The 57,671-nt window shown below is 33.9% G+C and carries 52 protein-coding genes and 2 pseudogenes (1 of these 54 running past the window's edge); 9 read left to right on the forward strand and 45 right to left on the reverse strand.

The window, feature by feature from the left end; all coding sequences use genetic code 11:
- A pseudogene (locus Q0992_RS14095) lies at window positions 1–491 on the reverse strand (M42 family peptidase); the annotation flags it as partial.
- A gap of 124 nt (window positions 492–615) precedes the next feature.
- Here Q0992_RS14095 and Q0992_RS14100 point away from each other — a divergent pair.
- Both Q0992_RS14100 and Q0992_RS14105 read left to right on the forward strand, forming a co-directional pair.
- The gene (locus Q0992_RS14100; RefSeq protein WP_299525746.1) at window positions 616–1,308 is read left to right on the forward strand and encodes a DUF4294 domain-containing protein; all 693 of its coding nucleotides are present in this window, start codon (window positions 616–618) and stop codon (window positions 1,306–1,308) included.
- Window positions 1,309–1,938 (forward strand): hemolysin III family protein, encoded by a 630-nt coding sequence (locus Q0992_RS14105; RefSeq protein ID WP_299525748.1) that lies wholly within the window; start codon window positions 1,309–1,311, stop codon window positions 1,936–1,938.
- On the opposite strand, the gene Q0992_RS14110 is transcribed toward Q0992_RS14105, so the two are convergent.
- The 18 genes from Q0992_RS14110 to Q0992_RS14190 form a co-directional block, all read right to left on the reverse strand.
- A complete protein-coding gene (locus tag Q0992_RS14110; RefSeq protein ID WP_299525751.1) occupies window positions 1,935–2,405 on the reverse strand; it encodes a DUF1572 family protein in 471 nt (156 codons plus the stop codon). The genes Q0992_RS14105 and Q0992_RS14110 overlap by 4 nt on opposite strands.
- A gap of 12 nt (window positions 2,406–2,417) precedes the next feature.
- On the reverse strand, window positions 2,418–2,921 hold the full coding sequence (locus tag Q0992_RS14115) for a cupin domain-containing protein (RefSeq protein ID WP_299525754.1): 504 nt from the start codon (window positions 2,919–2,921) through the stop codon (window positions 2,418–2,420).
- Between the two features lie 187 nt (window positions 2,922–3,108).
- Window positions 3,109–3,828 (reverse strand): ATP-binding protein, encoded by a 720-nt coding sequence (locus tag Q0992_RS14120; protein ID WP_299525757.1) that lies wholly within the window; start codon window positions 3,826–3,828, stop codon window positions 3,109–3,111.
- A 126-nt stretch (window positions 3,829–3,954) separates the two neighbouring features.
- A complete protein-coding gene (locus tag Q0992_RS14125; protein WP_299525760.1) occupies window positions 3,955–4,365 on the reverse strand; it encodes a hypothetical protein in 411 nt (136 codons plus the stop codon).
- Between the two features lie 5 nt (window positions 4,366–4,370).
- Window positions 4,371–4,790, reverse strand: a complete 420-nt coding sequence (locus Q0992_RS14130) for a DUF6196 family protein (RefSeq protein WP_299525763.1) — start codon at window positions 4,788–4,790, stop codon at window positions 4,371–4,373.
- A gap of 3 nt (window positions 4,791–4,793) precedes the next feature.
- Window positions 4,794–5,123 carry a hypothetical protein gene (locus tag Q0992_RS14135; protein WP_299525766.1) on the reverse strand — a complete coding sequence of 110 codons (330 nt, stop codon included), beginning with the start codon at window positions 5,121–5,123 and terminating at the stop codon, window positions 4,794–4,796.
- 210 nt (window positions 5,124–5,333) lie between these two features.
- Window positions 5,334–6,485 carry a trypsin-like serine protease gene (locus Q0992_RS14140; protein ID WP_299525769.1) on the reverse strand — a complete coding sequence of 384 codons (1,152 nt, stop codon included), beginning with the start codon at window positions 6,483–6,485 and terminating at the stop codon, window positions 5,334–5,336.
- A gap of 48 nt (window positions 6,486–6,533) precedes the next feature.
- A complete protein-coding gene (locus tag Q0992_RS14145; protein WP_299525772.1) occupies window positions 6,534–7,526 on the reverse strand; it encodes a hypothetical protein in 993 nt (330 codons plus the stop codon).
- 143 nt (window positions 7,527–7,669) lie between these two features.
- Window positions 7,670–8,836 carry an alpha/beta hydrolase-fold protein gene (locus Q0992_RS14150; protein ID WP_299525774.1) on the reverse strand — a complete coding sequence of 389 codons (1,167 nt, stop codon included), beginning with the start codon at window positions 8,834–8,836 and terminating at the stop codon, window positions 7,670–7,672.
- 53 nt (window positions 8,837–8,889) lie between these two features.
- The gene (locus Q0992_RS14155; RefSeq protein WP_299525777.1) at window positions 8,890–9,687 is read right to left on the reverse strand and encodes an AraC family transcriptional regulator; all 798 of its coding nucleotides are present in this window, start codon (window positions 9,685–9,687) and stop codon (window positions 8,890–8,892) included.
- Between the two features lie 117 nt (window positions 9,688–9,804).
- Window positions 9,805–10,488, reverse strand: coding sequence for a GLPGLI family protein (locus tag Q0992_RS14160; RefSeq protein ID WP_299525780.1), 684 nt, complete (start codon window positions 10,486–10,488; stop codon window positions 9,805–9,807).
- Window positions 10,489–10,632: 144 nt separating this feature from the next.
- Window positions 10,633–10,959 carry a DNA alkylation repair protein gene (locus tag Q0992_RS14165; RefSeq protein WP_299525781.1) on the reverse strand — a complete coding sequence of 109 codons (327 nt, stop codon included), beginning with the start codon at window positions 10,957–10,959 and terminating at the stop codon, window positions 10,633–10,635.
- Window positions 10,865–11,188: a VOC family protein gene (locus tag Q0992_RS16895; protein ID WP_367277964.1), complete on the reverse strand. Its 324-nt coding sequence runs from the start codon at window positions 11,186–11,188 to the stop codon at window positions 10,865–10,867. Before Q0992_RS16895 ends, Q0992_RS14165 begins: the two co-directional genes overlap by 95 nt.
- Before the next feature lie 164 nt (window positions 11,189–11,352).
- Window positions 11,353–11,991, reverse strand: a complete 639-nt coding sequence (locus Q0992_RS14170) for a hypothetical protein (protein ID WP_299525783.1) — start codon at window positions 11,989–11,991, stop codon at window positions 11,353–11,355.
- Window positions 11,992–12,320: 329 nt separating this feature from the next.
- A complete protein-coding gene (locus Q0992_RS14175) occupies window positions 12,321–13,733 on the reverse strand; it encodes a T9SS type A sorting domain-containing protein (protein ID WP_299525786.1) in 1,413 nt (470 codons plus the stop codon).
- A gap of 229 nt (window positions 13,734–13,962) precedes the next feature.
- On the reverse strand, window positions 13,963–14,391 hold the full coding sequence (locus Q0992_RS14180) for a DUF4268 domain-containing protein (protein WP_299525789.1): 429 nt from the start codon (window positions 14,389–14,391) through the stop codon (window positions 13,963–13,965).
- Window positions 14,392–15,066 (reverse strand): ZIP family metal transporter, encoded by a 675-nt coding sequence (locus tag Q0992_RS14185; protein ID WP_299525792.1) that lies wholly within the window; start codon window positions 15,064–15,066, stop codon window positions 14,392–14,394.
- Window positions 15,067–15,075: 9 nt separating this feature from the next.
- Window positions 15,076–15,807 carry a class I SAM-dependent methyltransferase gene (locus Q0992_RS14190; RefSeq protein WP_299525795.1) on the reverse strand — a complete coding sequence of 244 codons (732 nt, stop codon included), beginning with the start codon at window positions 15,805–15,807 and terminating at the stop codon, window positions 15,076–15,078.
- A gap of 144 nt (window positions 15,808–15,951) precedes the next feature.
- Between Q0992_RS14190 and Q0992_RS14195 the strand changes: the two genes are divergently transcribed.
- Window positions 15,952–17,115 (forward strand): THUMP domain-containing protein, encoded by a 1,164-nt coding sequence (locus Q0992_RS14195; protein WP_299525798.1) that lies wholly within the window; start codon window positions 15,952–15,954, stop codon window positions 17,113–17,115.
- On the opposite strand, the gene Q0992_RS14200 is transcribed toward Q0992_RS14195, so the two are convergent.
- The 20 genes from Q0992_RS14200 to uvrA all read right to left on the reverse strand — a co-directional run bounded on the left by Q0992_RS14200 (window position 17,109) and on the right by uvrA (window position 40,228).
- Complete coding sequence (locus Q0992_RS14200) at window positions 17,109–17,684, reverse strand: DUF4136 domain-containing protein (RefSeq protein WP_299525801.1); 576 nt, start codon at window positions 17,682–17,684, stop codon at window positions 17,109–17,111. The two genes, Q0992_RS14195 and Q0992_RS14200, sit on opposite strands and share 7 nt — an antisense overlap.
- Window positions 17,685–17,823: 139 nt before the next feature.
- Entirely contained in the window at window positions 17,824–18,297 is a 474-nt protein-coding gene (locus Q0992_RS14205) for a hypothetical protein (RefSeq protein WP_299525804.1), read from the reverse strand.
- A gap of 3 nt (window positions 18,298–18,300) precedes the next feature.
- Window positions 18,301–18,993 carry a LytTR family DNA-binding domain-containing protein gene (locus Q0992_RS14210; protein WP_299525807.1) on the reverse strand — a complete coding sequence of 231 codons (693 nt, stop codon included), beginning with the start codon at window positions 18,991–18,993 and terminating at the stop codon, window positions 18,301–18,303.
- The gene (locus Q0992_RS14215) at window positions 18,980–20,050 is read right to left on the reverse strand and encodes a sensor histidine kinase (protein WP_299525810.1); all 1,071 of its coding nucleotides are present in this window, start codon (window positions 20,048–20,050) and stop codon (window positions 18,980–18,982) included. The genes Q0992_RS14210 and Q0992_RS14215 overlap by 14 nt, the downstream gene beginning before the upstream one ends.
- Window positions 20,034–20,696, reverse strand: coding sequence for a hypothetical protein (locus Q0992_RS14220; protein WP_299525813.1), 663 nt, complete (start codon window positions 20,694–20,696; stop codon window positions 20,034–20,036). The genes Q0992_RS14215 and Q0992_RS14220 overlap by 17 nt, the downstream gene beginning before the upstream one ends.
- A 153-nt stretch (window positions 20,697–20,849) precedes the next feature.
- Window positions 20,850–22,286, reverse strand: a complete 1,437-nt coding sequence (locus Q0992_RS14225; protein ID WP_299525816.1) for a hypothetical protein — start codon at window positions 22,284–22,286, stop codon at window positions 20,850–20,852.
- 87 nt (window positions 22,287–22,373) lie between these two features.
- A complete protein-coding gene (locus Q0992_RS14230; RefSeq protein ID WP_299525819.1) occupies window positions 22,374–22,646 on the reverse strand; it encodes a DUF202 domain-containing protein in 273 nt (90 codons plus the stop codon).
- Window positions 22,646–24,259: a class I SAM-dependent methyltransferase gene (locus Q0992_RS14235; RefSeq protein ID WP_299525822.1), complete on the reverse strand. Its 1,614-nt coding sequence runs from the start codon at window positions 24,257–24,259 to the stop codon at window positions 22,646–22,648. The genes Q0992_RS14230 and Q0992_RS14235 overlap by 1 nt, the downstream gene beginning before the upstream one ends.
- A gap of 70 nt (window positions 24,260–24,329) precedes the next feature.
- A complete protein-coding gene (locus Q0992_RS14240) occupies window positions 24,330–25,226 on the reverse strand; it encodes a DUF2807 domain-containing protein (protein WP_299525825.1) in 897 nt (298 codons plus the stop codon).
- Between the two features lie 13 nt (window positions 25,227–25,239).
- Window positions 25,240–25,626, reverse strand: a complete 387-nt coding sequence (locus Q0992_RS14245; RefSeq protein ID WP_299525828.1) for a hypothetical protein — start codon at window positions 25,624–25,626, stop codon at window positions 25,240–25,242.
- Between the two features lie 96 nt (window positions 25,627–25,722).
- A complete protein-coding gene (locus tag Q0992_RS14250; RefSeq protein WP_299525831.1) occupies window positions 25,723–26,211 on the reverse strand; it encodes a hypothetical protein in 489 nt (162 codons plus the stop codon).
- A 7-nt stretch (window positions 26,212–26,218) separates the two neighbouring features.
- On the reverse strand, window positions 26,219–26,713 hold the full coding sequence (locus Q0992_RS14255) for a DoxX family protein (RefSeq protein ID WP_299525834.1): 495 nt from the start codon (window positions 26,711–26,713) through the stop codon (window positions 26,219–26,221).
- A 102-nt stretch (window positions 26,714–26,815) separates the two neighbouring features.
- Complete coding sequence (locus Q0992_RS14260) at window positions 26,816–27,925, reverse strand: AraC family transcriptional regulator (protein WP_299525837.1); 1,110 nt, start codon at window positions 27,923–27,925, stop codon at window positions 26,816–26,818.
- 173 nt (window positions 27,926–28,098) lie between these two features.
- Window positions 28,099–28,929 carry a polyphosphate kinase 2 gene (gene ppk2, locus Q0992_RS14265; protein WP_299525840.1) on the reverse strand — a complete coding sequence of 277 codons (831 nt, stop codon included), beginning with the start codon at window positions 28,927–28,929 and terminating at the stop codon, window positions 28,099–28,101.
- Between the two features lie 2 nt (window positions 28,930–28,931).
- Window positions 28,932–29,786, reverse strand: a complete 855-nt coding sequence (ppk2, locus tag Q0992_RS14270; RefSeq protein ID WP_299525843.1) for a polyphosphate kinase 2 — start codon at window positions 29,784–29,786, stop codon at window positions 28,932–28,934.
- Window positions 29,787–29,920: 134 nt separating this feature from the next.
- On the reverse strand, window positions 29,921–32,332 hold the full coding sequence (locus tag Q0992_RS14275; RefSeq protein WP_299525846.1) for a thiamine pyrophosphate-dependent enzyme: 2,412 nt from the start codon (window positions 32,330–32,332) through the stop codon (window positions 29,921–29,923).
- Between the two features lie 154 nt (window positions 32,333–32,486).
- Window positions 32,487–35,345, reverse strand: a complete 2,859-nt coding sequence (locus Q0992_RS14280) for a metalloprotease (RefSeq protein ID WP_299525849.1) — start codon at window positions 35,343–35,345, stop codon at window positions 32,487–32,489.
- Window positions 35,342–36,616, reverse strand: coding sequence for a T9SS type A sorting domain-containing protein (locus tag Q0992_RS14285; protein ID WP_299525852.1), 1,275 nt, complete (start codon window positions 36,614–36,616; stop codon window positions 35,342–35,344). Before Q0992_RS14285 ends, Q0992_RS14280 begins: the two co-directional genes overlap by 4 nt.
- A gap of 27 nt (window positions 36,617–36,643) precedes the next feature.
- Window positions 36,644–37,330 (reverse strand): TIGR00730 family Rossman fold protein, encoded by a 687-nt coding sequence (locus Q0992_RS14290; protein ID WP_299525855.1) that lies wholly within the window; start codon window positions 37,328–37,330, stop codon window positions 36,644–36,646.
- 69 nt (window positions 37,331–37,399) lie between these two features.
- Complete coding sequence (gene uvrA / locus Q0992_RS14295; RefSeq protein WP_299525858.1) at window positions 37,400–40,228, reverse strand: excinuclease ABC subunit UvrA; 2,829 nt, start codon at window positions 40,226–40,228, stop codon at window positions 37,400–37,402.
- Window positions 40,229–40,458: 230 nt separating this feature from the next.
- On the opposite strand from uvrA, the gene Q0992_RS14300 reads away from it, so the two are divergent.
- From Q0992_RS14300 to Q0992_RS14320, 5 genes and pseudogenes are all read left to right on the forward strand, one after another.
- On the forward strand, window positions 40,459–40,746 hold the full coding sequence (locus Q0992_RS14300; RefSeq protein ID WP_299525931.1) for a DUF2188 domain-containing protein: 288 nt from the start codon (window positions 40,459–40,461) through the stop codon (window positions 40,744–40,746).
- Between the two features lie 358 nt (window positions 40,747–41,104).
- Window positions 41,105–47,134, forward strand: a complete 6,030-nt coding sequence (locus tag Q0992_RS14305; RefSeq protein ID WP_299525861.1) for an ATP-binding protein — start codon at window positions 41,105–41,107, stop codon at window positions 47,132–47,134.
- Window positions 47,135–47,164: 30 nt separating this feature from the next.
- A pseudogene (locus tag Q0992_RS14310) lies at window positions 47,165–47,344 on the forward strand (DUF2188 domain-containing protein).
- A gap of 114 nt (window positions 47,345–47,458) precedes the next feature.
- A complete protein-coding gene (locus Q0992_RS14315) occupies window positions 47,459–47,605 on the forward strand; it encodes a hypothetical protein (RefSeq protein WP_299525864.1) in 147 nt (48 codons plus the stop codon).
- A gap of 87 nt (window positions 47,606–47,692) precedes the next feature.
- Window positions 47,693–48,217 carry a hypothetical protein gene (locus tag Q0992_RS14320; RefSeq protein WP_299525866.1) on the forward strand — a complete coding sequence of 175 codons (525 nt, stop codon included), beginning with the start codon at window positions 47,693–47,695 and terminating at the stop codon, window positions 48,215–48,217.
- A 4-nt stretch (window positions 48,218–48,221) separates the two neighbouring features.
- Here the strand turns inward: Q0992_RS14320 and Q0992_RS14325 are convergent, their stop codons facing one another.
- From Q0992_RS14325 to Q0992_RS14350, 6 genes are all read right to left on the reverse strand, one after another.
- Window positions 48,222–48,959, reverse strand: a complete 738-nt coding sequence (locus Q0992_RS14325; RefSeq protein ID WP_299525869.1) for a hypothetical protein — start codon at window positions 48,957–48,959, stop codon at window positions 48,222–48,224.
- Between the two features lie 11 nt (window positions 48,960–48,970).
- The gene (locus tag Q0992_RS14330) at window positions 48,971–49,873 is read right to left on the reverse strand and encodes a hypothetical protein (RefSeq protein ID WP_299525872.1); all 903 of its coding nucleotides are present in this window, start codon (window positions 49,871–49,873) and stop codon (window positions 48,971–48,973) included.
- Complete coding sequence (locus Q0992_RS14335) at window positions 49,874–50,542, reverse strand: DNA alkylation repair protein (protein WP_299525875.1); 669 nt, start codon at window positions 50,540–50,542, stop codon at window positions 49,874–49,876.
- Window positions 50,543–50,566: 24 nt separating this feature from the next.
- A complete protein-coding gene (locus Q0992_RS14340; protein ID WP_299525878.1) occupies window positions 50,567–53,848 on the reverse strand; it encodes a S41 family peptidase in 3,282 nt (1,093 codons plus the stop codon).
- A gap of 88 nt (window positions 53,849–53,936) precedes the next feature.
- A complete protein-coding gene (ggt, locus tag Q0992_RS14345; protein WP_299525881.1) occupies window positions 53,937–55,640 on the reverse strand; it encodes a gamma-glutamyltransferase in 1,704 nt (567 codons plus the stop codon).
- Window positions 55,637–56,239, reverse strand: coding sequence for an acyl carrier protein phosphodiesterase (locus Q0992_RS14350; protein ID WP_299525883.1), 603 nt, complete (start codon window positions 56,237–56,239; stop codon window positions 55,637–55,639). Before Q0992_RS14350 ends, ggt begins: the two co-directional genes overlap by 4 nt.
- 70 nt (window positions 56,240–56,309) lie before the next feature.
- On the opposite strand from Q0992_RS14350, the gene glmM reads away from it, so the two are divergent.
- Window positions 56,310–57,671, forward strand: partial view of a phosphoglucosamine mutase gene (glmM, locus tag Q0992_RS14355; RefSeq protein ID WP_299525891.1) — the 5' portion only. It continues 27 nt past the right edge of the window; only the first 1,362 of its 1,389 coding nucleotides appear in the window; it begins with the start codon at window positions 56,310–56,312; its stop codon lies off the right edge, out of view.

The following is a 57,671-nucleotide window of genomic DNA, read 5'->3' on the forward strand; positions in this document are numbered from 1 at the left end:
GTAATAACGCAACCGACATGAACTCCCATTTTTTCAACTTCAGCTTTATCCTTTGCACCAATGTCTATACAGATGTTATCTAGTTTTGGTGGTTCTTCCTTAGCTCTGTTTCGCGTATGAATTGCTGGCCAGCCAAAAACCCCTTTTACAATACCTTTCTTGGTATGGATATTTACCACTTTACTTGGAGCAATCTGATGGTCGCTACCACCATTTCTTATAACATATAACAAACCTTTATCAGAAATATAATTGACATACCAAGAGATTTCGTCGGCATGCCCTTCAATGACAACTTTATATGCTGCCTTGGGGTTTATAACCGCAACTGCAGTTCCATACGTGTCTGTTATAAACTCATCAACATAAGGTTTTAAGTAGTCCATCCATAGTTTTTGACCGTCCCATTCGTAACCTGTTGGTGATGCATTGTTTAGATATTTTTCTAAAAAGGCCATCGACTTTTTAGTCAGTAATTGCTTTTTTGCCATGTATACAAATTTTGCTTAAAAATAATAATATTAATAGGAATTTAGGGTTATAGCCTGTAATAATTGTTAATTTTGAAACCGCCATAAATTGTTTTTTGGAACGATTTTGGAAGTGTCATTATATATGAAGTATATCACATACATAATACTATTAATTTCTGCATTGACTTTTGCCCAGGAAAACCCTGTTAAGAAGGATACTACGCAGGTATATTATATGATTATTGAAGGCGATTCTGTAGCAGTAACTGAAGTGGAATTAGATGAAGTATTGGTGCTACCAGACCTTAATTTTAGAAACAGGGATGAGCGTATACGTTATATTGTTTTGCGTCGTAAAACACTGAAGGTCTATAAATACGCTAAATTGGCGGCGGAGCGATTAGAAACCTTACAAAAACGATTGGCTACTTTAGAGCGTAAGCGTGATAAGAAACGTTATGCCAAAGTAATTCAGAAGTATATTGAAGATGAGTTTTCAACAGAGCTCAAAAAGCTAACAAAAACTGAAGGACAAATTCTAATAAAATTAATTCACAGGCAAACTGGCAAAACAACATTTCAACTTATTAAAGAGCTTCGGAGTGGCTGGCGTGCATTCTGGTTTAATAATACGGCAAGTTTATTTGATATATCCCTAAAAGAAGAGTTTAGCCCAATAGAAGTGGAGGAGGATTACTTAATTGAGGATATTTTACAGCGGGCCTTTAGGAGTGAGCTATTAGAGCGCCAAAAGCCAGCTTTTGACATTGACTTTTATGCTTGTGTCGATAAATGGTCCAAACCCAAAAAACAACTCGATAAAGGAGAAAATTAAATGCGTAGGCAAACTAAACTCGAAGAACAGTTGAATGCTTGGTCTCATGGAATAGGTGCTGCATTGGGAGTAGTTGCTCTAGTTTTACTTATTGTTTTTTCTAATAATACTGCTAAACCTTGGAGTCTTTTTAGTGTAATAGTTTATGGTATCTCCATCATTGTTTTGTTTTTGGCTTCAACATTTTACCATGCGGTGAAAGGGGAGAGGCGTAAACACAATTTCAGAATCGTTGATCACATCAGTATTTACTTGTTGATTGCGGGAACTTATACTCCAGTGTTATTGGTGGCTCTTAGAGATAGTTTGGGCTGGCCCTTGTTTTGGACCGTTTGGGGCATTGCTGCTTTTGGTGTGGTTTTAAAACTTTTTTTTACGGGTAGGCTCGAAATCTTTTCAACACTATTGTACTTGGTTATGGGTTGGTTGATTGTATTTGATTTTTCAAACCTTTCGGATGTTATTGGTCCTAACGGAGTCTTATGGCTATTTGCAGGTGGACTTTCTTATACTGTAGGAATTGTATTCTATGCTATAGAACGCATACCTTATAATCACGTCATATGGCATATATTTGTTTTGGCTGGTGCTATTTGTCACTTTTTTATGATTTTTAATCACGTTATTTAAGAAGAAAGTACCATCTTCTTAATGATTGCAATTTGCCCTAAATGGTAATAAGCATGTTCTATTAAACCATCAATATTGCGCTGGTAGTTTCCGTATTTTTCATCAACAAAATGTTCCATAAGTTGATCATCATTGAGTTGTTCCACATAATTTGCTAAAGCTTCGGTATCATCCCAAAATCTTTTTTGAAACGCCAGCCATTCCTCTTGTGATGTTATTGCGGGAAAATCAAAACTGTACTTATCTCTTATATTTAATTCCCCATTGATGAAAACGTTTTTTACGCCTTCAATATAATAATGAATATGTTGAGCCAAAACAGCTATTGTGTTTAAAGATGGCACTTTGGTGTTGGCAGTAGTAACGTCTAGATGCTCAATTTGATGTTTATAGTTTGTGTTTGCAATCCACGTACCGTTTAAAATGACTTCTCTAAGTCTATTTGCTAGTTGTGTTGAAGGTTCCATTAATACATTGTTTTAATGATGTGTTAGCTTCGTAATTGTATTTTCTAAATGTGGAAATAGTTCCATAAGCTCCTGTCGGGATTTTAACTCAAAGTCTTCGAAGCTAAAGCCAGGGGATACGGTACAGCCCACTAGCGCATAAGTATCTTTTCCCAAAACTTCTGCAGCAAACCAATAGCCACCAGGTACTACAAACTGAGGAGCTTCACCCTTACTTAAGTTGTTTCCAATCAAATGTTCTGAATGTATACCATCATTGGATATCATATGAAGTCGAATAGGTGAGCCTTGATAAAAATGCCAAATTTCATCTTGTTTGATGCGATGCAAGGCTGAGAAATTTTCAGATGTTAATAAGAAGTAAATACACGTTGAATAATTGCGTTGTCCTTTATATTCTGTATCTAGACTATCTTGTTTTATACAGCCAGTACTTCTATAGGTTTCTTTAAAATAACCACCTTCAGGATGTGGTTTTAAATCGAGTTGTTCTACAATAGTTTTTATTGCGTCCATACTAAACTGTATCTATAGAGTGTGCTTCCTTAACTACTTTAGGCTTTCTTGATTTCCATTTTGTCTTAGCTCAATTTACTCAGTCAATTCGAGGCTAGACAAGAGTGCAACGAACAGACGAAGCCAACCATAAATTTAGCAAAAAGACTTCGATTTCCGACTAGGATGCCAACAAATCGAACTCTTGTTAGCATTTATGACCATTGTTATGAGCAGTTTTATCTTTTAAATCCAAAAACCAATAGTCTATTTTATCGTTAATCTCTCCATTGGGCTTATTGTACTGCCTTAAAACTTTTTCTCCTAATTCAAATTCTATTGGATGGGAGAAGATTGGACCATCATAACAAAACGTGTGGAATTCACCATTTTCACCACAAGGGTCAACATTATTGGGTAATTCCTGAAGAAATTTATAGTCTAATTCTCTACCCACGAAGGATGGATTGAGTAATTCTCCATTGACGCAAATGACTATGGCTTTGAATCCAAGGTTTAAAAATTCTAAATACAAGGCTTTAGTATTTTTTTGCCATAACGGAAAGTGACATTTAATATCCTTAAGTTGTTGTTCTCGATAGTGCCTTAAGTCCTCAAGAAAAATATCCCCAAACCCGCAATCGGTGAATCCTTGTTTTTTAAGTTCATTCACTTCTTTCCTCATTAGCTTGTTGTGTTGATTCATTGAAGGTTGTTCAGGCAGTTCAACTGTGCTGTAGGGCAATCCTATAGACTCAATTTGTTTGATTAATAACTCTCTCCTTAAACCATGCATCGAAACCCGATTATGATAACTATTCATTGTGGTTAATAAATGGTCAACAGATAACTCATTATTGTTCTGAAGATAATAAAGCGCTATCGCGGAATCTTTTCCTGTACTCCAATTAAAAAAGGTTTTAAACATTTGCTATAAACTTACTCGCAATGGTTTTGTGTATGGCTTTGTTGCAGAAAATTTCTGGCTGACTTTTCCAACATAACCTAAAGATAGCAAATTGCGGTATGCATTGTTGGCAAATCGTTTTTATTTTCATAGTACTTTAATTCCAATCAATACAGTTACAACTATTATTATTAAAAGTCCAAACGAAAATATTTTGTCAAATTCTTTTACGTGAGGATTTTTTGCCCCAAATCGATTGTTAATTTCATCCGAATTTCTCATAAAAAGGATAAAATCTCTTTTATGTATATTTTCACTAATCCGTTTAAAGATTCTGTCAAAAATCCAATAAACTATTGGTACACAAAATCCGAAATACATAATTCGGTCATTTCTGAATTCTGTTTTTGAATCTAACAATCCGAAAAGTCCAACAGCTAAAAGTCCGAAACAGGTCAGCCATATTATTTTAGGATTCATCCATTTCTTTTTCCTTGTGTAAAGAATAAAGAAACTAATCCCAAGTGCAATTCCAATTCCGATTATGCTGTTATCCATTCAGTTTATGTTCTTAATTCGTGAATGTAACTGATTATCTCATCAGCTATTTCGATTGGGCATCCATTATAATCAAATATTCCTCCCGAATTAGAATTCTGACCACAAGTAACAAAAATTCCAGAACCAAATTTTTCCTTAATTTTAGTAGCAAGCCAACCAATAAATCCACTATTGTCTAATTTAGGTTTAAAGTGAAATCGGAAAATTTTAAAATTTTCAGTACCCTGCTTTTCAATAGGAACTAAAAGACTCCATACTTCGTCATCCCTAACAATTGCCAACGCATTTGGATCCATTACAAAGTTATTTAATGGTAATTCTCTGAAATAGTATGGTTCTGGATAAACCTTAAAGTCTGAAGATTTCAAAACTCTTATTAACCTTTCTTCAGTTTGCTCTTTACTTTCTTTATTTATATACATTAATTACATTTCCTTATATATATTTACTCCTATCTCTTTTCCTCTCTCAGAAGACATTTCAAACTTCTCTATTAAAATGAGCTTATCATCCTGATACGAAATCTCACAAACAGAAGTTCCATGATCTATCATTGCATTAGTTCTTACTTGACAATAGCTAAAATACAATCTATTATTTTTCACATTACCCACTAAATACCCTTTTCTAATTTTCCCCCCTGAATATTTTGCGGATACTAATTCCTTATCTTGGGTAAAATCAAAAATAGTATCTGAATTGACAATTCCATTTGGGGCAGTTCTTATTACATTCATTCTAATATTTTGAAACATATTATAAGATTTAATTGTACGCAACAGCTTCGTATAAGCTTCAGCTACAGATTTATAAGCGTTAATTTTCGGTTTAGTTTTGGCGTTAGCAATTGCAAATAGATTTGCTTGAGCCTGCCCTGAGCTTGTCGAAGGATAGTCGAACCGGCCTTAATTATGATTACATATTGTTATAAGACGTTTTTGTTTGGTTGCTAAGCCGCATTTAAATTACCCTTCTGGATTGTATGCAATATTAGAATCTCCAATTAATTTTTCTCCATAGAAACTTTCATATAAAGTTAAGGTTTCCTTGTGACTTTTTGAAGATGTCTCCTTACCATTAATAAGTAATTTATTTCCACTCAACACAAAAGCTACATTTTCTAGCTCTTGGGTAATATTTTCAGCAACTGCTATTTGATTAACAAAATTCAAGAAGGTTTCGAGCTTTTTTTCCGCACTGGAAAGGTTTTCTAAATAAGATTTGTACTTATTTAAAATCATATTACTTAGCTCCTCTTTTTGCTTAATAGATGCATTTTCATCATTAACCTTAAGTGTCTCAACAGAATTATACTGAATAATCGCTGTTAAGATTGCTCCATTATATTCCATTTCAAAAAATTCTTTTCCTCGTAATATAGTTTCAATCCAATCGGTAAAGCTGGCAACATTTACGTAATAATCAATAGTGCCATAGTTTCCTTCGGGTATTTGTTCATGAAATGAAAATGAGCAAACACCCACTAGAATTAGTTCTTTGTTGACTTTTATGTAAGCCGGACCTCCGCTATCACCTAATCCAGAAACACCTTCTAATTCGGTCACATTTTTGTCATTAGGACGGTCAAAGTCAAAGGTTATAAATAGTTCAGAGACATTATCAATTACATTTGTAGCCCCTCTTATCTTTCCATCACTTTCCAATCTTTTTGAAAGTCCATTGCCCGTTCTTCCACTTCCAGCAATATGAATTTTTGTTCCCTCTTTTGGATTTTTAGTTGAGAATTTTACCGGAGAGACTTCAGTTACTGATTCTTTAAGCTTGACTAGTGCGATATCCTTTTTTTTATAAACATCATTGTTTGATTCTTGAGGATATATGAAAACTTTTTCTACCTCATATTTTTGATTATTAATGGTAACCATACTACCTTCATAAACCCCTACAGTTACGTGTTCAGCGGTTATTATCCAATTAGGATGAATTAGAGTTCCATTTCCATGTTGAAAAACTGCCAAGGATTCAAAGCCTCCATTTTTTCCATAGTCCAGATATTTTTGATCTTCACTATCATGGCGAATAACTATAAAACTACTACCAAAATATAAAATGGTTAAAAGAAAGATGCATGATTTGAAGTGCTTAAAAAAATTCATATTTATGTGTTTTTTATTAAAGTTAGTTTTACTATACAACTATGGTTTTTATGGTCTATATTTATCTAAATCGAGATTCATAATATAAAAATTTAGAGAACCATTTTTACTTGAAGAAATAGTAGAAATAAAGTTTTTATAACTTTTAGCAGCGCTCTTCTTAATCCCTTTTGTGATTCTTCCTGAAGTAAAAATTAAATAGGCTTTATCTGATGTAACATATGGACTGCCATCAATCTCATTGCTGTTTACATCTTTACCCATATTTATCGGGTCGGACCATTCGGTTTGGTTTTTTTTAAAGCTAATGTATAAGTCGCTTTTACCGTAACCTTCAGGTTCATCTACTCTAACAAAAATCATAAACGATTCATCGTTAGCCACAAATGCATCAGCCTCTCTTTTTTTTGAATTGATATTGTCTGGAAGCCTTACTGGTTCTTGATATTCTCCATCTAGAAATCTTGACAAATAGATATCGGAATTTCCTTCCTTATCAGAACTGAAGTATAAATTTTTATTATTAGTCATTACAGGATAAAATTCATTTCCTGATGAGGATACGGGAAAACCTAAAGGTTTTGGTTCTTGCCACTGACCATTCTTTAATTCAGAAGTCCAAATATTAAAATTAAACCCTTCAGGTTTTCCTTCGTAATCTTTGAAAGATGAGAACAACATTAAATTCCCGTCAGGTGAGATTTGGACATCAGTCACTGGAATATCTGATGATACAAAGGGAACAAATTCAGGTGATCCGAAGGTTGCTTTTTCAAATTTTTGAAAAGCAATTCCTGTTACACCCAGTTTTTGCGCTGTTACTGTATAGTAAATGGTTTGTCCGTCAGGGCTAAAACTAGTATTGAATTTGTCAACATGTGTGGACACAACCTCAGGATGAAACTTGATAGGTTTATGAAGAATTGAATCAATTTTATAAGGGTGACTTAAAGTTTCTAAATGACGTTTTTTAGAAGCTTCTTTTTTGTCTGAACAGGCTAATGATATTATTAATAAAAATGCAATGAATCTATTTTTCATTATAGTTCTTATAATTTATAGGTTTTAATTACATACAATGAGTAACTGAAAATGATTATGTACAGTAATTTAGACGATAGCAATTTCTATTTGTGCGATACAGTCAAATAACTATATTTACTCATCTATTTTAATGTTCTTGGTTATAGCTTTGTGAGTTCCTTCTTAAACCAGGAACTCATGGGAGACTGTTTAATGGTTGCAATTTCAAGTCCTTTATTAAAGTGTTTTTTGGCTTTCTCTAATTCACCATTTTTTAAATAAGCCTGAGCTACATAACCGTTTAACATTAAACCTTCATCATAACTCTCCAAACCAAATTCATAAATATTAATTGCCTTTTTGTATTCTTTTTTATTATAGTAATAACGACCCATATTTACCAATTGATTGTAATCTGGAGCAACATTAAAATTATATATCATAGATAAATTTTGCAGCGACTCTTTAAGACCAGAAAAATTATGAGTATTATAATAGTGATCAATACACCAGTTTTGAAATAGGAACTTTAAACCATAGTGCATAGCTGGAGTTACTGTTGAAAGGTGATCTTCCTTAAATAAATCGAGGTATTCTATTTTAAAATTTGACCTATTCTTGACACTATTCTTAAACTCAAGGTACTGATTATGCATGGCTTTACCATCATTGCTAAGCTTCGCTTCATCTGCCATTGTAATAAATACCTGTTTACTTTCTTTTAATTTCAAAGTTTTTAAATGGGTCTTCCAATCGTTGGCTAAAGATTGATTGTCCCACCAAAGACTTGGGCTAATTGCCAGATAATTACTGAAAACTTTATTCGTATTCTCTACGAGTGAATATAAGGTGAACATACCGCCTATTGAATGTCCTACTATGGTATTATGATTAGAAGAAGGAAACTCTTTATTTATATATGGTATTAGCTCACTTGATAAAAAAGTAAGGAAGTTTGGACCTCCTCCTGTTTTCATATAGTCAACGTTAATATTTGTAGGAGAGTAGTCATACTCTCTATACAAACCACTTATTCCAACAACAATTACATTTGGCATTAAATTTGCTCTAGATAGTGCCTGTGTAATACCAACAGTATTTAAAAAGTTATGTTCAGCATCTAGAACATAAATAACCGGAAAGACAGATTGTGGATTCTCTAAGCTTTTTTTTTCTATTTCAGGGACATGAATCCAAATTTCACGATTTCCAGTTAAAACTTTCGACTCAAATAAAAAGGATTTATTAATTTGATGTGTTTTCTGTTGTGCATAAATAATAGGTGCAACAACAAATAGTATTATTGTGTAGAGTAGATTTTTCATCATTTTTTTTGTAAAAATATCCTTTTAGATATTTCAAATCTTGTAAAAAAACGAAATCAAAGTTTACTTAAAATTAAATTTTCGTTCCAAGTAAATTGGGTAGGACTTTTTGCCGTAGCTTTTTTAAATTCATTATTAAAATGTGGCTGATCATAATATCCAGAATCAAGCGCAGCGTCAATAAATTTTTTACCGTTTTTAATGTCTTCACTTGCCTTTCTTAAACGCACTATTTTTTGATATTCTTTAGGAGTTATTCCAATATTCTTTCGGAATTGATTTTCAAGAGTTCTTAATGATTTATTATATAATGTCAGATGTTCTGATATTTTTAAACTGGGGTAATTTTTTATTGCTAGGGTTGTCTTTATTAAATCTTCTTGATCAATACACTGATTTAGTATTTTATTTATTAATAAATCCGACAACTCCTCTTCAATATAATTTAGTGAGTTGTGAAATTTTTCAGTTTTTAGGAGATTATTTGTGTATTTTATAATATCTGGTGAAAAAACAAGATGACCAGAAACAATAGAATCCAGTAACTGGGGATTATTTGGATTTGTAATTAATCTTAGCACCCATGGCTGAAATGTTATGCCAAACATTTTATATGGATGAGTAGATATTATATGCCCCGAGAATCTAATTTGTCCCCAAAATAAACAAGTCTTGTGTTCAATTATTAATTTTGATTTAGAAATAACTGATACTGGAAAATCTGTTACCATAAACTCTGGGTGTCCATTTGGTAAGAAAAATTGAAAACGATTAATTTTATCGCATTCAAGCCAAAAGACACTTTTTATAATCAGATTATTTGGAGTAGATATTTCATGCTCAAGATACTTCATATAATTATTCTGTCGTAAACCAAACATTGCAAACAAGCAAGAATTTCCGAGAGGAAATTCCGCCGTAATGAGCTATACGCTTTGTTGACAGTAAGCTTTATTTGTCTGTTATATATTTTAAAATCTTCCAACTCTATTTTTAAATTCCTCTTCGCTGATTATTTCACCACTATTCGGTTTATTAATTTCCAATTCCTCCTTATGCCAAGTTATTTTTTCCAATTTAAATTTTACAATATTACTTTTACATTCTAGAACTAATCCCGGTAGACCGTGAAATCTTTCAGGTCCGAAACTGAACGGTATTTCAGGACAAAACCAAGCTGTAAATTCAGGTTTCTTTGTTAATGCAGTATCATTGGCTTTAGCTCTTTTTTGAATTGCTTTTTTGCACAAATACCCATTAATTAATTTGGTTTCTTCATTTAAAATTTCCCATTCTATAGGTTCTTTTGAAATAATCACGGGATAATCGAGAACAAGTGTTTCGCTCAAAAACTCCTTGTTGTCTTGATTGTAATAAATAAGGTTGTCACTTCCTCCAAATATTCTAGTAAAATTAGGAAATCCATACATTTTTGAAATGTCGAGGTCTAGATAGTAATTAGACGCTATTGAATTGAAATTCAGTGTAGCATAAACAGAATCACTTTGTGCAATCATTTCTTTTACGAATTTGCTAGAAACATTATGTATAGAATCTTTGTTCAAATTTATTTTGTAAATCACAGTTGCTGAATTCGTTTGCGCAATTATAAATTGAAATAGAAAAATCAAGATTATTGTCAATGGTTTTTTCATATGGTTTTTTTTAGCTTACTGCCAAAGGTTTTATGTATGAATAGTAGCGGATTTCTATTCACCAACCTTTGTTATATGTTTATGATTTTATTTTATCATTTAAACTGTTGTTACGTATACATATTGTTATGGTAGGTTTTATTTTTACTTTAAATCCATATATTGCTTTTTCGTCTCTTTATCGAATTTTTCAATCGCGTATCTCAAAGTCACTCTCGGCATTGTGGACGCATATCTGTCTAAAAATTTTTTAAGTCTTTGTTCATCCTTTTTACCTACTTCTCTAATCCAACTTCCAACTGCTTTGTTTATCAATTCCTCTTCATCATTAATGAGAATCTCAGCGATTTTAAATGTATCGTCTAATTGGCCCTTTTTAATAAATGCGTAGGTACTTACAATTGCTGTTCTTCTTTCCCAAATATCGTCTGACTGAGCCAATTCGTAGAGAATATTCCGAGGTTTGTTCATTAAATTTGAATTTTGGACCTCCATTTAATGCCAAGAAACGCATTCCATTCAGCTTGAAGTCGACAGTCATTACTGATTCTTTTTCTTTACCATGAATTTCAAATCCTTCTTTTCCGAATCTACTTATTCTAAGTATTTCCGAGTCTTCAAAGATTGAAGTGTAAAAATTTGCAGCATCTTCTGCTTGGTTATCATACCAAAGACAAATTGCCATTTTTTGTTTTTTCATTACTTGGTCTTTTCAATTCTTAATTACCCACAACGGTTTTGTGTATGGCTCGTTGTAGAAAACCAGCTATGATTTTATGCCTTAGGCGAAAGATAGCAAATTGCAATGACACGAGCACTGCGAACTGGTGTTAGCAATTATAGTCAATGTTGGTATTTCGTTTTTTATTCAAATTTTGTTATGCTTTTTTTTCCAATGAACTTTTTCACTAACTTATCCTTATAATACAGTGAAAATTCGCCTTCTTTCTCAATCCTCGTATAAAAATGAATTGTAAATGCTTTCTTCTTAATAAACCTTTTTTGCAATAAACCTACTTTAAATCTATACTGATATGAATTGTCAGTAAGAGCTGATATAGCATTAGATTCTAATTTAAGATGGTCATCGTCTTTGTATCCAGCTTGTGAATATTTAAAAAACTTATCTTCCCCTTTGAATTCTTCTAATTTTATCTTTTGGATGGAATAGCTGTTAAAAGCATCACCAAAAGTGACATATTCAGGTCGATGTCTAATTTTATTCTGATGTTCGAGCAATGAAAAATCATTAAAATCAACAAGACTATATTCGGACATACCATCTATTATTATTCTCAATCGTAAATGATACATTGTAATAGCTTCTTTTTTGTTTTTACCAAATTTCGATTTATGACCTCCTAGAACATTTGAAGTCAATAATGCATTTTTTAACCTTACGGAAAAGTTTTTGTTTGCAGAATTTAATTGTTCTAATGTAACTTTTTTAGTTCCGCAGGAGAATAATAGTAAACAAATGAAAACTGAAATTATTTTTCTCATTATTTATTTAAATTTTAGTAAAAATGAATATCAAACTTTAAGTATGCTTCACCGATTTTTATTAATCCAATTTTTTGTTCTCTCATGGGTTGATTTTAATTACTGGCAACGGTTCGTATAACCGTAGTTACGGCTTTATGTTACTTAATTCTTTGATTTGTTACCCAAGTTAATAATTCTGAGTGGATTTTGACGAGGCCGCTGAGCTCGTCGAAGGGTAGTCGAATTAGCTGACACGAGCGCAGTAAACAGGCGTTAGTAATTTTAGCCATTGTTGTATGCTGGCTTCTATTTCGGCCACTATTTTAGTTTTAATTCTAAAATAAGCATTATTCTATAAGCAACTTCTTCATTACCTTTCCTTTTAAAGTTAAAATCTCAACAATGTATATTCCAGAAGTTAGCTCAGATGTGTTAATAACAGTTTGTTTTGAAGATAACACAAACTGACCTAGATTATTGTAAATACATATATTATAAATATCAGAGGTATTATTTGATTGAATTGTGAATTGTCCTTTTGCAGGATTAGGAAATAAATAAAATTGTTTTTGATTTATTGTGTCATCAAGATATAATGTAGAATCAACATTTAATCTGGCTATTTTGTTGTTTTGCGAGCCATTATAATTATTAAAATCTCCAACTAAAATTATCTTACTATCACTTTGAATACCCAAGTCATTAACTCTACTATCAGGACCACTTCCAATATTAAATGTTGTATCAATACTTCCATCAATATTTAATCTTGTAATATAATTTGCTATTGCTCCATTAAATTGAGTGAAATTCCCTCCAGCTACAACTTTTCCATCACTTTGAATAGCAATATTAAATACAGAATTATTAAAACCAGATTGGATATTAAAACTTGAGTCTAAACTGCCATCGCTATTTAAGCGAACTATTCTATTAACAGAAGTCCCGTTAAAACTGGTAAAGTCACCTGCAACAACTATTTTGCCATCATCTTGAGTAGCTGCGGCAAAAACTGAATCATTGAATCCTGTTCCTATATCAAAACTTGAGTCTAAACTACCATCGCTATTTAGTCTTACTAAATTATTAATTGAACTTCCATTATAATTTGAAAATTTACCTCCTGCAATTAGTTTACCATCATTTTGAGGTTCAATAAACTGTAAAAAGGTATCAAAATTTGCACTTGAATTATTAAAATCAAATCCATTTCCAGAGTTAAAACTCAAATCTAAACTACCATCACTATTTAATCTGGCTATTCTATTAGCCGTTGAATTATTATAAGATGTAAATACCCCACCAATTACAATCTTATTGTTTTCTTGGACAACAATATCCTGAACAGAAAAATTTGCACCATTCTCAGAGTTAAAGCTTGAATCTAAGCTACCATTATTATTTAAACGAACAATCATACTAGCCGAAGTATTATCATAAGTCGTAAAAAAACCACCTACAAGTATTTTATTATTTCCATCGGGAATTATTTTAAAATAATCATTGTTATTACTAGCGGGTGTAAAACTAGCATCTAAAGTTCCATCGGAATTCAGCCTTGCTATGAAATTTGCTTGGGTCCCATTAAAATTAGTGAAATTACCACCAACATATATCTTATCATCGTCTAAGATTGTAACAGTGCTGATAAAGCTATTGAATCCTGTTCCTGTATCAAAACTAGTGTCAATTGAACCGTCCTGAGCTTCTGAAAAATTAAAAAATAAAAATGTTGCAATGAGTAAGTATAGTTTCTTCATATCTCTATGTATAAATTATTGTATAAGTTTAAGTCAGTTCTTTTTTTAGTTATGTTTAGATAAGCTTGCTTATAGCGATCTAGTATATGGCTCTTTGCAGGAATGTACACAGTTGTTGTTTCTGCTGTAGTTCTAAGATAGCAAATAACTAGTAAATCATCTATATGCTTTTCTTGCAAATTTTCAATCAAAAAGATTTGTAATTAAAGTAGGTATATCCTTTATTCAGTTAACCTTTAATAAAATCTTTATATTCCACAAAAAATGCTTCAAATAATAGCATATGCGTATTAAAGAACTCCATAACCTGTTGCCAAGTGTTTTTGTTATGGATAGAGACTTTTTTATCTAGCGGCAAATAGATACGCGATATTTCCTTACCATTGTCTAAATAGTACGTCTCCTCATAAATGGCATCGGGTAAAAAATCATTATGCAGGATGCTTTTTAAAGCCACTAGCTTTTCCCAGCAGTTGATGCGATTTTCCAAATCATCTTCTAGGTCTAAGGCAATCAGTGCCGACTTGGTATCGAAATGAAACTTAAAGGATAAGCCTTTTATTTTGGTGTTGTACAACAACCATTTTCTCGGAAAGGATTTTCCAAAACTCGTCCAGAATTCCTGGCGCAATAGGCGACTTTCTTCCTTGCTAAACATTTAGATAAAATAAGCAATTAAAACTCCCAAACAAATGGCTAAAAGCTTCGATAGGTTAAACTTATGGCCTTCGCCAGTTTCGAACAAAATGGTCGTGGAAATATGTAGAAAAATACCAATCACTATAGCATTGATACTATTGAGGTACATTGGTGCAATAGATGTCGTATTTGAGATTAGTGTCCCTAAAGGTGTCATAGCCGTAAAAATTAAAATAAAACTCAATGCTTGCTCTTTCATATACTGGGATTGCAATAAAAAAGAAGTTAATAGAGCTGCTATAGGAATTTTGTGTATAAAGACTCCATACACGATATCATTATGCTGGTGTATGGGGAATCCTTCTAAAAAACTATGAATACACAAACTTATAAATAATAACCAAGGGAATTTCTTATCATTTTTTCTAATATGTACGTGGCCATGCTCAGCACCTTTAGATAAAAACTCTAGGATGATTTGCAACAGAATACCACACATAATCAATAAACCTGTAAGTTTGGCATCGAGGAATTCATAGACTTCGGGTAGCAAGTCGAAGAGGGTTAAAGCCAATAAAAAAGCACCGCTAAACGATAGTAGTAATTTGGTGTAAATGGAGTTTTGTCTTTTGGTTAAAAAGGCAATAATAACACCAATGATGATCGCATATATAGGAAATAGATATTTGTTCATACCTACAAATTACTTAAAAATCATGACCAAGCGCTCGGAAGTATTAGGGTGGTATTTTTGCAATTTATAATCCCCAAAAATATCCAATAAATGTACATCAGCTTTATTGAATAAGACTTTAAAATCCTCTAATGTCAGCGCTTTGACACGTTCCTGAAATTCATACATTTCACCATTACTACTAAAGCTTATGTCCTTTGTGATATAGCCATCTTTTAGACTACGTTTTTGGTGAAAATCTATGCCTTCTACCTTTTTTACATCTTCAGCAACCAAATTATTAATAACATAGTTGACATTCATAAAATCTATGACGCCAAAACCAGATACATTCAATTCCGATTTAATTGAAGCAATGGTTTTGAGATTGCAATCATCGTCATCAAAATACCCAAAACTGGTAAAGAGATTAAAGACGGCATCAAAGGTGTCGGGATAAGGTTTGGTCATATCGTGCACATCGAACTTGAGCGTATCATTTTCAAATTGATTGGCATGTTTAATACTCTGTTCGGACAAATCGACTCCAGTCACTTTATAGCCTAATGTGTTGAGGTATATGGAATGCCTTCCTTTTCCACAAGCCAAATCCAGAATTTTTCCATTTTCCGGGAGGTTAAGGTAATTGGTGAGATTATCCATAAAACCTTGTGCTTCGGAATAATCCCTGTCTTTATATAAAATGTGGTAGTAAGGAGTATCGAACCATGAAGCGTACCACTGTTGCGTTGATTTTGTCATAAGTGTAATGCGTGCTGCAAAAATAGTTTAAATTTGTTTTCTTTATGTGCGTTAAGCGAGATTTGGGTACAATCTATGTCGCGATAGTTAAATGTTGATTTCAATTAATTTTAAATGCACTTACCTTAAGGTATTTTAGAACCGATGAGCAATAATTTTAAAATGGTAGCCAAAACCTTATTTGGTTTTGAAGATCTCTTGGCAAAGGAGTTAACACAACTTGGAGCTATTCAAGTGGAAAAAGGCGTCCGTAATGTAAGTTTTTTGGGCGATAAGGGCTTTATGTACAAAGCTAATATAGCCCTACGTACAGCTATTAAGATTTTAAAGCCTATTAAATCCTTTAGGGTTGCAAGAGAAGACGATCTCTACAAGGGCGTAAAGCATATTAAATGGGAAAATTACTTAAAACCCACAGGTTCTCTTGCAGTAGATGCCACAGTGCATCATAGCGTGTTTACCCATTCGCAATACACGGCTTTAAAAACCAAGGATGCTATTGTAGATCGCTTTAGAGAGCTTGGTGGCACAAGACCTAATGTAGATTTGCGCTTTCCAGATTTAAAAATCAATGTCCATATAGATCGCCAGCGCTGCACCATTTCATTGGATACCTCAGGTGAATCTTTGCATCGTAGAGGCTATAAAACAGCTACAAATATTGCTCCCATTAGCGAAGTACTTGCTGCTGGGTTAATTATGATGAGCGGTTGGAATGGCCAGACCGATTTTATGGATCCTATGTGTGGTAGTGGCACTATTCTGGCTGAAGCTGCTATGATTGCGTGTAATATTCCACCTAATTTAATGCGAAAGGAATTTGCTTTTGAACGTTGGGAAGATTGGGACGTCGATCTTTTTGAAACTATAGAAGAATCGCTTTTGAAAAAGACAAGGGATTTTCATCATAAGATTATTGGTTACGACAAATCGCCTTCTGCAGTAAGAAAGGCGAAAGCCAATGTAAAAAATGCACATTTAGATGAGTTTGTTCATATTCAGCATGAAGATTTCTTTAAAACCCAAAAAGCAGGAACGGATAAATTACATATGGTATTTAATCCGCCTTATGGTGAGCGTTTAGAAAACTTAAATGTTGAAGAATTCTATACAAATATTGGCAATACATTAAAGCATGGGTATCCCAACACCAATGCATGGCTTATTACGTCTAATCTAGAAGCCTTGAAGTATATTGGGTTAAGACCTTCTCGCAAAATAAAAGTCTTTAATGCCAAACTAGAATCGCGCTTGTTAAAATATGAAATGTACGAAGGTAGCCGCAAAGCTAAGAAACAACATCACTGAATGTCTTCCTTAAACTCATCTGGGTTTTGTCCTACTTGAGTTTTTGGATAGGTTTCGAATAAATCCCTGACCAAACTCCTGATATAAGGTTCTAGTTTCTTTTCGGATTTATCGAGTTCACAAATAATCGATGCGTGCCATAATACTTTGTTGGTTTCAAAATCTGCAACATAAACAATTAAGGTTTCCTCTTCGTAAGTTTCTTCATGAAGCGTACAACTTTCCCAATATTCTAGGTATTTGGAATGTTCACAGTTTTTGAACTGGGCTGTTTCTTCACTAATTAAAATTCTAAAGCCTGCCTGTAATTGTGGTTTCAGGACATTGGTTTTGTGAGCTTTATTTTCCATCTCCACTGCGACGGCATCACCTATAAGCTGTCTCACATTGTCATTGTCAATTTTTGGATGATTTGTATGCTCTACCATAAAATCATCGATACATAGTACATAGGTATCGTATTGATTAAAATCAACATCAAGGTTGTAATCGTAGACGACTTCGGTCGTCGCTGCACAATTAAAAAGTAATAAAAGTAAAAAGCTGGATATAAATGGATAAACTCTCATGACACTATAATTTAGAATGTTCTTAAAGTTCTGAATTACAGTTAAGATATACTATGACAAATGTCAATTTTAGAGATTGGTTGTTTAATAAAAGCATATAACTAAGAATATAAAAACTAAATCTAATCAAATGCCTTGCTTATCGAAGTGCTTCTAATTGGGAATTGTAGTCGTATTGCAAATCCTCGTGCAAGACAGGTATCTTTTTCTTTAAGGATATTATTTGGCGCTCATATAAATTACTTAATGTTCTATTTCTATGAATAGAAGGCCGTAGCGTATTCAATCGTTCACAAAAATAGAGTAGGAGTTCGACTTCTGTTGATTTTTTAAGGGAGTAACGGCTGTATATTCTAATTTGACGAAGTATTTTTCTAATGGTTTTTTTCATGTAGAAATAACTGTCCGTGTTTATGCCATCAAAAAGTTCGTCTAAGGTGGACTTTACACTTGCAATATAGCCATCTTCATTATGGGCTTCAAATAATAAATAGGTGAGTAGCGCTTTGTTTTCTTGTTTAAACTTTCCGAGTCTTAAGCATAATTCTAGCAAATCCTCTTTCGGCAAATGTTGAAGCTCTTTTTTTATGGTGACGATTGATTCTATTTTCATGAATCACAAATTTAAGGCTTTTAAAACGGTCTGCTTATAGGTTTGGCCTATTGGAATTTTATGGTCGTCGATACTAATTTGATTTCCTGAAAGATGATTGAGCTTCTTTAGGTTAATAGAGAAGGATTTATGGATTCTTAGAAAATAATGAGGTAAGTTTTCAATAAACTTAGAAAATGTACTATGCGTTATTATCGTCTTTTGTTTTGTATGCACCTTTACATAATCACCAAAGGCTTCCAGATATTGAATGTCTTCAAAACGAATTTTATGCAATGCCTTATTTTCTTTGAGGATTATAAATTCATCATCATTTCCTATATTGTCATTATTGTGAAGTACCTTATTTACAGCCGTAAGGAATCGTTCATAGGCTATTGGTTTTAGCAAGTAGTCTATGGCATTGACCTCAAAACCATCAACGGCATATTGCGGATAGGCCGTTGTGAAAATTACCGATGGTGGATTTTGTAATGATTTGTAAAAATCCAGTCCTGATTGTTTGGGCATATTGATATCCAAGAACAATAAGTCAACCTTATCGTTAAGCTGTAAATATTTAAAAGCCTCCATTGCATTGTTACAAGTGGTTTTTAAGTCCAGTACTGGAGTTTGTGCAATGAAATGTTGCAATACCTTTTGTGATGATGGCTCGTCATCTATAATTAAGCATGAAATGGATTTATGGGATGTCATTGTTAATAGATAATCTTACTTTGAATTGTTCACTCGTTTCACTGACTTCAAATTGATGCCTATTGGGATACACCAAATTAAGGTTATTCCTAATGTTTTCTAGCCCAATACCAGAATGTTTTTCTCGGAGCTGATTTTTGTTATCGAGGTTTACGTTGGTGATTAAAAATTCGAAATTAGTGCCTGCTTGAGACATTTTAATCGATATGGGTTGAGTTGTTTTACTGGTGCCAATACCATGCTTATAGCTATTTTCTAATAAAGGTAAAAGTAGCATTGGATAGATTTTAAAACCCTCGTCTTTTACATCTAGGTCAAAATCTGTCTTATAAGGTGTTTTAACGCGATGATTTTGAAATGCAATATAATTCTTTAATAACTTTATTTCATCCCTTAAGGTTACTTGTTCTGTATCGGAATCATAAATCACATAACGCAAAATATCCGATAGTTGAACAATAGCATTGGTGATACCTTCTTTTTTTTCTAATGCTAGAGCATAAATTACATTAAGGGAATTGAATAAAAAATGTGGATTTATTTGTGATCTTAATGCGGATAACTGGGTTTCTATTTGTTGATTTTTTAAGCGTAAAAGCTTGTTCTCATTGGTGTTATAATAAAACCAGTCTTCAGCTAGTTTAATTAAAGTTGAGGCAATTAAGAAAATAGCAAAGACCAACAGAATATTTGTTTTGGACAAATATGAGATGAAAAAGTAACTGCTAAAAAGCGCATCTAATATAGGTTGCAACAGCCAACTACTTAAAAATGCAAAAAGTAATAGATTAAGAACGAAGCATGCAACGTAAATAATATACCGCTCTTTTTTTAAAAGTCTAGGCATTAGAATATAAAAATTGATTGATGCAGGTATGGCCAGAGCAGCTAAAAAAGTAACTGTATATATAAAATCGATAGTTATTGGTGTCTTCCCCTTTGAAAACACAAACAATAGAATAACAAAAGCTAAAGACCACAGCACACTATTAAATAATAGTGGTCTGTGGTAATTGGGCCTTTTTATAATGGAATATAAACTAAGGTTTTGCATCATGTGGGTTTAAAGTAACTATATCGTCCTTATTCCATTTATTTTCAATTTCTGAGGACATAAATTTTTTGAGAAAACTGTGTAGCTCCTCACTGCTAGCCGTTAAAACCAAATCTTCATTTACACCTACAGTTTCATGTTTTAACCGGATTTTTTGCTCATTAAACAAACGCTTTATGACAGATTCTGAAATCCAAGATAATATAATTGTGTCATCCTTATTAAAGTCGACTTTAGCGGCCGAATGGGTTTTCAATAAGTGTTGTGCATACATCCCATTTACATCATTTTCATCATAATATAAAGGGCTGAAATTCAAGAACAAATGCTCACCAACTTTAAAGGGCATGGCAATAAAATAGGCTTCATCACCCTTACTGATATATTCAACATAATAAGCATTTTTATACTGTTCAAATTCTTCATAGTCCTCTTTGGTGAGTTTACTTTTGTCCTGGTTTTCTTTTTCCCATTCTGTTTTGAACGCTAGAAATTTCCAAGTAGACTTTCCCTTTGTAATAAAATCACCTACAAGGCGGTCGTCAAAATATTGTGATTCTGCTGTGTAAAAGGGTTGAATAGATTTTACGATACATGAGCTTAAGAATAAAGCTAACCCGATTAAAATAATTGATGTTCTAGTTTTCATAATAAAATCTTTTAATGTTTAGGTCAAAAATCTAATTATTTAGAGCATATTTCAACTAATTTCGACCAACACAGAGCAACTCATGCCAAACATTTTGTAAACAACAAAGAGGGTAAATCCACCCTCTTTAATTGTCTTGATTTTAATAGAGAATTAACTCTTACAATATTCTTCGAGGATTTGTTTTAAATTATCCAAGTTGCTTAAATCAAACTCCTGATTTTTAATATCCTCTGATAGACTTTTACAGTTTGAAATATATTTTGCCAATTTAGATGAAATCTTGTCATTCTTTCGCTCATCGATCATGAAGCCTTCTTTCTTATCTGAAAACTTTAAAACATAAGTGTCTTCCTCTCCTGGCTTACTTAACACCATGTGTCCTTTGTTCTCATAAATGATTTCATAGAAATACGAATTGTCGAAACCAAGATTTGAGGCATTAGATAACTTCTTTAAAGCGTTACCTTTGGTTTTCATACCCATAAAGCATTTCTCAGCACCATCATCCATAGCGCAGAACTTTACCTTATCCTTAGCAGAGAATTTCTTTGTTCGTTCTCTGTTTTTCTCATTCTTGTATTTAACACTAACAAACTTCCCAAATTTGTCAATGGAATTCATCTCGGCAAAATCACTTTGTTGTTGTGATGGATCAATTTGAAGTTTTTCGAATATGGCATATACAGTGCCTTTATAAGTTTTACCGTCTTTATCGGTTACAACACCATCAACACCGTATAAATTAATACTATTTTCCTTGGCTAGCTTAATACGCTCCTTGCGTAACTTATCTTTATATGCTTTAGCTTCGTTTTGTAATTGGTAACCTCTTCCTAATAATTCTTCAACAAAAATTTGTGCTAGCGAACGGTCAAAACGACCAGACATCATGGTACGAGAACCATAATCGAATTTAAATTCTTCGTCTGTATACGTTTTTGCCTCTACGGTTGTGCATGTAGAGCAACCTTTGGCAGTTCCTACGGTAATACGGTCGAGATCAACTACATAATACGTGTTTTCTTTTGCACTATAAGTTGCTCTTCCTGCTATTTTTGTACCTCTCGAACCACCAAATAAAATCGTACCATCATCTTTAACAAATGCATTATACTTGCCAACAGTTTTCTGCCGTTCAGCCTCATCGGTTTTAGCAGACACTACTGCTGTGGCGTATTTATCACTTAGTTTTTCACGCTCAACGGCAAAGAACTCATCAACTTTAGCCATGTCTATACCATCCGAAGTTATGAGTTCGTATTTTGCACTTAAAAGTTTTATAATGAGTTTAGTAACACTAAAGGATGTCATTAGCACTTCGTAAGGTATTTCTGTTTTCTTTCCCTCGGCTGAGGTCAGTTCCAACCATTGAAAACCCTCTAGATTTGATGCCGACATACCCTTAAATTCTACATCAAAAGCTTTTTTACCTTCTAGAGTTGAAAATTTGTAGAAATTCCTAACATCATCATCTAACTTAGCTACCGCTTTTCCATCAAAAGTAACAACTCCTTTTTTTACTTTTATTTTTTGACCATGACTCAATAATGGAAGTCCTATTAATAATAGAAGAATAATTTTTTTCATACTAGATATTTGAATTGTAAGATTTTAAATGCATGCGAATTTACAACAATTAGGCATTATAATTTTGGCAATCTATATTCAACAGGATTAGTAGTGATTTCTAATCTTTCTTTTGACCTTAAACAATCTATAGATGCCTATAAGGAGTATTATTGCTGATGCTATGATTAGTATGATGCCATAAGATTTTATATCCGAAAAAAATTCAAGTTTCAATATGGTAACACCTGTTCCAAGAATAACGAGAAAGGTTCTAAAATAAGCCAAAAAGGTACGCTCATTGGCAAGCTTTGTGCGCTCTATGGCTAACCAGTCGCGAGTGATAAGTTGTTTGTTTTGATTTTCGGATGAATTTGGCATTAGTCGCTGTTACCTTTTAATAAATTAATACTAACCGTGGCCAATTCGCTATTTGGAAATTTAGCAAAATGGGTATCGTCTGGTTTTAGACCAGCTTTTTCTGCAATTTTTTTAAAAACATCGACTTCCAGTATGTATTGATCACTATAGCCATGTGTTGCATCATAAGCTGTTGCTGCAGTTTTTCCCAAATTGGCTGAAGCGAGTTCAGGATTTATGGTGTGTAATTCTATAATCAAAAGCCCAAATTTATCAACATAAGGTTTCCATTTGACTAAATGTTCTAAAAGAGAAGCTTCAACATCATTATTACCCAGTCTGTTGCCAGCACTGGCATAGGCACCAGAAGAATCACTAATAAAATCATAGGTGTTAATAGGTGCTTCCCAAATTCGGTTATGATCTAAAAACGTTCTTACGTTTAATAAATCTTTTAAGTCTATGTTATAATCTTCTTTTAAATCTGAAGCCAAGACCTTTGGTCTCCCTATATCTCCCCAAATGACTTTTGCCCAGATATCTGCAGCAATAAGGTTGGCCCTTGTAACCTTAAGTGCTGCCTTGTTAAAATCTGCACCAACAAGAAACAGCGGATAGTCATCAAGCATTTTTCCTCTTAGAGTTTGCTGTTCAATAACATTAAAAATATGTTCAATAAAAGCACCATTACCACAACCCATATCTAGAATACCCTTTGGTTGGTAATCAATCGGTCGGTTAAACAAGTCAATTATAACTTGGTCTATGACTTTAAAATAAGTAGCGTGTGCACCACCACTTCCCCAAACATTCATTTCGCGATGCACATGTTTTTCAGTTTCATATGGTGAGCTTGTTTTAAGAATGAGTGGATTACCAAAAATGAGTTCATCGAGTTGTAAAAAAGTGGGTATATAGGATACTGTAACTCCGTAAGCACTTGCACGCTTAGCAAAAAACAGGCCTTTATCCGTAAATTGATAGGTGTTCTTTTTTTTATTAAACCACCCAAGATGCGCAAAGAAGTCTAATATTTTTTTAAAGCTTTCAGGATCTTTATGATATTCCTCTGCTGTAAATGACGCTTCCATAAAGTATTTGTGGAATAAGCCATTTACCCCTAAAAGAACGATGATTGGACCAGCTATAACCCCTTCGATGTGCTTGTAAATTTGATATTCAATAGAATTCTCATCACTGATATCCAATCCAAAATGAGTTTCGAACTTATTAAAAATACGCTCCAAGGCGACAAATGCATCTAGACTAATCATTTTGTCCTGAGCAAAACGATCCGAATATTTTAAAAGGTTTACGGCATCTTTGTACAAATGAACCAAATCAAAAGCCGCTTTTGATTTGTTATTTGTTTTATAAGTAATCGTATTGCTTTTATTGTCGAGGTGTTGCACTAGCCATCCTTGGGAGCATAAGACTCTAAGCGCTACATTTAGATAGCCTTCATTGGCATCAAATAAATCTGCGAGATGCTTTAAAGAAACAGATTCTTTTTCTAAAAGATAGTTTAAAACCTCTTTTTTGTGAAGTGAAAAAGCAGATGTCGCAGTCGCAATACCATCTAGGTGACGAAAAATGATACTTCTAAGATGTGACTTATCCGATTTAGTTAACATGAAGCATAGATTAGTATTTAAATATAAAAAAACCATCATAAAAATGATGGTTTTTGAGATTTATATTTTGCTAATCGAATAGCTCAACAACTTTACCTTCGTCTTCTTTTTTTATGGTAATGAGTAATTTTCTAAAGCCTAAACTATTTACCTTATAGACCTTGGTGCCAACAGACCAGTTTTCTTTACGTTTCGTATTTGGCATCATAGGAAAACCATAGCTAAATTTTGTGCCATCTGGTTTAGGTCCTACAACGAAAAAATTGTTTCGATTCGTTGAGTTGTTTTTAATTTTGAATTTAATAAAAACAGCATCTAGATTCTTAATCTTGTCCTTTTCTGCTAAGGATAATACTTGTCCACCATTTTTCTTTTTTACGTCAAAATTTTCTGGTTTGGATAAGTAAAATAATTTACCGTCATTTGATACTTCCGCCCAAAGTTTTTCGGTAGGGTTTACTGTAACATTTCCCCAGCTCCATAGATTAACATATACTTTTTCTGCTTTGGTTTTAGAGGCATCGACTTTGGCTAATTCACTTCCGATTCTTAACTCTTTGGTTTTGCCTTCTACAATGATATTACCAATAGGAGCCATAATTTGCAAGTAATCATTATTTAGATTAATGATTCTTGTAGTATCATGTGTGTCAGATTCTACACGCTTAAGATTTGGCGTACCTATTGTTATGATAATTGATTTGGATGGTGATATCCATTCCTTTTGGTCGAGGTGTAGTTTATTATCAATAATTTCTCTATCTATTAAATCTAATAGATTTTCATCTGCTGTAATGGTAAGGCTTTCTTCAGCCGATTGGTCGATTGTAATCTTCGCGTAAAGATTGATTTTCACTTCTTCGATGTTAGTTACATTATAGGATTTGGTAACAATAGTGTTGTTTCCTTTTACTTGTCCTAAGGCTATGTTTGTAATGAGCAATAGTAATATACTTAACTGTTTCATTGTTTTTTGTTTTTTAATTGTTTATGTTTTGTTGTTGTCCTTCAGGGTTATTAAATACGGCTTCGTAGATTATGGTTTCGGGTTTGTATTCAAACTGAATACTTCTGTTGTTTTGTCCTTCAAGTTCAAATTCGCCATTGTTCACAAATTTGAATTCTATGCCGTTAACAGCAGTTTTCTGAGAAAATGTGCCTTCGTATATACCATCTCCGTCATCATCTGTTAAAGGAGCGGTTTCGTTCCAAGGGCTCGAGGTGAAATTACCTCTTATTCCAATATTTTCTGTGTTTTCTACTCCGTTCATATCAACTTTGAATGTTACGGTCTTTGTATGTGTTTCTTGTACACAGCTTTGGGTTATAATTAACAAATAAATAATTATTGCTTTTAAGTATTTCATTTTTTTAAGATTTTAATTGTTTACAGATTATTAACTTAATCATACATAATTAGTCTCTAATAGACATTTAACAAATGCCATTATTGGCTTTCATGATTATTTAATTTTTGTGTAGTTATAGGTGTTTCTTAGTATACGTTCTTTAGTATCTAAATAAACCACTTCCTTAGATACGGAATAGGTTGAGTCTGTCATAGTATGCGTTAAATACATATCTGCCTTTCTATTGTCATCCTTACCTCTGTAAGTAGTAACTAGAATTTTTGTGCCATTATCTTCAGTAAAACTTAGCACCTTTTCATCGCCAAAATAGGTGCCGTTTTTCGTGATTTTTATTGAACCTTTATAGTTTTTGCTAGGCTCATAGGTATATTGAACTTGAGTAATAATTTTATCACCTTCAATTTTGAATTGCATCGTTGCATCAACGGTAGATAATTCACCTGATTGATAATCCTTATAAGTCAAAGTACCCTCCCAACTCGTGTTGTTTATGCTTTCAAAATCAGAAAGTTTAATGGTGTCTTGTGCGTAGAAAGTTAACCCAACAAGAAAAATGCTTAATGTTGTAAATAGTGTTTTCATAATAATATTATTTTAATTTTTTACTAATGAGATAGTCCAGTCCAAAACGACCTGATCCTAAAATAAGGTTATACAGAGCTACCCAGAGGAATCCCATAGCTGGTAGCATGCCCCAAAGACCTTGATTCCATTTCTGCATAAATATGGCAGTAAGCATTGTGCACATGATAAGGAAAGAGGCTATTCTTGTTTTAAGCCCAAGCATTAAGAATAAACCACCAACCGCTTCACTAAAGGCTCCCATCCAGGCGAAAAATATTGGTGCCATAGCAAAGATGCCGCTATAAGATGCAACATCTTCAGGAAACCATGCGGACACTTCAAATAAATTGAGATTTTGGCTATCTGCAGTCCAAGGCATCCCAAATTTATCGGCTCCGAACATCGTTGTGAGCCAAAATCCACATAGGATTCTTGGGATGGCTAAAAAAGCATCTGCAAACCAGTGTTTTTGTGTTACAGGATTTACTACTAATTTTAATAAAGATTTTATTCGTGTCATAACAAAAGGATTTAAATTGTTCGATGACACAAATTTCTAACAAGTGTTGTCAGTGGACGACTTATAATGTACTAGAGCGTCCTAAATACGATTTGAGACGTCTTAATTTAATTTGGTTTTTAAATATTCGGTAGGAGAGAGGTGGGTCAATTTTTTAAATACACGGTTAAAAGTAGCCTTGCTATTAAAGCCACATTCTTGAGCTATACCAAGCAATGACAGTTGCTTGTGCTTTTCTTCTTTGAGCATATTTTTGAAGGCTTCAACACGATAACCGTTAACAAAGTCATTAAAGTTCTTTTCGAAAGCCGTATTAACAATTTCGGAGAGTTGTCCACGAGACATATTTGCCATTTTTGCCAAATCGGATAAGTTGAGCTCCGGATTTAAATAGACTTTATCATCTTCCATTAATTGTTTAACAATGGCAATGTCATTCTCCGAGATTGATTTTTCTTCATCAAAGACATTAGCGTCTTCAGGAATGCCTATGATTTTGGGAGAGAACGAAAAATCTAATTTATTGAGTTTTGTAGTATCCGTAAAATAACCTTTAACACCTACATAAAGTGTAACGATGGCCATAGTTAAGTTAAGCCACCAACGTTGCTGATAGCCTAAATCTATAAATCGAGACCCAATAATATCTTGAATTGTACCGTATAGGAATAGTAAGCTAAACAGAATTAAGAAGCTGAGAATCCAATTGAGTTCTAGCTTATAGGTGTTAGAGAAATATTGAATAATCTTTTTTCTATAACTATAGAATAGCTGAAAGGTGAATGCCAAATACATAAGCATAAAGGGAGCTTCGATGTAGCCCATAATTGGTTGCCAATACGCTTCATCGAGTTCTATTTTTAATATACCGTTTTGGGTTTCGTGAAAACCTGGTTGAAACGCATCGTAGGTGTAAATACTCAAGCGATAAAACACATACAAAAACGCTAATGAAAAATGCCACCAATATTTTTTCTTGAATTTGAAATTTGATGTAGTTATGGACTTTACATAGAGATAGATTAATGGTGCTATTCCTACTGCAATATTGATAAGGAAATAATTGATTTTTGTGGTTCTGAACTCATCATACCATCCCATAAACCCAACGGTATAGCATATTTGCGAGTAGCAGGATAATAGCAGAATTAAGCCTAAAAACAAATCTGATAGATGCCGCTTTTTGTAATATCTTATAAAAAGTAATATCACAAATATCAGTCCTTGCAAAACAAGGATTAACAATGGCAAGCTGTGTCTGTTAAAATCTGGAAACATTAATCGGTATAAGAATAAAACCTAAATGTATAGGATTTATCTCAATTTAGGAAAATCAATAAGGCTCATTTCGTATTTGCAATACAAATCGAGTAGTTTTCATAGGATTAAGTATCGCTTAAAATCGAACGGAATGTTTTTGGTCGTATGGTATCGAGATCCTTGGTTTCATACGGTATCATTTTAAGAATATATTCAAAGGCTCTTATTCTTGCACTGGTCTTTCTGTTTGCTTTAATGATTTTCCAAGGTGAATGAACTTGTGTTTTCTTAAACATAACTTCTTTATATTTGGTGTACTCATCCCATAGGGACAACGCTCGCCTATCTACATCACTATATTTCCATTTTTTAGTTGCAGTATCTATAATATCTTTAAAGCGACGTTCTTGTTCGTTTTTGGTAATGGAAAAATAGAGTTTCAGCAAATAAATACCAGATTCTTGAATCATTTTTTCAAATTCATTGACTTGGGACATAAAAATATCGTATTGCTTTTGCGAACAAAATCCATTTACAGGTTCAACAACCGCACGATTGTACCAGCTTCTATCAAAGAATACGATTTCACCATTATTAGGTAATCTGTTGATATAGCGTTGAAAATACCACTGACCATTTTCCGTTTCATTTGGTTTTGGCAATGCAACAACCCTAATGGCACGAGGAGGTAAATGCTGAATAATTCGTCGTATAGCACCTCCTTTGCCAGCAGCATCTCGTCCTTCAAATAGAATAACTACTTTTTTATTATTAGCTGCCACCCACTGCTGGAGAATCAACATTTCTTCCTGAAGTTTTTCTAAACGCCTTTCATATTTAACGTTTCTCACCGTTTTGTTGATATCTAAATGCTGCTGTCTAAGTAAGGCACCTAAACCTTTTTTTGTATTGATGATACTCAATTCTTTTTCTGATAAATTTCGAAGAGGACTCATTATTATTGATCTAATTGAATGGTATTTCTAAAGTAGCGTTGTACAATGTTTGGATCTGGTAGTATGGACTTGCAATTATTACCCTTGTTTTCATAATCGAATAAACTTAGTACATATTTTATACTCTCTAGTCGCGCTCGTTTTTTGTCGTTGGATTTGATAATTACCCAAGGTGAGAAAGAGTTATGGGTTCTGGAGAACATTTGATCTTTATATTGTGTGAAATCATCCCATAATTCTTGACCTTTTTCATCTACGGGACTAAACTTCCACTTTTTTAAAGGATTATTTAAGCGCTTTTCAAAGCGACGCAATTGTTCGTCTTTAGAAACAGAAAACCAAAATTTTATAATAGAAGTGCCTGACTCATAGAGCATGTTTTCAAATTCAGGAACCTGAATTATGAACTGGTCGTATTGTTGCCTGGTACAAAATCCCATAACAGGTTCAACCACAGCTCTATTATACCAACTCCTATCAAAAAATACGATTTCACCTGCATTAGGTAGTTCCTTAATATAGCGATTAAAGTACCATTGGTTTTTTTCTACTTCTGTTGGTTTATTTAACGCGACAATTCGCATGGCTCTCGGGTTGAGATGTTCCTTAAAACGTTTTATGGTTCCACCCTTGCCAGAAGCATCCCTGCCTTCGAAGATGATGGCAATTTTTTTATTTTCTTTCTGTACCCATCTCTGAAAGTCAACTAATTCGGCCTGAAGCGGTAGTAATTCAATTTCGTATTGGTACTTTTCTAAGGCAGATTGAAATAATAAGTGCTCGTCCTTATATTTATCCAAATAGGCAACCAAATCGGAATGTTTTTTAAAACTCGCTAGGACATCTTGTGTAAGCATAGACAATTAATTAAGCTGGAAATTATCAAATTTATATGTTATAACCTCGCTATTTTATGATTTTTGTCATTTCAAATTAATGATATAAAAAAAGCCTTCTTTTTAGGAAGGCTTCATACGAGTTAGTCTGTATGTTATCTCAATTTTGGAAAATCATTTGGACTCATTTCGTGCATAACGTCATAAACGGCTTCAAAAATATCTTCAGTAGATGGTTTTGAGAAGTAATCACCGTCAGATCCGTAGGCTGGCCTATGTGGTTCGGCAGCCAATGTTTTAGGCGAGCTATCTAAATATTGAAATGCATTTTGTGCATTTAAAATATGATCTAGTATATACGCAGAAGCTCCACCTTTTACATCTTCATCAATGACCATGACGCGATTTGTTTTGGCTATACTTTTTACGATATCGTGATTTAAATCAAAAGGCAATAAGGATTGTACATCAATGATTTCTGCATCAATGCCAACTTCGAGCAATTCCTTAGCAGCTTGTTCTACCAATCTTAATGTAGAACCATAAGAGACTAAAGTAATATCCTCCCCTTGCTTAATAGTTTCCACAACTCCTATAGGTGTTTTAAACTCACCAATATTACTTGGCATTTTTTCTTTTAAACGATAGCCGTTCAAACACTCCACTATTAATGCAGGTTCATCACTTTCCATAAGTGTATTATAAAATCCTGCGGCTTTGGTCATATTTCTTGGCACAAGGATATTAACACCTCTAATAAGGTTTAATATGCCACCCATTTGCGATCCAGAATGCCAAATACCTTCTAGGCGATGGCCACGTGTTCTAACAATTAAAGGTGCTTTTTGTCGACCGACCGTTCTATACTGAACTGTAGCCAAATCATCGCTAATAATTTGAAGTGCATACAATAAATAATCTAAATATTGAATCTCGGCAATAGGTCTTAAACCTCGCATAGCCATACCAATGCCTTGCCCCACAATAGTAGCTTCTCTAATGCCAGTATCGGAAACCCTTAGTTCACCAAACTTTTCTTGAAGGCCTTCCAATCCTTGGTTAACATCACCGATGTAACCTGCATCCTCACCAAAGACTAAAGCTTCAGGGTATTTTCTAAAAATCACTTCAAAATTATCCCTGAGCACAATTCTACCATCAACTTCTGTTGCATTGCTATCATATATGGGAAGAACTTCTCCTTGGTTTGTTGCTTTTAAGTCAGACTCGCTATATAAGTGGGAACTGTATTTAGGTCGTATTTGTTCTAAGTAACTATTAATCCAACTTTGAAGAGCTAACTTTTCTGGGGTATCGTCCGAGATAACATAGCGTAGGGCTTTGCGAGCTATTGACAAAATGTCTTTGTGCAACGGTTCGTCAATACTCTCTAAATCATTTCTAAGTTTGTTGATGAATGCACTATTAGCACTTGATGCTGCTGCACGTTCTAAAATAGAAATGACGGTTTGCTTTTCTTCAAGAATAGGTTTTAAAAATTTAGCCCAAGCCGCCTTTTTGCCTTCTCTTACAGCCTTTTTTATAGCTTTCTCTAATATGGACAACTCTTCATCAGTAGCAATATTATTGGAAATCATCCACGTACGCATTTGTGCATTGCAATCGTATTCGACTTCCCACGCCAATCGCGACTGATCCTTATATCGCTCATGAGAACCAGAAGTTGAATGCCCTTGAGGTTGCGTCAATTGTTGCACGTGGATCATCACAGGAATATGCTCTTTTCGTGATATTTGGGCTGCACGTTGATAGGTATCAATTAGTTCGGCATAGTTCCAACCATTGACTCTAAATATTTCGTAGCCTTTATGGTTTTCATCACGTTGAAAACCTTTTAGGATTTCAGAAATATTTTCTTTGGTAGTTTGGTGTTTGGCATGTACCGAAATTCCGTATTCATCATCCCAAATGCTAATGACCATGGGTACTTGCAATACTCCAGCGGCATTTATGGTCTCAAAAAATAGACCTTCGCTGGTACTGGCATTTCCTATAGTTCCCCAGGCAATCTCATTGCCATTTCTAGAAAAGTTGGTAGTGTCAATACCTTCTACGTTTCTGTATATCTTAGATGCTTGGGCTAGCCCAAGCAATCTTGGCATTTGACCAGCAGTAGGAGAGATGTCTGAACTAGAATTCTTTTGCTCAGTTAAATTTTTCCAGTTACCATGCTCATCCAAACTATGTGTTGCAAAGTGGCCACCCATTTGTCGGCCAGCTGACATCGGCTCTTCTCTTATATCCGTATTAGCATATAAGCCCGCAAAAAACTGTTCAATGGTTAACTCGCCTATAGCCATCATAAAGGTTTGATCCCTGTAGTAACCAGATCTAAAATCCCCATTTTCAAAAGCCTTAGCCCATGCTATTTGTGGTACTTCTTTACCGTCACCAAAAATACCAAACTTGGCTTTGCCTGTTAAAACCTCCCTACGACCTAACAGGCTACACTCGCGACTTGTTACAGCTAGCTTGTAATCGTTTACAACTTCTGCTTTAAAATCTTCAAATGTAATTTCTGTTTTTATGTCTGGATTAGTTTTCATTTGGGAAATTTTTTGGAAGCACAAAGGTACTAAATTACAGGATTATATGCAATAGACAGAATTGTTATAAAATTGAATTATTCGTAATAAAAAATCCCTTAAATAGAAAATTAACTAATTTTATTTAAAAAATTAACATTTAAGTGAGAATTTGTTAATACCATTTGCGTCTAAATAGTCCAAGAAGAACCTGTGGATCAACAGTAATTATAAATCGAATACGTTCTTCGTAATTGGGCTCTGCAATTTCCCAGCCAAGACTAGAATATACAGGAAAGTAAAGTTCGAAAAAGTCTTCTACAAGGTTAAGTCTTACACCAGAATCGTATACAAATTTTGCACTATTAAATCTGTTTTTAACCAAACCTATATCGCCATAGGCTTGTATATATCTCCAAATGGAGGTACTAAAGTTAGCTGTCGTCATCCATTGGTTCGCAAAAGCGGCATTTAATTCATCTAGTTGCGATTTAAAACCACCCTCCGCGATTATAATTTGTTGACTAAATATTCCGGCATCCTCTGATCGTCCCAGATAGTTGAAATCAAACAAATAATCTTGAGGTCTATCTAAAGCGAAACTAAAGAAATCTGAGGTAGGGTCGGTATTGTTCTTTAAGAAGAATCCCGCAAATAATCTTAAGTTAATGTTTCGATTACCTTTTGTCAGTCTTCTAAACTCGTAATTAAAAGATAGTTTGCTAAAATTGCTCGCAACTTGAAAATCTGTGCTAAAGCTTGAAAAATTAATTATACCAGGGTTAAAACGCGTATACCTTAAATTAAAAACACCATAGTCGGGTTCTTCATCTTCAATTTCTATGACTGCATCTTCACCAATATCCCTATTTATGCTCAAGTATCTTGCGGTGATATTATCTACCCGATCGGCTCTAAAATCGTCATCATTTCTAAATCTAAACGTTAAGGAGGGATTTATTCTTGTAAAAAATGCATCTTCGGCAAACGACTGATAACCAGCAGCTATTCCATAAGTTATATCAAATAAATTTTTGTTTTCTATATTATGGGTGTAAAATATAGATGTGGACCCAGTTAATGCTCTCGACCTAGTAGCATATTGTGGTGAAAACCTGTAATTAAGACGTTTTCTAAGAATGGTTTTATTATAGATTTTAGTTCCAAGGGTTAAGCCATCGTATATGTTTCTAAACTCTACTAAAGGCATAAGAAATACTTGATTATAATAAGGGTCTTCGATATCCTTGAAAAGTCTAAATTGTAAAGGTTTATTGTTTAAAAATGAACCATTTACGGCCTTGTAATTGTCACGTTGATTAAACTCTGGGACAACATTGTAAAAGTCTAATACAAATTTTTCGGTACTATCCTTAGGGAGCCTTATTGTCTTTGTTTTTTTTATGTTTTCGACCCATTGCATACCAATTACAGAATCCTTTTTAATATTGTACAATGATATTGGCATTGAGTTATCACGCTTATTTTTTATGGTCACTACTAAGGAATCCCTTTGTATATCAACGGATTTTATTTTGAAATCAATTTTTTTCCTTGTGCCAACATAATCAGTAAAGAACCAATCCACATTTTTTTTGGTTTTTGAATTCAAAAAATATTCAAAATCTGATATTGATACTGATTTTAGTTTGTAGTCCTCCAAGAATTGTTTAATCGTTTTCGAGAGGCTGATATCATCGGTGAACTTATCCAGATAATTCAAACCGACACCTGCTTTATACTTACCTGCAATATTGGCATTAAATTTCAATAAAGAATCTTTAGATGTAGTGAGGGGTTGGTCTCTATTCTTTCTTGCCAACTCCATAGAATACAAGAAATACTGAAAATTAAAATCCAAATCTGCAGCATGAAAGGCTCTTACACCCCAAACATTAGCCAAAGTACCGAGTAATTTCATGTCTGGGTAATACTCTTCAACATATTTTATCATAAAATAAATTTGAAGCCCTTCACTTAGCCAATGTTCTTTTCTAGGATTGAGTAAAAGAATATTATCGATATATTTTTTTAAAGATGTTTTGAGCAGTTTTAGTTCATACTGAAACTGGTCTGGGAATGGTCTAACAAAATCTGGAAGTTGGTTGAGACCGTAAAGCGGATTTTTGTTATAGTCTATCCGTGAGACTAATAGTCGCTTATGTGGATATTGCCCCAAGTTTTCAGTCAAAAATCTGGCAATCTTGTCCGAAAGAATGGCCTTGTCTGGACCTGGTAATCCTTTTTCGTTTATGTTTGAAACTAGAATTAAATCATCAGTCTGTACAAAACTGAACAAAGGAAATCTTTGAATTGCCAAATAAGTATCAACCCTATCCTTACCATAAAATACTGTGGTTTGACTTCTCTGTGCGGTATTTGGATTCATTGATACAACGTCTAACTCAGAGGTAGCCCTATAATTTATGGGATGTGTTAAATACAGTGTAATATCTGATTTAGGTATAAATAAATCATCAAGATTTTTGTTACTATAGTAGTGCCATTTCCCATCGTAAACGGCTGGAGTAATATACCAGTGCTTAAGTTCAAAATCCTTGTTTTTAGTAAAACCATAATCTGTAAATGTAGCATCTGGTAATACTAGAATATAGTTTAAATCTATACTGTAAGATTCACCAGCCTTAAGAGGTTGGTTTAGTATTACTTTAATAACATCGGGATGTTCGGCTAAATATTCAAATTTAAGCTTAGAATTGTTTACATTGTCTTCAATGGTAGTTATGAGTGTGAAACCTCGTTGCTCACTGTTAGCTAAATGAAATTTAGTACTAAACTCTTCTTCAAAACGTTTCGCCAGAGGTGTAGATTTATTTGAATAACTATTATTCCAATCGTGTAAATAGATTTCATTTAAAGTATTTCTAGTCTCATTTTTGTAAACAATGGATTGCGAAATAGAAATGGTTTTAGTTTCGACATCTACATTGGCATTGATATCAATTTTATTTTGAGCAAAGGTAAACGCACAAATTAAGATTAAAGCATATGATATGAAAAACCGTTTAATCAACGCGATATAACAAATTTTAGGGGTTTAGTATTAGACTGCGAAAAATCTATAAAGTAAATACCATTACCCAAATTACTGGTTTTAAAAACTTGTATTTGGTCCGAACTTGTTTGAAAGCTTTCTACAACCTGGCCAAGTGTATTGTAAACACTTAATTGTTGATTAAAATAGTTAGGTGAATGGATATACATGATTAATTCTGAGCTAATTATTGATTTTTCTAGCTTTATTTGCGCAGTAATTTCCTCCTCGTTTGAAAGCGATAGAGTAACATTTGCCTCTAATGAAAGCGTTACTGGTAAATGATCGCTAAAATTATGGAGCGCATCTCTAATTTCAAAAGAAAAGGGCGATCCAGGAATTTCGCAATCCGATGAATTGATAGCTCTATTCCAACACGAAAACAAGCCATTATTACCATAAACCTGATACGAATCGTCTACATAAGTAATATTGGCTGTACTCAACATATTTTCTGAAGTCATTATAAAATCAAAACGATCATCAAAACCACCTGTTGTACCTCCAAATCCTGTTTGTGTTCTAGTTGATTGTGTGAAGACATCTACAAAATTTGGGTTATTGCTCCAGCTACCAATGCGATTTATAGGATCGGCAAAGGTGATATTATTGGTATTAAGTATAAGCAATAAAAATGCAGGTTCACTCGCGGTGTAGAGGTTGAGGTCACCACCTAATAAGACATTGGCATCTGATGGAAGAGTATTTAGATAATTGTTTAATTCTACGACCATATCAAAACGTCGTTGCTGATTTGCTGTACCGTTAGATGCTTTTAGGTGACATACTACAATATATAGCTCAATCGGATTTGTGTCTTGATCAATGGTGTTGAGTTGGAGTTTGTAAACATTAAAATCCCTTAAATCTGTCGGGACAATAACTTCTTCTTCAAGAATAAACTTAGTACTGTCATAATACAATAAATTCTGTAGATCATTCTGATTTCCAGATAAGTCATCAGAGGTATTAGGAACAAAAGAAGCCATTTCAAAATTAGAATTTATGGCATTTTTAGTAATACTAAGAACGTTGTTGGCACCTGTACTGTTATTGAGTTCGCAAACTAAGAATAAGTCTGGTTGGTAGTCCGATAGTATGAATTCTAGGTCGTCTTCACGATTAGGAACAGCATCCTCTAGAGGATAGTTAAGTAAGTTATAGAACATCACCTTAAAGGTTTCCTGTCCGATAACTTCAAAATTGAATAGTAAAAGAAGCATCAAATAACTTAGTATTTTCTTTTTCATAGCTAATAAATACAACGTTAATTTTCTCTAGAAATTTGGACTTAACCCATATTCTTTGTAGAAACTGTTCAAAATATCAATAACTTCATCGGAAGTATCTACCATATGCAATAAATCCAAGTCTTTAGGGCTAATGTTTCCGGCATCAATTAAAGTGGTCTTAACCCAGTCAAACAAGCCTCCCCAAAATTCCTTTCCGACTAAAATAATAGGAAATGTTTCTATTTTATGCGTCTGTATTAGTGTCATCGCTTCAAAGAGTTCATCCAATGTTCCGAAGCCACCTGGCATCACTACAAAACCTTGAGAATACTTTACAAACATTACCTTTCTTACAAAAAAGTAATCAAAGTCTAAACTTTTATCCTTATCAATATAGGGGTTGTCGTGCTGCTCAAAAGGCAATTCTATATTAAGTCCTACCGAAGTGCCGCCGGCAATATGCGCGCCTTTATTACCAGCTTCCATGATTCCTGGACCTCCACCTGTAATAACACCATACCCATGTTCAACTATTTTCTGTGCAACATCCACAGCAAGCTGGTAATACTTATGATCTGGTTTTGTGCGTGCAGAACCGAATATAGATACACAAGGACCAATTTTACTGAGTTTTTCATAACCATTAACAAATTCGCCCATGATTTTGAAAATCGCCCACGAGTCGTTGGTTTTTATTTCATTCCATCCTTTATGTTTACTTTCTTTTCTCATAATATACTTTTCTTATGTTGCTCAATTGTATTTTAACGAGCTCCTATATCAGACTTGCACAAGATACTATTATTTCAATTCCTTCATTAAAAATTTAGCTGTATGACTTTTTTTATCCTTGATGATTTGTTCTGGAGTTCCTTTGGCTACAACTTGTCCGCCACCTTTGCCACCTTCGTAACCAATATCTATAATGTAATCAACAGTTTTTATAACATCTAAGTTGTGCTCTATAATTAAAACGGTATTGCCTTTATCCACTAGTTTGTTGAGAACTTTCATCAAGACCCTAATGTCTTCAAAATGTAAACCGGTTGTGGGCTCGTCTAATATGTAAAGCGTATTGCCAGTATCGCGCTTACTTAGTTCAGTGGCCAATTTAATGCGTTGTGCTTCTCCACCAGACAGTGTGGTACTTTGCTGTCCCAGTGTTATATAGCCTAAACCAACATCTTTGATAGTTTTAAGTTTCCGATGAATTTTTGGGATATGCTCAAAGAAACTTACAGCTTCTTCAATCGTCATATTTAAAACATCACTTATGGACTTCCCCTTGTAACGTATCTCTAAGGTTTCCCTATTAAAACGTTTTCCTTGGCAAGTCTCACATTCTACATATACATCAGGTAAGAAATTCATTTCAATGACACGCAAACCACCCCCTTGACAGGTTTCACATCTTCCCCCAGCGACATTAAAACTAAATCGGCCAGGCTTATAACCACGAATCATAGCCTCGGGAATCTGTGCGAATAATTTCCGTATTTCGTCAAAAGTCTTAGTATAGGTGGCAGGATTACTCCGTGGTGTCCTTCCAATAGGAGATTGGTTGATATCGATGACTTTATCAATGTGTTCTAAACCTTTGATACTCTTGTAGGGCATTGGTTTTTTTACACCATTAAAATAGTGTGCATTAAGAATGGGATAGAGGGTTTCATTAATTAAAGTAGATTTACCACTACCCGAAACACCAGTGACTCCAATCATTTTGCCCAATGGAAACTCTACATCTACATTTTTAAGATTATTACCTGTACAGCCTTTAAGTATTATTTTTTTGCCATTACCTTTGCGACGCTGCTTAGGAACTTCGATTTCTTTCTTGCCGTTGAGATACTCAGCAGTTAATGTATGCTGTGCACGTAGTTCTTCGGGTGTGCCTTCACTAATTATTTCTCCTCCATGTTTACCCGCAAAAGGTCCTATATCAATAATGTGGTCAGCACGTTCTATCATATCCTTGTCATGTTCTACCACTATGACTGAATTCCCAACATCTCTTAAAGATGACAAGGAATTGATTAGTTTTTCATTATCGCGTTGATGTAAGCCAATACTAGGTTCATCCAGAATATAAAGCACACCAACCAGTTGTGAGCCAATTTGAGTGGCCAATCGGATACGTTGGGCCTCACCGCCTGATAGTGATTTAGAACTTCGATTTAAGGAGAGATAGGTAAGTCCGACATCAAGCAAAAACTGTACACGATTTTTTATTTCCTTAACGATCTCTGCTGATATTTTGCGCTGTTTTTCTGAAAGTCTTTCATTAAGACCCTCTAACCATTCTCCTAGCTCAACAACATCCATTTTTACTAAATCAGCAATACTTTTGCCATCTACTTTAAAGTAAAGTGATTCCTTTTTAAGTCTTGAGCCTTCACAAACCGAACACTCTACTTTATCCATGTACTCTTTTGCCCAACGCACTAATGATGTAGAATTGGATTTATATTGGCTTTCAATAAAATTGGCAACACCTTCAAAATCAATATTGTAATCCCTTGTAACTCCTAGAAGTTTACTTTCTACGGTGAACTTATCTTTGCCGCCATAGAGTATCATTTGTTTGGCTTCTTCGGGAATGTCTTTCCAGGTGTCATTCAGCGAAAAATCAAAGCGTTGCGCAATGGTTTGAAACTGTTTAAAAATCCAACTTTTCTTTTCAGGACCATGTGGTGCTAAGGCACCATTTTTTATAGACAAGTTTTCGTCTGGAACTAATTTTTTTTCATTGACTACATACAATTCACCAATACCATTGCAATTAGGGCAAGCTCCTTTAGGAGAATTAAATGAAAAGTTATTTGGTTCTGGATTAGGATATGAAATTCCTGAAGACGGACACATGAGGTTGCGACTAAAGTAACGCGATTCGTTAGTATCTTCATCAATAACCATTAACACATCATCTCCATGATACATTGCTGTATTTATGGATTCCATCAATCTCTTTTCGCTATCTTTAGAATTATCAATCTTTAAGCGGTCAATAACAATCTCAATATCGTGTGTTTTGTAGCGGTCGAGCTTCATACCTTTTTCCAAATCCACAATCTCGCCATCTGTACGTACTTTGACAAAGCCTTGTTTAGCAATTTGCTCAAACAGCTCACGATAATGTCCTTTTCGAGATCGTATCACAGGAGATAAGATATTGATACGTTTACCGTTAAATGAGTCTAATATTAGATCCTTAATCTGCTCGTCATTATAACTCACCATTTTCTCTCCAGTTTCATAGCTATAAGCATCTGCAGCCCTTGCAAATAATAGCCGTAAGAAATCATAAATTTCAGTAATAGTACCTACGGTAGAGCGTGGAGACTTACTCGTGGTTTTTTGCTCTATAGCAATAACTGGTGATAAGCCATCGATTTTATCGACATCGGGACGCTCGAGACTACCTAAAAATTGACGTGCATAAGCTGAAAATGTTTCGATATAGCGACGTTGACCTTCAGCATAAATGGTATCAAATGCTAAAGACGATTTTCCACTACCTGAGAGTCCTGTAATTACTACGAGCTTCTCTCTTGGAATAGTGACATCAATATTTTTAAGATTATGTACACGTGCACCTTTAACCTCAATAGTTTCGTCAAAATGGCTCATAAATGGATACTAAATTCTATAATTTGTGGCAAAGTCGCAAAGGTACGATTTTTGATGTTAAATTGATGTGAAAGTATTACTACGATTGTAAAACAAAAGCTCTGAAAAATCAAAACCGATATTCCTCGGTTTTATATAAACTAAAAGAGATTGACCTTGTTTAAATTTATTTAATTGTTTTATCTTTTATTATTAAGGTTTTCCTATCTTAGTTATAACAACCAAGGATGATGTCCAAACAAAATGATTTTACTAAAGCTATCCTGAACCTAATAGAAGCGATACTTAAGGCTTTAGGTTATAACACAACCAAAAAGCGCACTTGGCATCAACATGTTGTGCCTTATGAAGATGGATGGGCAGTGCGAAGAGAAGGCAATAAGCGCATCACTTCAAAGCACCGTAAGCAAAGTACAGCCATACGTAAAGCTAAAACTCTTGCTAAACGCTATAAAGCTGATGTAATTATACATAGAGAAGTCGGTGGGATTAGATATAGAATTAATCATGAGGATTAAAGATTACTTTATTTTTTAGCTCGAGTGTTATAAACCACTTATAATTTAAACAACAAATTAGCTATACAATTAAATTGTCATTGTAAGCCTACCTTTCTACAAACTTTGAAGGACAACAAAGTAATCTTCTTATTATAATTTTTTTCACTAAAGATAGATGTAAAGCATTATACAGATTAATTTAACATTTCATCTGTTTTATTATCTATAACTTGCTAAATATGATAATTTAACATATCTCCTTAAGTACTGTACCCTTAACAGTATAGAACTATCATAATTCGTTGTTAACTCCACCGAATAGCATAATTACACTTTATTAGTAGAGGTGGTTTGCTATTAAACAAATCTATTATTAATGCAAGAAATAAATAACACACCTAACAACGAAAATCTTAAACAGTTTTTAAATAAGAATAGTTTTAAGATTAAACCAATTTTATTAGAGTTACCAAATTATAAATTTTTTCATACCTCTATACAAGATGATAATAAAGTTAACGGACGCTTTGTAGGACGTGTAAAAATTATTAATAGACTATTAAGCTTTATTAACGAAACTTCTAGTAATACAGGGTCTTATTTAATTACAGGTTTTAGAGGTATGGGGAAAACCTCAGTTGTAAAAAAAGCCTTAGGGTCTTTAAATTCAAAACCTAAAAGCATCAGTTTTATATTAATCTGGGTAACCTTACTGCCATTTATATTTATGTCTCATAGAATAGCAAAGTATTTGAATTCCTTGGTACTAAAAGGGGAGGATTTTTTTCTTCTTATTTCTTTATTTCTTGCATTTTCAATACTAACTATTCTTTTATTAGGAAAAGAAAATGCAAGAAGAGATAAATTAGCTTTTAATTTTAGTCTTAAGCGGATTTGGGATATTTTCAAATATGGCATTGAGTCCATTTTCAATCCAGTATTTGACAAAAGTAAATTTGCTTTTTACTCTAAGCTTCGATTTGTGTTTATCTACTTTTGGGTATTAGTTTTTTATACAATTAGAATATGTTATATAGTTTATTGTTTGAGTGAGTCAAAGATTCCTTTTGGCGGTGTCTACATATCTCATATCGCATTCTGGCTAATAACAATAGATTTAGTAGTTCTATATTTTTTAATTGATATATATGAGGCCATTATAGTTTTGTTAAAAAGTAAAGGTATTGATAGAAAATTATATCGTACCACTTTAGTTATTGCCATTTGTGTTATTTTTTTATTAATCCATTTTATCTATGTTAATGGTATAATAAGTCAATCAGATTTTTTTACCAAATTAACGGATAAACGTATTCTATTTATTTCTTGGCTTTGTTTTTTATTCACCTTGAGCTTTATTTTAATAAAGTATACTATACTCTCAAAGCAACCTAAAAGAAAGCTAAAGGTTTATAAGAATGCCTTAAGAAGAATTACAGGTTTTTTTAATTTTCAACATTACATAACAGTTAATGTCAATTTAGGTAAAGATAAGCTTACAGAGAAAGATGTATTAAAATACCTTACAAACGAATTATATAAAGTCTATTCTGATTGGTTTGTAAATGTTAAAAACATAAAACGGATTTTAAATACTGTAGGACTTATAACAATATTATATATCTTCTTCACCTTTTTCTACACAGGATTTTTAGGTTCCGAATTCTCCAACTTCAGTAATAAAACTATCCGTTTATCGTATTATTTTCCGAGTCAATCTTTACTTGTTACAGATAAGGGTATAACATCAAAGGAGGTAAATGACTTGTTTTATGTGAAAAGTAATGAGGATAAAAATGACAAAAGTAAAAGGCAGGCTACATTAGACGAATACATTCAAAAGCTTGAAGATAAGACAATTGATGCAGATACTGATATAGTTTTATTTGAAGAAGATAGGTTCTGGGATAGTAGAGAAGATAATGATGGACAATATTCAGTATTAACATATTTTCATTTTGGAATTATTCAGATATGTAATGAGCTCGATTATTTAACCTTAAAATTTTGGATCAACCTAAAACGCATTTTAGTCTTTGAGCATTTCGATGGTAGTGAAAATCAGTTTTCAGGCCTAGTTAATACTATTTACCCTAATATACCTATATTGTTTGTGTATATGATGATGTTACTATTCTTGTTAGCATTAAGATTTATACCCAAACGATTTTTATTAATTAGCACGCACTTTCATACACTTTTAGAATTAAAAAACATAAAAAAGCAAATAGAAGCCTCTATAACATATGAGGAAAACGCCAATGCTGTTGCCATGCAAACGTCATGGTTTAACTTTAAAAAGCAAACCAATTATTCACCGTTAGAATCTAAAGACATTACACAAAAATTAATTCATTTATTAGATGCAGTGGATCGTATACCTTCAATATTTATAAATGTAAAATTTATATTTGTTTTTGATGAATTAGATAAAATAAATCCACATGGTACTGTTGTGCTTTCATCTAAAGAGGATGAATTCGAAACAGATCACAACGAGGTAAGATATCAAGCCAGACGAAAAGAACGTATTGCATTGATTTTATCAAGTATGAAGCATTTTCTTAATTCAGCAAAGGCTAAGTTTATTTTTATTGCAGGTAGAGAGATGTATGATGCGGCATTGGCAGGAATATCGGATCGCGAATCTAGCTTAGATAGTATTTTTAGTGATAATAAAATTTATGTAAATAGTTTTTATACAGAAGGCGCAGATGGTAATAAAAGTGATATTACTAGTATCACTGAGCAATATTTATGTCAATTTTTAATACCAGAATCTTTCTTGTCGCAGCATACGCATACACAAAAACCGAGTTTAAAACTATATAATAATTATTTAAAGGATTACTATGAGAAACATAGTATTGAAGATTCAGATGAGAAGCGAAAAAAAATCATCACTACATTAAAAGATTTTATTGTTTACTTGAGTTATCGAAGTAACGGAGCTCCAAGAAAACTGTCTAATTTAATAGAACAATACACAAAGCCTATTTTGCTAGAGGACCTAAATGATGACAGTGAATTAGTTGTAGGTAGAAATGATAATAATATATACTTAAGTATAGGATATTATAATCAGTACAAGTTTTCGCTTATATCTTCTATGACAACTCCAGTTTTTTTAGGTGTCGGTAATTTTATTCATGAGTATAGTGATAAGTTATTAGTATCTATTAGTTATATGCTAGATCACCTTTATAAGTTTCATAAATTTGGTATTTCTTACCGCAGTTTATCCTTGACTCCCGAAATTATCGATATCAATAAAGAGCCTCAGTTTAGAGAATTTTTAGACAAGTTGGTTCATGTTTTATCACAAAGTCACTTGAGACCAATTGTGAGTGGTATTTATGACTTTAAATTTCATAGTAAAATATCTTCAGAAATTAAGTTTTTATCTAAAATAGACGAGTTAGAAGGTGCTGCCTTAAATTTCACTCTCGATGAGTCAATAGAGCTAAAACGTTATTTCAATAAACGACTAGAACAATTAAATGCCATTAACGAAAAGAAAGTTATAAAAATAGAATCTAGTGATGAGCAACACATTAATAATAAAGGTCTTTTGCATGTAATGATCGGAGATTTGCACTTCTATGATGAAGAATATCATGAAGCCATTTCTCATTATTTGGAGTCCATACAAAATTTAAGACATGTCGACCTCAGAAAGATGGTGCTCTATGATTTTATCATATTTGTGAGAAACAAACTAAAGCTAGGCTTGGCATACGAAAAAAACAAGATGTACGATAATGCTTTAATGACGTACTCAGAGTTAACCGATATAATTTTAAGAAAACGGAACATACCAATACGTAAGTTTGGTTTGGCACGATTTATTATAACTCCGAGTCAATTAAAAAGAATATACAAGAATAAAGACTTACAATTTACTAAAAAAGCACCAATAGAGCGTTTTGCTGAATTAAAGGATTACATCACGCAAGTAACCAATGGTTTAAAGCAAAAAAACAAGAACCTTAAAGGTTATGACGTTACCAAATCTAGTTTCATGCAAAAAGAACTAATTGTATTAGGACGTTTAAAGTCAGAGCTAGTTACTTCTATGGACTCTGAAAATGATTTTAAACATGCCAATACTTGGAAACGAATTTATCCATTAGCTAACATGCAAGTATATTATGGGCTTAATTCCGAAGGTCTAATTGCAGATTTAGATACCATAGACACCAATTATAAACCTTTAAAAAATTACTTCTTACAATCGACATTGGAGAATATTAGGCTACTCTATCAGCCATTAATTGCAAAATTACACATGATTGAAAAATCTGGACCTGATAAATTAAAAGATGTAGATATTACGCGTGCTATAGAAGAATTTAATTTTATTAAGCGTCCGCTTAAAACAAATGAGAAGCGCGTTGTAGTGTCAGAATTTTATAATAAAATTGGGGACTTGCTATATTTCAAAAACGGAACACTCAACAAATGTTTTAAAAAGCAAGTACTCTCTAATTTAGAACTGCTAGTACAACACAATGGTTTTAGCAATAAGGAAAAAATTGAAACTATAGAAAAGAAAATCCTGGTTCAATTAGAGTTTCTTAACTTATCAGCGTCCAAGTTAAGTAAGAAAAAAATTAAGGCTATAAAAGATAACATAACGAAGCAAATAGCATTACTAATGGCCTTGAGTAACTCCGAAAATCAGAATAAAATTAAAAGTTTACAGCTAATATTAGATACAGAACTAGATCTTTTATTGCCCTTAAGAGAAACTGATATTAAAGCCAAAATTAAAGTCATAGAATCCACAATAGTAAAGGAATTAAAACAAATAATTCTTTTAACAACAGAGGAAAGTAATCAGCAGATTAAAAGCTTAAAAAATATATTAGTATCTCCCGTAGACGCTACTATATTTTATATAAAATCATTAGCAGTGTTACTCATACCAGAGCATAAAGTGTGTTTCACTGGCTCTAAAGTATTAGAAATTGAAATTGATTTATTGACTTTTTACAATACTTTACTTGTTAATACTGGTGAAACGCACGATACTTTTTTTAAATTATTAAAAGAAAATCTTGACGATATTAGAATAAAACTAGATATCGTAACCACCAAAAACAACAATAGCTTTAAAGAACGCTATTCTCACGAATATCTGAGTTCTATAGCTAATGGAGTTATAGATTTGGCAGAATCCTTATCTAGTTTTGTGATAGACAGCTACACGCATAGACATTTGCCAAATAAGTTTTTGTATGTTTTTGATAATTTGGGCTTAACATTATTCGAAATCATTAGGCTATACTATCAGGCTTATGAAATCTATCATAGTATAGGCAGTTATCGATTAGCTAAGTCGCAACTTCTTAAAATATTACACATTGTAAGAGAAGCCACTATAAGAGGAAAGTGCGGTTATTTCTTGGTTGATGGTTGTGATTGGGTTAAAGGAAATACTATAGATGATATTGTAAAACAAGCGATTCAATGCGTTTATGCCACATATGGGTACAGTCATTTTATAGAAGGTAAAAAAATATCAGAGTTAATGGAGGAAGGCATAGCGTCGTTTGGTGAAAATATACCTATTGAGGGTGTTACGACCAATCTTACCAAATCTAATGTCGCTACAGAAGTTAATGAGATTGTGCTTTTAGTAATGCGTATAGAATTAAATAGTATAGACCGTCAGAATGACGAAATGCTTTTAAATTTTCAAGAAACAATAACTAACAACATTAATACGGTTTCCTTTATAAGACGAAAACACAATAGGATATTACAGTTACGATTAAAATTAAAAATCAATAGGTTGCTGTTCGATCGCTATTTTAATACAGATTCAGAAAATTATATAAAGGCTAATCCATGTTTGTTCAATCGCTATTTAATGGCTAATAATTTTACCAAGAATCAATTTAAAGCCTATCTCATATTGGATAGTTTAGGAGCTAATACAGAACTACTAAAATCACATTACTTATTTGATATTAATTATGTAACTACTAATCACAACCAATTAGCAAAAGCACACTATGCAATGGCTTTTTGGAGTAAGCATTATGCTGTTCTTAACTCAGAAGGAATTTATACCAAAATCATAGAAGAAACTATATTAAATACAAAAACATCTATGCATATTAATGAGGCCTATCACCTAAGCTTGGCATACGAGTTTAATGTTAAAGTACAGAACTTCCATTCTAGAGGTGAGCCTTATAATGTATTTTTAAAAAGTGCCTCATACTTAGATGATTTTTTTAACGATAATTTAATTCATTTTTCAATGGCAATCGAACGAAACACCATTCACGAGAGAGATTGCGGTACCACACATTTTATTAATGAAATTCAATCAGAATTAGAACAATTGAATATTGGTAGTGAAGACCCTTTTGAATATACAAACTACTACCATTAAAATAACTCAAGATAGCCCTGTTAAAGAATAGTGCCATATGAAGAAGGATGGGCGGTTCGCAGGGAAGGTAACAAGCGCATTACTTCAAAACACTGAAGGCAAAGTATGGCGATTCGTAGAGCCAAAACTCTAGGCAAGCACTATAAAGCTAATGTTATTATTCATCGTGAGCGTGGAGGTATACGTCATCGAATCAGTTATAAAGATTGATGTTAAAGTTAAAATGTTGTTACTAAGGCGTTAATTTCTTGCCAAAGCAGCAATAGTAACATCCAAAACCTCTCTAAATAGAGTATATAAGGTATAAACTTTAATAGACTTGCTATGAAACTGCTACAACTATTTGGAAAACAAAAATTGAAACATGCAGTGCTTTCAAAAAAGAATTCTAAACTTAAACTTGAGCTCCTTAAACGTCGTGTGAGACCAAAGCGTTATGTAGAGGATGGTGAAGCATCATTATTTATTTAATTTGTAATTATTGTTGCATTAATTTATTGGTAATTTTATAAGTTAATTTTTACCTTAGTTCTATAATAAAACTAATTGAAAATTTATATGAAATTACTAGGCATAGGTTCTCGGATTAACCATCCAGAATATGGTAAAGGAGTAGTTACCAATGTAACTTCAAAACATTATTGGGTAACGTTTATAGAGAATGGGCTAGAAACTTTAGAGCTTGAAGATGAGTTCGAAGTCATTGAAGCTGCTGAAGATGATGTAGATACGGTTAGTTTTTATGAAGTTGAAAAAAGTTTGCGGGATATTCTTAAGAAATGGTCTGACGTATCTGAAGTTATTGCCATCGGTGATAAATGGAAGGGAGGCAAACTAATTATGCAGCCAGGTGATGAAAATCTAAAAGCCAGTGAGTTACCCATAGATAAATTCTTTCATAAAATAACCATGGTTCGTGATCGTCTGCGTGTGATGGAACAAAAGATCAACTCTAGTAATTTAGAAGAACAGGAAAAGATAGATTTGCAGCAATACATCACAAGATGCTATGGTAGTTTAACTAGTTTTAATGTACTGTTTAAACTAAAAACCCAACAATTTGTTGGGCAAAGAAGTAAATGACTATTTAGTTGTTAAAGCTTAATCCTCTTACTTCTCCCATATCCAAGTCTAAAACTAGTAGCTTATGTGAAGTTGGTAGCAAAGCTCCACTTTCTGTAGTGATCCATTGGTCCCAAGTCGCTTCTAAGCCTTCAATCGGTAAGATATCTACCCACATTTGGTAGCTTTTTGGTTTACCAGTGTCATCAAAGTGCCATAAGTAGGAATCGCCTGGAGTTGTACCGCCAGAGGTATAAGTGACTAAAAGCGCATCTTCATCCTCTTCTGTTTTTACCAATCGACGTTCTGTACCATGATCAAACACTTTATATGGTGCTACCAACCAAAAGGAATCATTGTTAAAATAGGCATGTGCTTTGTTAATATAATCTTGCTTTTCTACGCCATTGTATTCTTGTTGTCCAGCAAAGACTTTAGAATTATTGTTGTTTTCTAAATCTAATATCACGGTAATTTCATCCCAAGAAACCTCACAGGTTTTATCGGTTTTATACCATTTATAATGATTTCTCCCCTTGAAAGTCCATTCCAAGTAATCTGTATTAAGGTAGGCCTCTTCATTTAAGGCCTCAAGCATTTTAATGGCTAATTGATCTGCTTCAGGGCCTTCAATACCTTGGGGCAAATCTTCATTGTATTTCAGATATAAAAACCCAAAGAATAGGAGTGAGGGTAGAGTTAGAAAGACTATTACTCCTCCGATAATTTTTAAGATACGTTTTGTTTTATTCTTTTTTGCCAATGTTTAAAAGTTTAAAGCAAAGATAATTTTTCTTTGATGGCTTCTGCCAAAATCAAAGCTGCTTCTGGATGGTTTCTAAACCATAACTCGGGTTCAATAAGTTCTAATTCTGCTAAAGCAATTTTACCATCATTGTCATTAAAAATATCCACTCGGGCATATAAAGGCAGTTCCTTACAGGCTCTTACCGTATTTTCTGCAAATTCAATCTCCGCTTCTGTCGGAGTATAACTATGAACTGAGCCTCCAAAATCATCTTGAACCCTAAAGTCTCCAGCCTTTGCTTTCTTCAAAATAGCATGTGTAAATTGCCCGTTAAAAACCATCATGGATACTTCACCTTCTAAAACGATACGATGCTGAAAGGGCTGCAACATCATAGCTTCATTTTCTATTAATACCTTATACACTCCTTCATGATTAGCTCTATTTTCGGCATTTAGTTTATAAGTATGGCGAGCTGCACCAGACACACAAGGTTTTAAAACGGTGTCTGTCCACCCAGTTTCGGTGTGTAGTTGTTCTAAACTTTTAGTAGTGCCAGCTTCTATAAATAAGGTTTCAGCAACATGAACACCATTATTTTGCAAGTCTTGTAAATAGTGCTTATCAATATTCCAACGGATTAAGGCTTCAGAATTTATGAGTGTTGTTACTTTTGAAACTGTATCTAACCAATTCGAAAATTTAGGGAAATCATCAAAATAATCCCAAGTCGTCCTAAACAGTATGGCCTTGGTCGAAGACCAGTCAAAATAGAGATCGTTCCAAGCCAATCGAATCGTATTTAGACCTAATTTACCCAAAGCATTAGTAACTAAAGCATCTTCTGTTATAACGTTTTTGGTGTAATCGTCGATGGTCTTGGGATAGGCGTGTTTATGGTCCGTAAGGATGACGATATCGTACTTCATTTATTTTAATCGTTTTAAAGCTTCTCGCATACTCAAAGGTTTTAAATCAGCTTTAGAAGTAAATTCCAAAACGGATTGAGGATTCGTTTTAGCATATTCCCGTAACGCCCAGCCAATGGCCTTTTGAATAAAAAATTCATTAGAATTGGCATGTTTTTCACACACCTTAAAGAGAATCTCAACATCCGTTTTGGTTTTGTAACCAAGTTGAAAAAGTATGGCTGATCTGTTGAGCCACAAGTGGTCAGTATTTGATAATTGCTCTATGTAAGCATTTCTTTTGTCCCAAAATTGTAAGATATAATTGCCTAGGATATGTTTCGCTATAAAATCGACTGTATCCCAATGTGGTTTATTAGCGATTAAATCGGTAATGAATTTAAAATCGGGCTCAACATATTTGTTTTTCAAAAATTTGCTCACAAATTCTATGGCACAATAATGAAATTCACGAGCCTCTAATTCATAGAGTTCAATAGCTATAGCTCTACAATTTGTTTTCAGTTCATTGCTGTTAGCATTAGAAATATCTTTTAGTATTTTTTGCCGTTTTGGGGCTTTTATGCCAAAAAAAGGAAATAAGTCTTTCATGTAAGCCTGCATTTGCAGAGCATTATCGCGATTTGCCTGAGCTTCAAACTCAGCACTGAGTTGATTAATGAAAGACATTCAGATTATATAACCATTAGTTATCTAGTTATCCGATTTATAACCAGCAGGACGTTTCCAACGTATGGGAGCTTTAGGCTCTGGTTTTAATTCAAATTCATTGCCTTTTAGTAATTTCAATGCTTCCTCCACTGCACGTTCTAACTGCGGATCTTTACCCTTAGACGTTTCTTTTGGATGCTGAATCACCTCAATATCTGGTGCTACACCTTCGCCTTCTACAGCCCATTTGCCATCGATATCATAGAATCCTCCTCTTGGTGCAACCATACGTCCACCATCAATAAAACGAGGAGTATCCCAAGTACCTACTAGTCCTCCCCAAGTTCTTGTACCAATTAAAGGTCCAATATTTTTCATTTTAAACATATAAGGCAATAAATCACCTCCCGAACCTGCACGTTCATTAATGAGCATTACTTTAGGTCCCCAAATGCCTGCAATTGGTGTCGTCCAAGGGCGCTTATCTCCAGCTTTACTATTAAAGTAACCAAAGAGCTCGCGAGACATCACATCTATCATGTAATCCGCGGCTGAACCGCCACCATTATTGCGCTCGTCAATAATAACCCCCTTTTTATCTTGTTGTGAGAAGTAATAGCGATTAAAAGAGGTAAAGCCTCCACCACCAGTATTAGGGACGTATACATAAGCGAGTTTGCCATTAGATAATTTATCCACTTTTCTTCTGTTGCTTTCTATCCAATCGATACCTCTTAAGTTACGTTCACTCCTAACAGGTTTCACCAAAACAGTTCTGGCATTAGTCATTGATGGTGTGGAATTCACTGTAATATTGATTTCCCTTCCAGCCGTTTGCTCTAATAATTCGTAAGGATTAGTATTTGCATTTAGTCGTTTTCCGTTCATGGCTAATAAATAATCACCTTCATTAACATCTATTCCAGGTTTTCCTAGTGGTGCATCTATATTAGGGTTCCAGCGCTCACCAGAATAGATTTTTGAAATCTTATAATTACCATTATCGTATTCAAAATCGCAACCCAACAATCCCACAGATACAAAATCCACATCCGGGAAATCACCTCCAGATACATAAGAGTGTCCAACGGCAACTTCACCACTCATAATATCCACGACATAGTTTAAATCGGTTCTATGGCGTACATGATCTATCCAAGGAGCATACCATTTGTAAACCTCGTCCCATGGTGCACCATGTACATTATCAACATAAAGGAAGTCACGCATGTATCTCCAACCTTCTTTAAAGATTTGATGCGCTTCTGCTTTTGGATCTAGTTTAATTTTGATGTTGACTTTTAAATTGTCTTTCCCAGGTTTAGATGGAGCAGAAGTACCAGCCATCACCCAACTACTACCTTTTCTTAATAGAATGGATTTTCTGTCATCTGAAGCGACCATTTGTGACACACCATCTGCAAAATCTGTCGCTTTTTCTTTTTCAACATCATAGGAATGCACTTTAAGTCCGCGTTCATTCGGAATAGATTCTGCAATAAATACTTTATGCTTAGGTGCTTTTAATAACGCCACGTAATTTCTGGCGGGTAAGTCTAAGGCAACTGCTCTGTCAAAAATGCCTTCTTCATCGATGCTAACCGTAACTCCATTATCTTTTTTGTCATCTTTCTTGTCTTTAGCATCTTTCTTTTCACCCTTATCTTCATCTTTTTTATTATCTTTCTTGTCAACGGCTTCCATATCATTCTTAGGAAGATTAGGCGCTTTATCGTCAGCACTTAGAACAATAGCATATAAACTTCTTTTTAAGTTGGCTCCTGGATCGTAATTACTCATGTCTAACCAACCGCTTTGTAAGCCATAATTAGTACTAGCCAAAGTGTAGATATATTTTCCTGAAGCATCCCAAACAGGTGAGATGGCATCTGCAATTGGATCCGTAATTTGAATGGTTTTTTTGGACGCTATGTTGTAAACAAAAATGGCCTTGAAATGACTATCTCGTTGTTTGGCATAAGCAATCCATTTGCTATCGGGCGACCATTTAGGATTCATGGAACGCACAGGATGTGCATAACGGTCTGTATCGATTGCTTTTGTTTTTTTGGTTTCTAAATCAATGATCCAAATAGTAAAATGAGTATCCGTGTAAGCTATATATTTTCCATCTGGTGACCAATCTGGTTGAAAATAAAACGTGGGATTTGGCAATTTTATAGCTTCAGCATTTTGCCCATCTTGGTCTGCTAACATTAACTGATATTCCCCACTTTTATCAGAAAACCAAGCAATTTTATCTCCTTTTGGTGACCAAATTGGTGTGCGGTCTGCTACGCCAGGTGAATTGGTGATATTTATCCATGTACCTTTATCTTTCGGAACTGTGAAAATCTCACCGCGATGTTCAAAAATAGCTCGCTTTCCTTTTGGAGAGACATTAGGATTTGTTAATTGAAAAGCAGAGACATCATCCCATTTTGTGCGGTAAAAGTTTAAATCGGCTTTAACATCAATACTTAATTGTTTTGTATTTCCAGTACTTGGGTCATAAACATGAAGATAACCACCTTGTTCGTAAACAATCTTGTTATTACTTGCATCCAAACTTTTAACGTCAAACTTTTTGTGGAAGGTAATTTGCTTTTCTTCTTTGGTAGACAGATTGAACGACCAAATATTCATAGTGTAATCGCGCTCAGACATAAAATAGACCATACCATCCAACCATACGGGATCTAAATGACGCTCTTTTGTCGGTTGAGAGGTTCTTACAAGGTCTTTGGTTTTCATGTTTACTACCCAAATAGGCATTGCTTGTCCACCACGATAATTACGCCATTCGGCATCCCAACTTGTAATGGGAGTGTAAGCAATATGTTCGCCATCAGTAGATATTTCTCCATAAGCCGCTCTAGGAATATCCAAAGCTTCTGGTAAACCACCTTTAATCGATATGGTAAAGAACTTATTAGTCATAGTAGGTTGCGCCTCTCGACTTGAACGAAATAATACTTTCCCATCAGGAGTCCAACCTTGTACAATATCAGCACTTGGATGATAGGTGAGTCGCTTAGGTTCACCGCCTTCAGAAGGAATTATAAATACATCTACATTGCCATCATACTGTGCGGTAAATGCAATCATTTTTCCATCATTAGAAAAATGTGGATTAGATTCATAGCCTTCATCACTGGTTAGTCTTATGGCTGTTCCTCCGTTAGTGGAAGCTTTCCATAAATCATTGGCATATACAAAGACTACATCATCACCATGAAGTGTTGGTTGTCTTAATAATTGTGTGCCTTGGGAAAAACTAGCAAATGTGCAACAGCATACTAGCAATACAAAAAAATGTCGCATTTTAGTTGGTTTTAGGAAGTGATTAAATTCTGAATATTTAGTGTTCCTAAAGATACAATATAGACAACGTGAATCTCGTAAAACAATGTTAAAAACCAACAGCTGTATCGTCTCCTCGATGGTCGGCACCACCTTCTAATGTGCCGTCTTCAAGTTTTAAAATGCCGTCGACTTTACCAATGATAGGAGTTTTAGTTTCATTTATAATATAACCTAGTGCTTTAAGCTGTTCTTTTAGTTTAGCACTGAATGAATTGGGTTCAATTCTAATCTCATCAGGCAACCATTGATTATGAAAACGAGGTGCATTGACAGCTTCTTGCATGGTCAATCCAAATTCATGGACATTTAAGAGGGTTTGTAAAACAGAGGTAATGATGGTTGATCCACCTGGAGTGCCAACCGACATATAGAAATCTCCATCTTTTTCTACTATCGTTGGCGTCATGGAACTAAGCATGCGCTTCTCTGGCGCAATACTATTTGCTTCAGCACCGATGAGCCCATAATAATTAGGCTCTCCGGGTTTACTGCTAAAATCGTCCATTTCATTATTCAAAAAAAATCCTAGCTCATCTACATAGAGTTTTGAGCCATAGCCTCCATTTAATGTTGTGGTTACGGCTATGGCATTTCCAAATTGGTCAACAATGGAATAGTGGGTGGTTTCATCACTTTCATAGCCGACAATATGACCATGGGCAATGGAATCTACAGGAGTTGGTTCATCAAAAGAAAAGTTTTTCATTCTATACTGAAGATAGATATCGCTCATTAAGGCTTCTACAGGAATATCCACAAAATCGGGATCTCCTAAATAATAGCTTCGGTCAGCATAGGCACGTTTTTCAGCTTCAACCAGAACTTGAATAGTTTTTAGTGAATTGTGACCATAGTCTTTAAGGTCGAAGGGTTCTACCATTTTCATGATTTGACCTAGACAAATACCGCCAGATGATGGTGGCGACATGGATGTAATTGTAAGGTCATCATACTGAAATGTAATTGGATCTCTCCATTTTGCTTCATATTTAGCTAAATCCTTTAAAGTAATAATACTGCCTTTAGATTGAAGATAGTTTACTAGGACTTCGGCGATTTCTCCCTTATAGAACTCATCAGAGCCATATTTTGCTATACGCTCTAATGTATATGCTAAATTAGGATTACTAATGATATCACCCACTTTTAGATTTTTGTTATAAAGAATCTCTTTTTCATTGACCACTCTGAGTATACTATCATATGATAGAATTCTTTGTTCTTGTTTGTTAGTAATAGGATAACCATTTCTGGCAAGCTCAATAACTGGTTGTAGAATAGTTTCAACATCAAGCCTTCCAAAACGCTGTTGTGCTTTAAAAACACCTGCAATAGTCCCGGGAACTCCAACAGCCATACTTCCAACGGTGCTTAAATTTTTAATAACACCTCCATTATCATCGAGATACATATGTTTAGTCGCTGCTATAGGTGCTTTTTCTCTATAGTCGAGTGCTCCTTTTGTTCCATCTGCCATTCTGTAGACCAAGAACCCACCACCTCCTAAGTTGCCAGCATAAGGATAGCAAACGGCTAGTGCCATCTCAGTCGCCATCATGGCATCAAAAGCATTTCCGCCTTTTTTCAGTATAGCAATACCTATTTCAGAAGCTTCCTTCCGAGCACTCACCACCATTGCTTTTTTGGCTATAAGTCCTCTTTTACTTGTGGTTGAAGCGTGTAATTCACGTTCATTTTTACAATTGAAAAAAGTAAATAAGACAAATAAAAGAAGTACAATACGAGTCATAGGTTATACAGTTGTTTAAGCTCTAAACGTTTATTATTACTAAAAATGATTAATTCTTCAAAAAATGCGGTAAAATCTTCTTCAAAGTCTTGGTAGTATTCCTTTAGTTCTTTTGTGGCTCCATTCATCCTTGAAATCCCTCTAGTTCTACGATTCATGCCATTTAAAACCGATTGAATACCATCAATACTAGCGTAACTCAAAAGCCAATTACCTTCTATCATTATTGGAGAAATATGTTGATACCTTGCTGGTAGAATGTCCATCTGTCTTTTTAGGCTTTGATAAAAACCCTCAACATAATCTGCTAAGGGTACATTAGAATAATTCTTCCAATTCTTAGCTAAAAAATGGTCGTAGAAAATATCAACGATAACACCACTGTAGTGCCCATAATTTTTGTGTAGCCTTTTAGTACTTTTTCTAAAGATTGAATGAGCGTCGGTAAAGGTATCAATGGCTCTATGAAGTAGAATACCTACTTGTAATTCATCCGTATAAGATTTGTATTTTTTACCTCTCACACCATCTGCCATAAAGTTACCAATGGTTATTAGTTCATTATCTCCTGATAGGTATATATGAGCTAGAAAATTCATTCGTCGAATTTACAAATTCATAATAACAAAATACGTTTTAGATATTATATTTGCTGAAAATCAAAAACCTATGACTTTAATAAAATCTATCTCTGGAATTCGCGGTACTATTGGTGGTGCTGTTGAAGAGAATTTAACACCAATTGATGCGGTTAAATTTGCCGCTGCCTATGGTACTTGGATTAAACAACAACGCCATAAGGAGAACTATAGGGTAGTGGTTGGGAGAGATGCGCGTATTTCTGGTGAAATGATTCAGAGCTTGGTGATGAATACGCTAGTAGGCATGGGCATTCATGTGATAGACTTAGGTTTGTCAACCACACCTACGGTTGAAGTTGCCGTACCCATGGAACATGCGGATGGTGGCATTATACTTACGGCAAGTCATAACCCGAAACAATGGAATGCCTTGAAACTATTGAATCATAAGGGTGAATTTTTAAATGGGGTTGAAGGCAAAAAGATATTGGAGATTGCTGACTCTGATAACATGACTTTTGCAGAAGTTGATGATTTAGGCAAAATCACAAAAAATGATGCCTATATCGATATGCATATCGATGAGGTTTTAAAGTTACCACTAGTAAACAAGAAAGCTATTAAAGCTGCTAAGTTTAAAGTGGTTGTGGACGGTGTCAATTCAACAGGCGGCATCGCTATTCCATTACTATTGGAACGCTTAGGTGTCCATGCTGTGAAATTATATTGTGACCCAACAGGACATTTTCCACATAATCCAGAACCATTAAAGGAACACTTGGGAGATTTAGCGGAAGCTGTCGTTAAACATCATGCTGATTTTGGGATTGTTGTTGATCCAGATGTGGACCGCTTGGCTTTTATGGATGAAAAAGGAGAGATGTTTGGTGAAGAATACACCTTAGTAGCCTGTGCTGATTATGTGCTGAGCAAAACCCCAGGTAATACGGTGAGTAATATGAGTTCAACCAGAGCCTTGAGAGATGTTACGGAGAAACACGGTGGAATGTATGGGGCTAGTGCTGTAGGGGAAGTGAATGTTGTGGAACTTATGAAGAAAAACAATGTAGTGATAGGTGGTGAAGGCAATGGTGGTATTATTTATCCTGAATTGCATTACGGTAGAGATGCACTAGTTGGTGTAGCCTTGTTCTTAAGTCTTCTGGCCGAAAAGAAAATGACCGTTAGTGAGTTAAGAGCAACATACCCGAATTACTATATGAGTAAAAAGAAAATTCAGTTGACACCCGAGTTAGATGTGGATGCAATTTTAAGTGCTATAGAATCGAATTATAGTGATGAAAATATAACAACAATTGATGGTGTTAAAATTGATTTTGCTGACTGTTGGGTACACTTGCGAAAAAGTAATACCGAACCAATCATTAGAATATACACTGAAGCACAATCTCAAGAAGCTGCGGATAGCTTAGCCAATCGATTTATAGCA

Source organism: Winogradskyella sp. (assembly GCF_028289625.1).
Lineage (GTDB): Bacteria > Bacteroidota > Bacteroidia > Flavobacteriales > Flavobacteriaceae > Winogradskyella.

Bases quoted from the DNA above. Each gene is read 5' to 3' on its own strand.
- Q0992_RS14100 (WP_299525746.1), top strand. From the start codon at position 616: ATGAAGTATATCACATACATAATACTATTAATTTCTGCATTGACTTTT.
- Q0992_RS14105 (WP_299525748.1), top strand. From the start codon at position 1,309: ATGCGTAGGCAAACTAAACTCGAAGAACAGTTGAATGCTTGGTCTCAT.
- Q0992_RS14110 (WP_299525751.1), bottom strand. From the start codon at position 2,405: ATGGAACCTTCAACACAACTAGCAAATAGACTTAGAGAAGTCATTTTA.
- Q0992_RS14115 (WP_299525754.1), bottom strand. From the start codon at position 2,921: ATGGACGCAATAAAAACTATTGTAGAACAACTCGATTTAAAACCACAT.
- Q0992_RS14120 (WP_299525757.1), bottom strand. From the start codon at position 3,828: ATGTTTAAAACCTTTTTTAATTGGAGTACAGGAAAAGATTCCGCGATA.
- Q0992_RS14125 (WP_299525760.1), bottom strand. From the start codon at position 4,365: ATGGATAACAGCATAATCGGAATTGGAATTGCACTTGGGATTAGTTTC.
- Q0992_RS14130 (WP_299525763.1), bottom strand. From the start codon at position 4,790: ATGTATATAAATAAAGAAAGTAAAGAGCAAACTGAAGAAAGGTTAATA.
- Q0992_RS14135 (WP_299525766.1), bottom strand. From the start codon at position 5,123: ATGTTTCAAAATATTAGAATGAATGTAATAAGAACTGCCCCAAATGGA.
- Q0992_RS14140 (WP_299525769.1), bottom strand. From the start codon at position 6,485: ATGAATTTTTTTAAGCACTTCAAATCATGCATCTTTCTTTTAACCATT.
- Q0992_RS14145 (WP_299525772.1), bottom strand. From the start codon at position 7,526: ATGAAAAATAGATTCATTGCATTTTTATTAATAATATCATTAGCCTGT.
- Q0992_RS14150 (WP_299525774.1), bottom strand. From the start codon at position 8,836: ATGATGAAAAATCTACTCTACACAATAATACTATTTGTTGTTGCACCT.
- Q0992_RS14155 (WP_299525777.1), bottom strand. From the start codon at position 9,687: ATGAAGTATCTTGAGCATGAAATATCTACTCCAAATAATCTGATTATA.
- Q0992_RS14160 (WP_299525780.1), bottom strand. From the start codon at position 10,488: ATGAAAAAACCATTGACAATAATCTTGATTTTTCTATTTCAATTTATA.
- Q0992_RS14165 (WP_299525781.1), bottom strand. From the start codon at position 10,959: ATGAACAAACCTCGGAATATTCTCTACGAATTGGCTCAGTCAGACGAT.
- Q0992_RS16895 (WP_367277964.1), bottom strand. From the start codon at position 11,188: ATGAAAAAACAAAAAATGGCAATTTGTCTTTGGTATGATAACCAAGCA.
- Q0992_RS14170 (WP_299525783.1), bottom strand. From the start codon at position 11,991: ATGAGAAAAATAATTTCAGTTTTCATTTGTTTACTATTATTCTCCTGC.
- Q0992_RS14175 (WP_299525786.1), bottom strand. From the start codon at position 13,733: ATGAAGAAACTATACTTACTCATTGCAACATTTTTATTTTTTAATTTT.
- Q0992_RS14180 (WP_299525789.1), bottom strand. From the start codon at position 14,391: ATGTTTAGCAAGGAAGAAAGTCGCCTATTGCGCCAGGAATTCTGGACG.
- Q0992_RS14185 (WP_299525792.1), bottom strand. From the start codon at position 15,066: ATGAACAAATATCTATTTCCTATATATGCGATCATCATTGGTGTTATT.
- Q0992_RS14190 (WP_299525795.1), bottom strand. From the start codon at position 15,807: ATGACAAAATCAACGCAACAGTGGTACGCTTCATGGTTCGATACTCCT.
- Q0992_RS14195 (WP_299525798.1), top strand. From the start codon at position 15,952: ATGAGCAATAATTTTAAAATGGTAGCCAAAACCTTATTTGGTTTTGAA.
- Q0992_RS14200 (WP_299525801.1), bottom strand. From the start codon at position 17,684: ATGAGAGTTTATCCATTTATATCCAGCTTTTTACTTTTATTACTTTTT.
- Q0992_RS14205 (WP_299525804.1), bottom strand. From the start codon at position 18,297: ATGAAAATAGAATCAATCGTCACCATAAAAAAAGAGCTTCAACATTTG.
- Q0992_RS14210 (WP_299525807.1), bottom strand. From the start codon at position 18,993: ATGACATCCCATAAATCCATTTCATGCTTAATTATAGATGACGAGCCA.
- Q0992_RS14215 (WP_299525810.1), bottom strand. From the start codon at position 20,050: ATGATGCAAAACCTTAGTTTATATTCCATTATAAAAAGGCCCAATTAC.
- Q0992_RS14220 (WP_299525813.1), bottom strand. From the start codon at position 20,696: ATGAAAACTAGAACATCAATTATTTTAATCGGGTTAGCTTTATTCTTA.
- Q0992_RS14225 (WP_299525816.1), bottom strand. From the start codon at position 22,286: ATGAAAAAAATTATTCTTCTATTATTAATAGGACTTCCATTATTGAGT.
- Q0992_RS14230 (WP_299525819.1), bottom strand. From the start codon at position 22,646: ATGCCAAATTCATCCGAAAATCAAAACAAACAACTTATCACTCGCGAC.
- Q0992_RS14235 (WP_299525822.1), bottom strand. From the start codon at position 24,259: ATGTTAACTAAATCGGATAAGTCACATCTTAGAAGTATCATTTTTCGT.
- Q0992_RS14240 (WP_299525825.1), bottom strand. From the start codon at position 25,226: ATGAAACAGTTAAGTATATTACTATTGCTCATTACAAACATAGCCTTA.
- Q0992_RS14245 (WP_299525828.1), bottom strand. From the start codon at position 25,626: ATGAAATACTTAAAAGCAATAATTATTTATTTGTTAATTATAACCCAA.
- Q0992_RS14250 (WP_299525831.1), bottom strand. From the start codon at position 26,211: ATGAAAACACTATTTACAACATTAAGCATTTTTCTTGTTGGGTTAACT.
- Q0992_RS14255 (WP_299525834.1), bottom strand. From the start codon at position 26,713: ATGACACGAATAAAATCTTTATTAAAATTAGTAGTAAATCCTGTAACA.
- ppk2 (WP_299525840.1), bottom strand. From the start codon at position 28,929: ATGAGTCCTCTTCGAAATTTATCAGAAAAAGAATTGAGTATCATCAAT.
- ppk2 (WP_299525843.1), bottom strand. From the start codon at position 29,786: ATGCTTACACAAGATGTCCTAGCGAGTTTTAAAAAACATTCCGATTTG.
- Q0992_RS14275 (WP_299525846.1), bottom strand. From the start codon at position 32,332: ATGAAAACTAATCCAGACATAAAAACAGAAATTACATTTGAAGATTTT.
- Q0992_RS14285 (WP_299525852.1), bottom strand. From the start codon at position 36,616: ATGAAAAAGAAAATACTAAGTTATTTGATGCTTCTTTTACTATTCAAT.
- Q0992_RS14290 (WP_299525855.1), bottom strand. From the start codon at position 37,330: ATGAGAAAAGAAAGTAAACATAAAGGATGGAATGAAATAAAAACCAAC.
- uvrA (WP_299525858.1), bottom strand. From the start codon at position 40,228: ATGAGCCATTTTGACGAAACTATTGAGGTTAAAGGTGCACGTGTACAT.
- Q0992_RS14300 (WP_299525931.1), top strand. From the start codon at position 40,459: ATGTCCAAACAAAATGATTTTACTAAAGCTATCCTGAACCTAATAGAA.
- Q0992_RS14305 (WP_299525861.1), top strand. From the start codon at position 41,105: ATGCAAGAAATAAATAACACACCTAACAACGAAAATCTTAAACAGTTT.
- Q0992_RS14315 (WP_299525864.1), top strand. From the start codon at position 47,459: ATGAAACTGCTACAACTATTTGGAAAACAAAAATTGAAACATGCAGTG.
- Q0992_RS14320 (WP_299525866.1), top strand. From the start codon at position 47,693: ATGAAATTACTAGGCATAGGTTCTCGGATTAACCATCCAGAATATGGT.
- Q0992_RS14330 (WP_299525872.1), bottom strand. From the start codon at position 49,873: ATGAAGTACGATATCGTCATCCTTACGGACCATAAACACGCCTATCCC.
- Q0992_RS14335 (WP_299525875.1), bottom strand. From the start codon at position 50,542: ATGTCTTTCATTAATCAACTCAGTGCTGAGTTTGAAGCTCAGGCAAAT.
- Q0992_RS14340 (WP_299525878.1), bottom strand. From the start codon at position 53,848: ATGCGACATTTTTTTGTATTGCTAGTATGCTGTTGCACATTTGCTAGT.
- ggt (WP_299525881.1), bottom strand. From the start codon at position 55,640: ATGACTCGTATTGTACTTCTTTTATTTGTCTTATTTACTTTTTTCAAT.
- Q0992_RS14350 (WP_299525883.1), bottom strand. From the start codon at position 56,239: ATGAATTTTCTAGCTCATATATACCTATCAGGAGATAATGAACTAATA.